The organism is Lactobacillus sp. (assembly GCF_051893255.1).
Taxonomy (GTDB): domain Bacteria; phylum Bacillota; class Bacilli; order Lactobacillales; family Lactobacillaceae; genus Lactobacillus.
Map to the genome: position 1 here is coordinate 31,650 of NZ_JBJFHB010000075.1, position 49,313 is coordinate 80,962.

Genomic DNA, 49,313 nt, shown 5'->3' on the forward strand with positions numbered 1-49,313 from the left:
CAACTGGTACTTGAACTGCAGTGAAGCTTTGGCTATCAACGTTGTCCCAAACGATGTTCCCAGTTACGAGGTCCTTAGTACCAGTTTGAGTAAAGCTCAGAGTTTGAGTTGAATCGGCTGGCTTGTCGAAACCGTCAGGAACCACGTAGGTTACAGTTTGAGTTACGTTTTGCGTTCTAGTAGTAGCCTCTTGACCATGCTTGAGAACAACTGTGAAGACCTGATCAACAGTTGAGTCAGTGTCGAAGACTGCGTCGGTTGGGAAACCGTCGGTTACGAGAACGTAGCCTTTTTCTTCTAGAGCCTTGATCGTATTAGCAGTGCTGTAGTTGATCGTTGACTTGGAAGTGCCAGTCAGGTCGCCGGAGTTGGCAACTTCTGCATTGTTGTTGTCTTGGTCAATGAAGACAACCTTAGCCTTTTGGGCATCAGCCGTGTAGGTTACAGTTACGATGCTGGTCTTGTCACCCATGAAGTCTGGAGTGACGTCGCTAGCTGCAACTTCAGTCGTATCTGGAGTTAAGCCAGCGATCGTTGGTAAAACAACTTCAGCAAATGATTGATCATCAACTGCATTCCAAGTAACCGTGCCAGTCACCAGATCCTTTTTACCAGTTTGAGTGAAGCTCAAAGTTTGGGTCGAGTCAGTTGGTTGGTCAAAGCCATCTGGAACAACGTAAGTTACGGTTTGAGTTACGTTTTGCGTTCTAGTAGAAGCCTCTTGACCATGCTTGAGAACAACCATGAATACTTGGTCAATATTCTTATCAGTGTCAAAAGTAGCGTCAGTTGGGAAGCCATCGGTTACGAGTACGTAGCCTTTTTCTTCAAGAGCCTTGATCGTGTCAACGGTGCTGTAATTGATTGTGGACTTAGAAGTACCAGTCAAGTCACCGGAGTTAGCGACTTCCGCGTTGTTGTTATCTTGGTCAACGTAAACCACAGTAGCCTTTTGTGCATCTGCCGTGTAAGCTACAGTTACCGTGCTAGTCTTATCACCAGTGAAGTCTGGAGTGACATCGCTAGCGTCAACCACAGTCTTATCTGGAGTCAGACCAGCAATAGTTGGTGAAGTAACTGCGTTGAAGCTTTGATTATCAACGTTGTCCCATACAATATTGCCAGTTACGAGGTCCTTAGTACCAGTTTGAGTGAAGCTCAAAGTTTGAGTTGAGTCAGCTGGTTGGTCGAAGCCGTCAGGAACCACGTAAGTTACGTTTTGGGTAACGTTTTGCGTTCTAGTCGTAGCCTCATGCCCGTGCTTGAGAACAACCGTGAAGACTTGGTCAAGAGCTGAGTCCGTATCGAAAGTTGAGTCAGTTGGGAATCCGTCAGTTACGAGTACGTAGCCTTTTTCTTCCAGAGCCTTGATCGTGTCAGCAGTGCTGTAAACGATTGTACCCTTAGATACACCAGTAAGTTCACCGGAATTTGCAACTTCTACATTGTTGTTGTCTTGGTCAACATAAACAACTGTAGCCTTTTGGGCATCTGCCGTGTAGGTAACAGTTACGGTGCTAGTCTTATCACCGGTAAAATCAGGAGTGACGTCGCTAGCGTCAACCACAGTTTTATCTGGAGTCAAGCCAGCGATCGTTGGTGAAACGACTTCAACAAATGATTGATCATCAACCGCATCCCAAGTAACTGTGCCATTTACCAGATCCTTTTTACCAGTTTGGGTGAAAGTCAACGTCTGAGCTGAGTCAGCAGGCTTGTCAAAACCATCTGGCACCACGTAAGTTACGTTTTGGGTAACGTTTTGCGTTCTAGTCGTATCTTCTTGACCATGCTTGAAGATGACCGTGAAGATTTGGTCCACTGCGACATCATCGTCAAAAGTAGCACCGCTTGGGAAGTTGTCAGTTACCAGTACGTAGCCTTTTTCCTGCAGGGCCTTGATTACATCAGCCGTGGAGTAAGGGATCGCCTCGTTGGTCAACCCAGTCAGCTCGTCTGAACTTTGAATTACCGCATTGCTGTTGTCTTCGTCAAGGTAGTCAACGCGAGCCTTTTGTGCATCCCCGGTGTAGGTGATGTCCACCGTCACGTCGCTCATGGTAGAGTCAACGGTAGCCGCCTCAACGCTGCTTTGACTTGGCGTGTAGCCCTTCACAGTCGGCGCCGTAAATTCGTCCCAGCTGCCCGTGGTCCAGTCGCCGTAAGTTACCGCGCCGGTTTCATCCATCTGGCCAGTCCGAGTGACCGTTACTACTTGCGTAGTCGTTTGCGTTTCCCCGCTTGGCAGGTGAACGTTGATGGTTCTCTTAATCTCCTTAGATTCGCTCACCGGACCAGTGATCACGATGCTGGTTGCGACCGCCTTTTTAATCGGAGTGACAAAATCGTCTGAGTAGGTCTTGTAGCCCAAAGTCAAAGTCTTGCCAACGTCGCCTTGCAAGCTCAGGTCCTTAACTGGAATTTCAAAAGAAGTCTTGTTGGCTTGGGTGGTCTTGTCAAAAGTATCCATGCCAAACTTGATGCTCTTGATCGTGGACCAGTCAGTAACCTGGTCAGCGGTCAGCCAGGTCAGGCCGGTTTCTTCAGTGTTGCTAGTGAGGTCAACAGCACTAGTTGCGTACCACACGTTGGCCTTGTCAGTTGAAACCGGACCGGTCAAGACAACATTAGCTTCGCTTGGGATGTTGGTGTAGATCCGCACGTTGGTCAGACTGTGGTTAGTCGTGTTCTTTGGCGTCAGCTTGAAGGTCATGTCGTCTGTGCCAGTAGTGTCAGACACGCCCTTGTTCTTGAAGATTCCGTCTTGGTTACCCTTACTTGTAGCGCCAATCGTGAATTCTTCGCTGGATTGCATTACGCGCAAAGACGTTGTATTAGAGATATAGGTTTTGTCGCTGACAATTCCTTCGGTATATTCTGCCTTGTATAGCTTGTCATCCTTAGCTAATTTTATAAGAGTCATCTGAGAATCAGTGGTGATGAAAGACAAACCTTGGTATAAGCCAGGAATAGCATCGTCACTGATATCTACTGATATTCTAAAAATTTGCTTACTAGTGTCAAAGACATAGTCAGTCTTTGAATAGTCTAGCTTAATAACTTGTGCATCTCCATTATCAACAGCAAAAACGGTAATCTCAGGATCTCCATCAATAGTGGAAGCAGCTCTGTTAAAAATTGCATATTGCGGCAACTTCAAATAGATAACTGGCTTCTTAATAATGTAAGTGCCCCATTCTGCGTTACTGCCGTTTACAATCTCATATTTATTGGTTTCTCCTGCACGACCAATATAAGAGCCAGAGGCTATGAAACCAGTTGGTTGATCAGGAACAATCGTCTGTGGATATGCAATTGTGGCAGTTTTCAGCATACTCGAAGTTACTGTCATGCTATTAGTGAGCTTATCTCCAACCTTTACGGCAGTTCCGTTGTCATATTTTTCTGCCAAAGTACCCAAGATATAGAAGAGATCATCTGGGTTGCTTCTCATCGCGTAGGTCATATAATATTGATTTCCCGTTCTTGCCTTAGCAGCAAAGACATCTGGCCGAAGTACAGCTTTTCTAATTGGACTAGAACCATTAGCATTAATCGTGTCGCCAGCAGCGACTGTACCTGTACTTGTTGTCCCATCAGCATATGTCAGTTCATAGTTGTAACTTGTAGTTCCTTTAATTGCAGAGGTTTTAATTCCGGTAGCGTTAAAGCCATCAGCCATATCGAAAGTGAAAGCTGCATCTGTTATGTCATAAGTAGATGCATTCTCAACATAAAAATTTGAAAGTCTATTTGCTACATCGTGAAGACCTAGTGTAAATCCTTCCCATGCTCCACGTATACTCAACTTGGCAGTACCTAATTGAGCTTCTGAGTTAATCTTATCGACCCAAGTGATCTGTGCATTTCCGATTAGCTTTTTGCTTTGCTCATCGTTCAAATTTTGGTCGATAGTGATTGGACTATCAGCCGAAACAGTCTCTTTAACTGTTCCGTCGACCACATATTGACCGATCAAGTAGTACGGGGCATTTCCATTACTCTGACTTTCACCAGATCCCTTTGGTACTGAAATAACAATATTTTTGCCAATTCCAGCTTGAGTGATGGTTGTTTGGTCTGTAAAGGCATTTTTAGCCATCGTAGCATCAACATTTAATTTAAAGCTGGATGGTACTGGGATAGTAATGGTTGTACCGTAATTAATAGATTTTATTACTCGTTGGATTGGCCATTGCGCATCCGAAATTATTCCTGTAGTTTCTTTCAGAGATAACTGATACGTATAATCTGTATTAGGCAGAATTTCGGACATATCCTCAGTAGCTGGATAACGGTTCAGACTTGGCGTCATTTGTGGGTTCATCACCTGCGTAAAGGTAGCTGTTGCAGTGCCCAGATCGTTTCCAGATTCATCCTGGCCGGTTAAAGTCATTGTAAACTCTCTGTTGCCAATACTCTCTGATTCAATGATGTAATCGGTGGTTGTGCCATCAAAGCCGTCGTTACGATATGGAGTTAGAGTGATTTTTTGGTTGATACTGCTGCTTGAGGTAAGAGTATCTGTAATAATGTAGTAGCCATTTTCACTATCCAAGGTTGTGGTAGTGTCAGCATTTGGTAAAGGAGTTACATCGTTCACGCCGTAAAGTACGCTCTTAGTTTTGCTCGTAGTGTTAGTCGGAATTTTGAGTGTGAATACATCACCGGCATTACCAGTAACTGCAACAGTTACGACAATTTGATTATCTTCGTTACCCAGGTTCCCAATCTTATCAGTAGACATTACCAAAGATTCACCTTGAATGACAGTTTGATCAACTTTTGTATTGTTGTCCGTTGCACTAGTGTTGGCTACAGCCAAGGCTGGAGTTGCCTTTACTTCAGTAGTTGCTTCCGTATTCACAGATGAGTCAGCAGTAGAAGCATCAGAAGTCTGCTTTGCTTCACAGCTTGCAGTGGAGTCCGCCGTGCTTGCACCATCACTAGTGTTGTCAGATGCAGCTGCTGAAGCATTGCTTTCAGTGTTAGTTGCAGGAGCACTAGCTACTGCCGCAGCGCTGACAATCGCATTTGAGTTAACGTTATTAGTGTCCTCACTAGTTTCGCTGCTTGCCGTGCTAGCAGTTGATTCAGTAGTTTTCTTTTCCTCACTGGTGTCAGTGGTTTTGCTTGCTTCACTAGCCGCGGTGCTGTCGGTACTAGTTTTTTCCGTTGAAGCCTGGGAACTTGCTTCAGAAGAAGCTGCTGAAGTTTCTGCACTAGCAGTACTAGTAGTGCTGCTAGTCGCTTCTGAAGTCGCAGTGCTTGCGGCCGCACTCGTGGCTGTCTCTGCAGTCGTCGCCTCGCTTTGTCCTGTATCTTTATTCGCTTTGGCAGTAACCGCAGCCGTCTGGGTATCGGTCGTTGTGTCGGCCTTGACCGGACTGGCTGGTCCAAAGATAAAAGATAAACCTAATAACACCGATGTTACCCCGAAGCTATACTTCCGGATACTGAAGCGTTGCTTGACCCGCTCTATTTCATTTAGGTTAAGCTTCTTTTCCTTTTTTCCTAACATCTTAGTCTCCCATATTATATAAATGTAATAGCTACATTCTTCTTTTGCTTATATGGCTAGTGTATTATCTTACTCCCCAGTTGTCAATAATATAATCATTAGAATATAACTATACTTCTGCTTGTAATTCCAAGAGGCTAATAGGAATATTGGCGTCTAATTTATTTTTTGCGTATAAAAAAGCATCCCCAGAGGGATGCTTTTAAGCTGGTATTTACGTTTAAATTTGCTAAAAGCCCGGAATGAAGGCAAAAGCAACGGCGAAGACCAAGGCAGGCAGAAAATTGGCCACCCGTACCTTTTGTCCAAAAACCAGGTTTAAGCCCACGCAGAAGATCAGGATCGACCCAACCAAAGATAGGTTGCTCAAGGCCTGAGTGGTCATGACCGGTTTGATCAGAGTTGCCAAAAGCGTAATTGTTCCTTGCAAGAGGCCGACTGAGACAAAGGAGAAGATACTCCCCTTTCCTTCCGCGCTGGCCATGACCATGACAATCACGAAGTCGAGGACCGACTTGGCGATCAAGGTGTCTGGTCGATGGTAGATCCCGTCGTTAATCGCCCCCACTACGGCCATGGCGCCGATGCAGACGACCAAGGAGGTGTCGACGAAGGCTTGGGTAAAGGCTGGATCGCTAGAATTGCCCGTTTTTTCCTTTAAAAAATGTCCCAGCGACTCAAAGTAGCCTTCGATGTTCAAGAGCTCGCCGACTAACACGCCCAAGACCAGCGACAGGATCATCATCATGTTAGACACAGAGGTCAGCTCGCCTGACTTGATGGCCAGCAGCTTCTCGGTTGCCCCTGAGATTCCCAAAAAAATGGTGCCCAGGCCGCTGGCCATGATCAAGCCCTCTTGCACTCGATCTTTTAAAAAGCCGCCAAAAAAGTAGCCGATGGTGCCGCCCGCAATAATGGCAGCGATGTTGATTAACGTTCCTAGTCCTGGCATCTTGTCACCTCATAAACTCAATGCTTTAAGTATAGCAGACTAGGAAACTTTTTAAGCAAAAACTCAGCCTTTTCTTAAATTTCTTCGCCTAAGTAGGCTGCAACCTGGTTTACGTCCTTGTCGCCTCGGCCAGACAGGTTGACCATCACGATTTGGTCAGGTGACATCTCAGGCACCATCTTAATGGCTTGGGCCAAGGCGTGGGAACTTTCTAGAGCAGGGATAATCCCTTCCGTTTCTGACAGGAGCTTAAATGCGTTAACGGCTTCGTCATCGGTAATTGGGTAGTATTCAGCTCGTCCTGAGTCTTTCAAAAAGGAGTGGACTGGTCCGATGCCGGGGTAGTCTAGACCAGCCGAAATAGAGTAAGCCGGCAAAACCATGCCCTCATCGTCTTGCAAGACGTAGCTCTTCATCCCGTCGTTAATCCCCACTTTGCCGTTAGTCAAGGTTGCCGCATTGTCCGGGGTGTCAGCCCCCTTCCCGGCTCCTTCAGCACCAATCAGTCGGACTTCCTTGTCCGGGATGAATTCACTAAAAGCCCCAATAGCGTTAGACCCTCCGCCGACGCAAGCAATGACGGCATCCGGCAAGCGGCCGACCTGGGTCAAAAACTGCTGCCGTGCCTCCCGGCTGATGACGCTTTGGAAGTAGGCCACCATTTGCGGGTATGGGTAAGGCCCTACCGCTGAACCCACCAAGTAGTAAGTCGTATCCAGGTTTTGGGCTAAATCAGCAAAGGCTGCCCCAACTGCATCTTCTAGCACCTGGGTGCCAGTCGTGACTGGGACCACGTCAGCGCCCATCATCCGCATGCGAAAGACGTTGAGCTTTTGCCGGGCGCAGTCTTTAGCCCCCATGTAGATGGTGCACTCCATGCCAAAGCGGGCTGCTGCGGCGGCAGTGGCTACGCCGTGTTGACCAGCCCCGGTTTCGGCGATGATCCGCTTTTTGCCCATCCGCTTGGCCAGTAGAATCTGCCCTAAGGCATTATTGATCTTGTGTGCCCCCAGGTGGTTTAAGTCCTCTCGCTTCAGGTAAAGCTTGGCTCCGCCTAGACGCTTAGTCAGAGATTCTGCAAAGTACAAAGGAGTTGCCCTGCCAGAGTAGTCCCTTAAGAGCATGTCAAGTTCGGCTTGGAAATCTGGATCATCCTTGTCTTTTTCGAATTCAGCTGCGATTTCATTTAGAGCCTGTTGAACTGCTTCTGGCACATATTGACCGCCAAATTCGCCGTAGTACATCTTGTCGTTTTCAGTTGCTTGCATAGTCATGATTAGTCTCCTTGATTTATGTATGTATTTATTTTGTATAGAATTAAAAAGTATACGGAGTCTAACCTGAATAGCCTAATTGAGAGTAAAAAAGACTGAGCTGCCTATTCAAGCTCAGTCGATAGTCAATAGAAACGATTGCTGGCATAGACTCCTTGATCATCAAAATCAGTGAGCCTACACCAAAATGATTGTAGCCTCACTTGTCTTGCCAGTCTTGCCAAAGCTTCAATGCAGTCATTTTCAATCGTTCCTTTCTTGTAAAATTTGTCCTTCTTTGAACTTGCTATTATCTTAATCTCTTTCTCAGGATTTTGCAAGCTTTTCGGTGAAAAAAGTTACCGATTTTTTCGCCGGTCATGGCGAGGATCCATGTAGTACTTGCGCTTTTCCTGGTACATTCGCTGGTCGGCCAGGGCCATTAATTCGCGCAGACCGCCGCTTTTGAGCTCACTGGAATGCGCCATGCCAACGGAAAAGCTGACTTGCAGGCTGCTCTTGGCATTAAAAGCCTCAAGGTTCTTGTTTAAAACAGCCAGCCGCTTTTGTCCATGTTCCTTTGTACCATAAACGACAATTGCGTATTCGTCCCCGCCGGTCCGGTAGCACTTGCTAGTCGGAAAAGATTGTTGAATGATCTTGGCAGCATCTTGGATCAGCAAATCACCTTCTTGGTGCCCTTCCGTGTCATTTGCCTTTTTCAAGCCGTTCAAATCAAGCGAGTAAGCGACGATTTGCTTGTCAACGATCGAATCTGAAAAAAGCTTCAGCTCTTCCTCGTAAGCATAGCGGCTCAGCAGGCCCGTTAAGGCATCGGTCGTGATCATGTGCTCTTGCTTGGTAATGGTGATATCGCTGTTAGTCAAGCTGTTGTTTTGGAAGAGCAACAAAATGATGATGTAGCCAATGGTGATCGAGATGCAGGAGGTATGGATGATGCCATTTGACAAGTCCTGCAAGATAACGCCTAGGTAGACAACGCAGCCGATATAGTAGGTAAAGTACTTTTGCTTCTTACTGATGCCCTTGCTGAACTTATTAAAAGAATCTGCGATCACGATCAGAATAATCACCCAGATCAGCGTAATCACGAAGTGGTATGGGCCGTGCTTGATTGCCTTATTAGGGCCAATTGAAAGGTTCCATCCGGTATAAACCGAAGCTAGCTCATAAATAATATTCAGTCCGAACAAACCGTGCAGCAGCCAATTCTTTTTGCCGGGGCGGAGATAAAGAGCGATGAAATAGCCGATCCCGACTCCGCAGATATATTCAAAAGCTTTGATGAAGTGAAAAAGTCGATCGGTGTTGGTCGGAGAATCAATCAGGTAGACCGAAAGCCAGTCGAATAGGTTATATAAAAACAGACTTACCAGAACGTGGTAGCTATAAATCTTAAAGCGCCTGGGATGGTGCTGGTCGATTAGGACCAGGATAAAAATCGCAATTAAAAATAAGGTTAGTATTATATCTAATGAAGTATAGTAGTCTAAAAAGCTATTAGAAATTCGTGTCATCGTGGCAGTTGCATACATCTTTGCGACCTCCCTCGCTGACTATTTTACCATAGTGAATCGGCAAATCTTTTTGCAAATGCATAACTAAAAACTTATTTAAGAAAAGAAAAAACGGAGATTTCTCTCCGTTTAATTTCTTCTCCGGTCATGGCGCGGATCTTGATAGTAGCGTGCCTTGTCCTCGTACATTCTTTGGTCGGCCATGATCATCAGCTCTTTCAGGTTGCCCTCTGCATGTTCTCTGGAAAAAGCCATTCCAGCAGCTAGGCTAACCTTTAGCTGCAGCTGTCGGTTCATGCTCTCCTCTGTCTTTTTCAACTCGCGCAAAAGCTCTTGTCCGCGATCTTTATTACCGTAAACTACGACTGCAAATTCATCCCCACCTGTCCGGTAGCAGGAGCTGCTGGTAAAAGTCTTTTGAATGATCTTGGCAGCTGATTTGATTAAGATGTCGCCCGCCGCATGGCCGTAAGTATCGTTGATGTGCTTTAAGCCGTTGATGTCGATGGAAAAAGCAATGAGTTGGCGATCCCTTAATGGGGATGCATCATTTTTGAGCAGTGTTTCATAGGCATAGCGGCTTTTCAGACCAGTCAAGGGGTCAGTTAGAATGATCTTTTCCTTCTTGTTTATCGTCTGATCACTGGCTTCAAGGTCAATGATCTGGCAGCGCTGGATCATGATGATAAAGGCAATGGTGACCGTGAGACTAGCGGTGCGGATATAGCCACCGGTGAGGTCCTGGACTAAGACTCCAGCAGCAACAAAGAAGAAAAAGTAGCCAATGAATAACTGGTTGCTAAGAGATGCTTTTTTACCATATAAGGTCAAGGCTTTTGCGACATAAATCAAGCTCACAATCCAGAAAAGTGTATAGAAATAATGATATGGACCATGCTTTAGGATGTTGTGACTGTCTAGACGAAAACACCAGCCGGTAAATATTGAGGCAATTTGGAAAACAGTATTAGCAAAGACCACTGCAATCAGGCTCTTTGGACACTGATACTGCTCTAAAAGCTGGATGACAAAGCAACAAAAGATAGGCGGCAAGATATAAGCTACCGCTTTAGCCGTTAAGTGCAGATAATCACTGTCGTCAACAAAACTTAGGACAACTGAAAGCCAGTCGGCAATATTATACATTATTAGCAAAGCAATATTAACTTCGCCATATACTTTTCTTTTTCGACTATAGTGGTGATTATTTGCGATTAGAATAATCATGCCAAATAAGCAAAGAATCAGCACGGCTACTATCGCCGAATAATGAGTTAGGTAAAGTTGCGACAAAGGACGCATTCCAATCTTGTTGATCATGGCCACCAACCTCCTCTAAGCCTATTATAGCGCAAGATTTGACATATTAGACAAGGGATTGTGAAGTTTACTGAAGGTTAGCTGCATGCTTGAAAAAAGAGTGAATTCAAGATTTGAACTCTAAATCATGATATGCGATTCCATAGCCTTAGGATAAGCAATTCCATAGCCTTATTATATTGACAGATTGTTATTAAAGGCACATACTAAAACTGATGACGATCTAATAAAGGCGTAAAAAACTGAGAAAAAATGAGGTAAGTTAGTATGGAATATTTAGAGTTTTATAACGGCACCCAGGTGCCAGTTCTGGGATTTGGGACCTACAAGATTGATCCGGCTGACACCAAAGAAGCTGTCTTAAACGCCTTAAATTGTGGATATCGCTTGGTTGACACAGCACAAGATTATGAAAATGAGGCAGAAGTTGGTCAAGCCGTTCGCGAAAGCGGCATCCCCCGTGAGGAGATTTTTGTCACCACCAAACAAGATGCCGGCGGGTATGAACGAGCCAAGAAAGACATCGACGGTTCTCTTATCAAGGCTGGACTTGATTACTTTGACCTGATGATCCTCCACTGGCCAACTGGTGAAGACGTGGGGACTTATCAAGCTCTGGAAGAAGCAGTAAAAGCTGGGAAACTCCGCAACATCGGCGTTTCTAACTTTAACATCCGGCAGCTGGAAGACTTGATGAAGCAGACTTCCATCAAGCCAGTGGTCAACCAGATTGAAACCAGCATCTACAACCAGCAGGTTAAGCAGCATGACTGGCTAGCCAAGCAAGGAATCATCCATGAAGCATGGAGTCCCCTGGCTAGTGGTCCAAAGGAAATGATTAGCGATCCCGTTTTACAAGAAATTGGTCAAGAGCATGGAAAGACTGCGGTCCAAATTGCTCTGAAATTCTTGGTGCAAAAAAAGGTTTGGACCATTCCACGGTCAATTAACCCAGAGCATATTAAGGCCAATATTGACCTGTTTGACTTTGAGCTGAGCGATGAAGAGCTGGCGCCCCTACGCTCACTTGACAAGAAGCAATGGTGCGGCTGGCCAAAGGAAATGAGCGAGGATTTGGATTATTAGATACTAAAAGAGGAAGCATGAATTTGTTTCCTCTTTTCTTTTGATCATAATTTGCTAAACATTAACAGAAATATGTTAAGTATGTTTATTTGCATGAAATGGGCAAGTATCTACCAAGAAACTTTTTAAGCGCAAGAGAATCGTTCTCTCAGCGCATGTCTATCCAAGCCGGAAGCCCTTCAAGTCATCTTCGATCGAGTCGTCCTCCAGTCCAATATACCTCATGGTGATCGAAGGACTAGAGTGATTGAGCATCTTTTGCAGCTTATATAGGGCCCGCGGGTCGGGATCACCATTCGGCGTTGTCGCATTTTTGATGTAGTGGTAGCCAAAAGTTTTTCTCAAGGTGTGGGTACCAACGGTGTCAGGATCAATCTCGCACTGGCGGGCTGCCCGCTTTAAGTCTTTATAAAATGACTTACCCTGGATCGGTCCGTCCCCTTTTCTGGAGGGAAAGAGCCAGTCATCTTCCGAGAGGCCCATAGCATCAATGTAGTCAAAGAGATCCTTCTTGATATTCCCGATGTAGACGTGGCGGTTCTTGTGGGTCTTGGTTTCTACCAGGTTGTACCAGGTGCCGTCCTCCACATCCTTGACCTTGACCTTGATGATGTCAGATATCCGGAGACCAGTGTTGATGCCGAAAATGAAGATCATGGAATTGCGCAAGCCGTTTGGGTTCTTCCCCATGACGCTCCCGGTGCCAAAACGCAAGGCAAGCTTCATGTCTCTGATGTCCTTTGGATTCCGCAGTGGCTGTATGTTATGACTGCTCTCTGTCTTCTTGTATTTCTTGCCCATTTTAGCCCCCAAAATTCCGCAATTTGAATGCACTGATATGATTAATATTAACATAAAGGTGCATTCAATTCAAAAAAGTGGCCAAGATTACTCAACGGCTTATTAACATTTGAATGCGTAAAAATACCTATTTTTACGCATTCGATAGAAATGGGAGAATTTTGGAGGAAGGATGCTGAGAGGACCATTCTAGTGCTTGCAAAATATTTGCTGTCGCTACTTATCCATCTATTACAACACAATCTTGTAGATTGATTGGAGTCCTTTATTTGAACCGTTAAAAGCGATGGCAATATTTCAAGCGTGATATTCTGCCTGTCCAGCTGTATCTCTTTCGTTCAGTTTGATCGGCTTATTGTGTGAACAAGCATCATTACCTTACGTGGGAATGTACCACTGCTTCTTAACTTTTCTGCAACTCAAATTACAACGTGTGTTCGTATCCATGCACAAAAGAAAAAGCATCCCTGCTTGGGAAAAATCCCATTAGGATGCTTACATCATGATTTTCGTTTATTTTGGATCCTCTCTAGCGCAACTTGATAGACACGACTTTTTTCACGCTTGCCGATGGCGATTACGTCAACAACATCAATTCGCCCAGTTTTTGGATCTTGGCCAAATACTATGCGAAGACCCATTTTCCGATTTTTTAACTTTCGCCAGCCTTCTAAGGAGCCATGGAGAGCCTGACCGCAGGATAAGCCTTGCACGGCAATCCTTTCAAGCCCTTTCTTGACAAATACGAGCTGGGAGCCGTCTAATGCACGGAGATCTTTTTTGGCGCTTGACCAAATGTTAAGTTCATATTTCTTATTCCCATCCGTCATTTTCATCTACCTTTGCATCGGATAACTTTTCGCCAAAAATATCTTCGAATGAGTAAGATTTAGGATTTTTTTCTTCTTTACGTCTGTTGATGCGGTCAAGCGCAATGGCTTCAACTTGGGCATCTAACAACTTGTCCTCTAGTACGTTAATTTTATTAACCAAAGTTTCATAGTCTTTAACGTCAAGGACAACAGCTTCGGGCTCATTTCGATTAAAGATATAAACGCCATTTTTAGTGCTTTTTGCGATTTCAATAACCTTCTTAGGGGATTTCTTCAGCGCACTAATATTAGTTGTTGGTACATTTAGTACTTGCATGTTTATCACCTCATGCTAAGTATACCACAAGAGGGCTTTTTATGATACTCAAAAGAGTACCTTTTGAAGTGCTTGAGTCTTTTTTTGTGCCAGTAGCATTTAGCCACTAGCACATTATCACCAAAGATCTGGTTATACCGGGCTTTTGTTACGGGATCTGGGCGATCATATGACTCACTTAGATATATAATATCATCTCTAGCTGGATGCCATCCTTCAAGGTAATTATTAACAACAGATTCTCGAATGATCAAAAACTTTTCTAGATCTTCAAAATATGCTCCTTAAATCGTTTGAGTATCATATCAACATCAATTTCAAGTTGGTAATCATCATCTTGTAACTGCTTCAATACATCTGATGGCTTGGCATGAGAGGCTTGAGCAACAGCATTGACAGTTTTCACTGGCTAGTTCTCAACCGGCTCCTTAAATGCAGTGGCCAGAGTTGAACAACTAATTTTTGACTGGCGTGATACCTTATCAAAACTACTTCTCTACTTCCCCATGCTTAATCATCCCTTGCTTAATCCCAGTTTGAACCACCTTGTATTTATCATTCTTCAAGGCTTCACGGTCTTGTTTTCTCCCATAAGTAGCAACAGTGGCGCGAACCAGACAGTTTGAATCGTTAACCAATTTGTCCAAATCTTGCGGGCGGGCTTTCCTTGCAACGGCAGCTCGAACCTTCGGCTCTTTATCGCCAACCAAGATATCCAAATCCTTATCTCTTCCGACTTCGGCTACTTTCTTGCGGACATTGGCGGATGGATCATGAACCAGAATGTCTAAATCCTTGTCGCGCTTACGCAATGCGACCTTTACCCTTACCTGGTAAATCTGATCGCTTACAAGCAAATCAAGATCCTGATCGTTGCCATGTTCTGCACGGTTGCAGTTTTGCTCAGCCTTGATCATTTCATTGCCATGTGAGTCAAAAATCTTGTCCTTCGGCCATTTCTGTGCGATTTGAATGAAGCGGACATATGCGTCCACAATCTGATTTAACTTTTCATCTGTCGGCTTCTCAGAGCCATTCCAGGAATCGAAGAAAATTTCCTTTAATTCATCTTTTTCCATAACTGTTTTCTCCATGCTTTAACATCACTGTGCTTGGGTAACTTTGGGTGTTTCCCATTCCCGTTTGTATTTGCGGATTGTTGAGACTGTTAATCCCATTTCTTCAGCAACCTCGACTAGGCTTCTTCCAGATAGATAACTATCTTTTGCTCGATTTACGCGGTCCATGTAAGCATCGTGCTGCTTGGCCCGGTCAAAGAGCCGGATGTGGCGATCAATCCAGCTAGATGCCTCTTCCCTAGTTTCAATCTCTGGTGGTTCTTCTTCCAATTCTTCAGCAATTGTCTTAATGAAGTCGAGTTGTTTCTCTGTTGGAGTTGTGTCTTTCTCCTCTTTGCTTCGGGACTTCTCAAGAGGTGGCAGATCTAGCATCCGATCTGGATGAGTGAGGCTGACCACCTTAGTTGGTCTAGAAAGTTGGTAGTCTTCTTCAATTGGGTGATCATAAACATCATCTCGGTAGCCCATGTAGCCCTTGATGTACTTGCTGACGCGGGCATCAAACTGCAGGACATCCCCCTCCATCGGGTTTGCAGCTTCAAAGCCGCGCGTAAAGTTAAACCACAAATGGTCAGTCACGACTTGCCCATGTTCATCTTTGATATCTAGTAGCAGGACGGTTAAGACGCTCCCCCGGTACCCGTCTTTCCATCCTGTTTTTTCAAAAGTACCTGTAAAAGTGTGTCTAGCGTTCGAGCCGATTTTTCTAAGTTTAGTACGCAATAATTTCACCTTGCTTTCCTTTGCTACTTGTTTCATGTTGAGTGTACACTAGAAAAATCTATTTGAAAAATTGCAAGTAAATAAGTATGGACTTAGTCATACCAAGGCTTTTACAGGTTAATGAAAGCGTAAGAGTGTTGTCGTTTCTAGGTGCAAATGACTTGTTTTCCGGGAAAAACTTTTTTGATAAATTTTGGCCTTTCGCAAGGTATGAAAACATATTAATCTCGAATCAGGACATAACAAAAGAGCCTTTTTACGCCGTGCTCAGGGCAAATAAAAAAGCGGTTAGCTAGGCTAATCGCTTATTTTGGCCAAAGTTCCAAGATCAGGCTTGCCCAACCCGGAGCATTGGCTAACAAATCTTTTACTTTCTGCATACTAGAATTATCGTTCAGGTATGCAATTCCTTTTGGTGTGATTTTAGCTTCAGCAACTTTATAACTATCCAAATTTAGGGTTTTTACCGGAATAATTCCGGTGATGTAGCCTTCTTTTGCAGCATTTAACAAAATATATTTCCAATATTCTTTATTAAAATTACTACCAAGCTCGTCTAGGCCAGCTTGGGTCATTACTTTGCCTTGCTTAAGCAAACTATAGAGCTTAGTGAGCAACTTGAACAAAATTACAAAATAGTCATCATTTGCCATGGCTGCCTCCATTACGGTCCAACGCTTACTGGCCATTCTTTCATTTTCCGAGTTTCTTCGACTAGTCTTTTAAAAAAGTATTCATCCTCTTCTGGCGTCAACGGCTCTACACCTGGAGGCAGCATTTCGGAGGCGGTATGAGCGCAATCGGTGATAGGTTCTTCAGACCCCTTTAGAGCCTTTTGAACTAATTCCTCTACTAAAGCTTTTCGCATGTTGCACCCAGCTTTCTAAGATAATCTGTAGCTTTTTGATACGATTTTAATACACCTAAATTATAATATTTCTTCACTGTGTAATCAAATAAATTGCGTGAAACCGGACTATTTGGGGGAGTATATTTGTAAACTTCTCCACTGTGTGTAACAACGATACCAAACTTGTAGCCCCTATAACCAGCAGCACTGTAATCTGAGCCGGTTGGCATAACATTTGTGGGGTGATTGTGTATTCCTATTATTGTGCCTCGGCTATATTCCGTGATTATTTCTTTCGTAATTTCCGCAGGTACCCTATCGCCTTTACTATAAGCCACGTTTAGGGTGTTCCCCTTTTCATCTAGAATATAGCTATTTTCACCATCAGTTCCTTGTCTGTGGGTTAACATAGCAACGGCTTTCCTATATAAAATATCGTTCAACTTTCTGTCATTGCTTATCTTTTGGAACTTATCTTTAAAGGGCTTTGAACGAATATATCTCATATTAACCCTATTTGTTCCGATCCTTTCGCCGTTTACCGTGCTAGACTCTTTTATTACTGCATTAGTCCGCTTAGCCCAGTCAGAATAAGACATATTCCCGATAATTTTTCCCTTGCCCGTAATCGGGTCTCTAGACCAGCGGGAATCAATCTCGGGAAGATCTTCACGGTATGGAATAGTAGTACAACGGCAGTAAGGGTGAATCAGCGGAAAGACTTAGACTGATGATGAATTACATAATTTGGTCCATGTTAAGTAAATACAGAAAATAAAAGAGGTAGCGATGCTACCTCATAAAATTATTCGTATCTAATCTTTGGATGATCTAACAGCTCATCCAATTCCTCCAGAATCTCTTTCCGTAAATCTTCAATTTTCCACTTCAACTTTTGCCAGCCAGGCTTATGACAGGCCTGGTCAAAGTAAACTTCTGCCTCGGCATCATTAATGAAATGCAAAGCTGACATCAAGTCCTTTTTAGCCCCAATTCCATAGGTACAGCACTTAGCAAGCCGATAGTCGATATCCGACCGGATGTCGTCATCTTTGTCCTCTTCTAGATTCTGTCCGGCCATCATGTAGTACTTGAAGGCGATCCGCGGATTCTTTTTGACAAAATCGCCGTAGTAGTAAGCATCCCCGACCTTATATAAGGCGTTAGCATTCCCGCCAAGTGCCGCTTCAGAGTAGCAGTAAAATGCCTGCTCGGGATCCTTCTCACCGGTTCTGCCGTACTCATAGATGTAACCCAAATTGCACAAGGCTTGGTCGTTGCCTAATTCAGCTGCTTGCTCATAATAGCGCTTCGCCTTTTCAAAGTCGCCATTTCCGTATGCCTCTGCCCCTTTATCTAGCAAGGCATCGCTCTCTGAGTAGTCGCTACGCTCATCCATTTCCTTCACCTTTCTCTCTTAAAAATCTACTGCATCCCAGCATACAAGACTCTCGCCAAATTTTCACTGGTCCGCTCCACATTTTCCCGGCCGTGGGCCAGGACTTCTTTGATATCGACCGCTTGGCTAATCGTGCCAAAAATTGCGGTGAACCCAGCATCATACAGGCTGTCAATCCCGTCACCCAGACTGCCGCCAATCGCGAAAACGGGCTTGCCAGCAGCTTTAGCAACCTGGGCCACAGCAAATGGCGTCTTGCCAAACTTGGTCTGGAAGTCGATTTTACCTTCACCGGTAATGACGTAGTCGGCGGCAGCGATCTTGTCCTTCAAGCCGTTTTCTTCAATAACCAGCTCAGCACCTTTTCTAAACTGACAGTTGGTAAAGGCTAAAAGCCCAGCGCCAATCCCGCCAGCGGCTCCCGCACCTGGCTCCTCTTCAACCTCTTTATCCAAGTCCTTTTTGATTACATAAGCATAATTATGTAAAGCCTTATCCAATACTTTTACATCTGCCTGACTTCCCCCTTTTTGTGGCCCAAAGACAGCTGAGGCGCCATTTTTACCGGTTAATGGGTTAGTCACGTCGCTAGCAACAACAAACTTAACCTCTTTTAGCCGGGGATCTAGGTACGTCACATCAATTTTGGCTAGCTTCGCTAAAGCTGCCCCTCCTAAAGGCAATTCTTGACCTTCTTGGTCTAAAAATCTAGCCCCCAGCGCTTGGAAGATCCCAGCCCCGCCATCGTTGGTGCCGGAGCCGCCCAAACCAATGATAATCCGCTTGGCGCCTAGGTCCATGGCTTCTTTGATTTGCTCTCCGGTCCCATAACTGGAAGTAATTAGTGGATCTCTTTCTTCTTCACTCAGGATAGCGAGGCCACTGGCTTCCGCCGTTTCGATCACCGCGGTATTTCCATCATCGACCAAGCCAAAGTGGGCCTCAATCTTCTTCTTACCAGTTGGCCCCATAACGGTACCCTTAACCAGTCTGCCGCCTTTGGCCGCAACCAGAGCAACCACCGTGCCTTCGCCGCCGTCAGCCATGGGTGCAGGGACCGTTTCTGCACCAGGGAAGCCTTTTTTAATGCCAGCGGCAATCGCTTGGCAGGCTTCACTTGCCGTCATGCATTCCTTAAACGAATCCGCCGCAATCACAAATTTCTTTTTCAAACTATTCCATCTTCTATCTGTTTATTGGATATCATCCAAAACCGTTATTAATTACCAACTCTATTTTACCAAATGTAGCTGAAATCGAATTCAAAAATTCTGAATTTCGAACTTGCATTCGTTTGTTTTTTTCGTTATTCTTGACTTAGCAACTGACGTTCGTTAAGGAGGCCTCCATGGACAATAACCACTACCTCAAGCTGATCCAGCAAGAACTGGACGGCATGCCCGACTTTGTCAAAGAATACCACTTATACACCCGCCACTCCCTGGCGACCAGCTACCAGTATCTGACGGAGATCCGCCGCTTTTTTACCTGGCTGATCGCTGAAGGCTTAACTACAGCGAAAAGTAATGCTGACCTTCAACCAGCTGACCTAGAAAAACTAAACCGCGGCGAAATTATGCTCTATATCGACTACCTGGAGCATACCAAAAACGCGCAAGGCCGCCTAAACTCCCCGACCACCGTCAACCGGTCGATCAATGCCCTGCGTTCTCTTTACAAATTCCTAACCATCACCTCAGAAGACAAGAATGGCCAGCCATATTTTGAGCGCAACGTCATGCTTAAGATCTCCTCTCTCCCCTACGCCCAAACCCTCAACTACCGGGCTAATTCTCTTCGGGCTCACATGTATACTGGCGACCTAAAGTACCAATTCCTCGACTTTTTGGACCATGAATATTCTAAAAAGATCCCCGGCAGGGCTCTGGCTTCTTTCCGGCAAAACAAGGAGCGTGATATGGCCATCATTACCCTGATCCTGGGTACCGGGGTCCGGGTGTCTGAATGTGCCAGCGTTGACCTGAAGAATCTCAACTTAAAAGATGCTACGCTCGACGTGATCCGCAAGGGCGGGCAGAGGGATTCGGTACCGATCGCGGACTGGACGCTGCCCTATCTCAAAAGCTACCTGGATGTCCGCCAAGATCGCTATCATGCATCTGAAAATGACAAAGCCCTTTTTCTCACCAACTACCACCACCAGGTCAAACGGATGACCAGCAACGCTATCGAGAAGATGGTGCTGAAATATTCCACCGCCTTTGGCCATCCGCTAACCCCGCACAAGCTTCGCCACACTGTAGCGTCTGAGCTCTACCAGGCAACTAAGGACCAGGTCATGGTGGCTCAGCAACTGGGGCAAAAAGGTACCACTGCCACTGACCTCTACACCCACGTGGACCAGGCTGTCCAAAGAGAAGCCCTCAATGCCAGTGCCAAGAGGCAAAAAGACGCATCCCCTGATGAATAGGGATGCGTCTTTTTCAGTATCTGAGTTAATTGTTATGTTGTTAGGATAATTACCGTAATTACCGTAAATATTACTTGTGCCGGTAAACCAGCTTGCCGCTGACAAAAGTCATGGCCGTCATGCCGTAAACTTCGTTGCCGGTAAATGGCGTATTAACGGCCTTTGACAGGTAATCAGCTTCTTCGATCACTTCTGGGTGGTCTAGGTCCAGAACTGCCAGGTCAGCCTGCTTGCCCGGTGCAATTACGCCGGCGTCCAAGCCAAAGAGCTGAGCAGGGTTGTAGCTCATCAAGTCTAAAAGCTGAGCCAATTCCATTTCCCCGTTCTTAACCAGAGCCGTGTACATGCAGGCAAAGGCAGTTTCGTTGCCGATGATGCCAAAGGCGGCCTTTCTCATGTCGCCAGCCTTTTCTTCCCGGCTGTGCGGAGCGTGGTCAGTAGCAACTAAGTCAATGGTTCCGTCCAGCAGACCTTCGATCACTGCGTATTGGTCTTCCTTTGACCGCAAAGGTGGGTTCATCTTGTAGTAGCCATCATTGCCGTCAATGTCCTCTTCGCTGAGCAGAACATGGTGCGGAGCTGCTTCGGCAGTCACGTTGATCCCGTATTCCTTGGCCAGGCGCACCAGTTCGACGCTTTCCTTCGTGGACACGTGGCAAACGTGGTAGTGCACGCCAGTGGCCTTAGCTAGCATGATGTCCCGGGCTAACTGCGCTGATTCACTGACGCCTAAGATGCCAGGCAGGCCAAGCTCGTCAGCCTTTTTGCCCGCATTCATCACGCCGTGGTGGTAGAGTGAATCGTCTTGGACGTGTTCGCAGATGGCTAAGCCTGCCTTAGCAGCCTTAGCCATGGCTTCGTACATGACGCCTGCACTTTGGACGCCGTGACCGTCGTTGCTGAAGGCAAAGGCGCCAGCGTCTTTCAAGGCATCCATGTCGACCACTTCATCGCTGGTTTCATCCTTGGTAATAGCTGCGTATTGGTAAAGATGGACGCAAGAGTTAGCTTCGTTTAATTCAACTTGCTTCTTAAAAGTCTCGACGTCATCTGGCACTGGGTTCAGGTTAGGCATGGTGCAGACCGTGGTAAAACCGCCGCGTGCAGCTGCCTTTGACCCAGTTTCGATGGTTTCCTTGTAGGTAAAGCCAGGTTCTCTGTAGTGTTCGTGAATGTCCACTAAGCCAGGAGCGACAAGCTTGCCTTCCAGGTCAAAAATTTCGGCGTCAGGGGCGATTTTTTCCAAATCAGTCCCCAGTGCTTGAATCTTGTCACCGTTAATCAGGACGTCTTCTTTGACCAGTTCACCATCTTGGTAAACCAGTCCGTTCTTTAAAATCGTTGCCATTATTCAAGACCTGCCAGTTTCCGGCCGCGCAAAACAGCTTCGATCATGGCCATTCTGACGAAGACGCCGTTTTCCATTTGCACTGCGTAGCGTGACTTAGGTGCTTCGACCAGTTCGCCGTCCCATTCAACGCCGCGGTTGATTGGGCCTGGGTGCATGATGATGGCATCGTCTTTGAGCATGTCGTATCTGCGTTGGTTCAAGCCGTAAGCTTCGTTGTAGGTATGTGCGTCAAAAAGTTCTTCAGTCTTAGCTTCAGCGCCGTTGTGGCGTTCGTGTTGCACCCGGAGCAACATCAAGACGTCGAGTTCTGGAATCATGTCGTCGATGTTCTTCACGTAAGTGCCGTACTTGCTGAATTCAGCTTCGTCGTACCAGTATTCTGGGCCTGAGAAGTAAACTTCCGCGCCCAAGGTGTTCAAGATTTCCATGTTGGAGCGGGCAACCCGGGAGTTGGTCAAGTCACCAACGATCATGATCTTGAGGCCGTCAAAGTGACCAAATTCGTTGTAGATGGTCATCATGTCCAGCATAGATTGAGATGGGTGTTGACCAGAACCGTCACCGGCGTTAACCAGACCCATCTTAAGGTGTTGACCTTCTTGTGGGTGGATGATTTCGTTGTAGTAGCCGTCTTGTGGGTGGCGGATCACGCTCAGTTCGATGCCCAGGCTGGCCATGGTCAATTCAGTGTCGTAGAGGTTTTCACCCTTGTTGACAGAAGAGTGGGATGGGTCAAAAGGAATTACCGTCAAGCCCAAGCGCCTTTCAGCAACTTCAAAACTAGTGTGAGTTCTAGTTGAGTTTTCAAAGAACATATTGGTGCAAAACAGTGGCCGGCTCAAGGTTGGCACTTGACCGCCATTTTTGAAGTATTGAGCTCTTTGGAGTAAGTGCAATACGTCGTCAGCTGACAATTGTTCAACGCTGACAAAGTAAGGAAGGCGAAGCAAGTTGTCTTGCTTTTCAGTATTTACGGTAACTTGATTTTGAGTAACGGTGTTCATTATTTGGATATTCCTTTCAAAATTAACTCAAACAAAAAGACCACTTAAACACTTAGCCTCCCGTGTCTAAAATGGTCTCTCAAAAGCAGTAATTTTGAACTTGGCTTATCCCAAAAGTATCCGGACTATTGCTAGCAAGTTCTAATTTATGTCTGTAATTTGAGTCGCCTTTTCAGCCTCACGGGACTAAATTTAAAGGTTCTTCAGATGTTTCCTTAACTATAAAGGCTTTTTGCTCTTAAGTCAAGAGCTTTTAAAATTTTCTTTTACTTTTGGCAAATTCGGGTAAATTCGAAATCACTTTCAGGATTTTGCGTTATAATTAGCACAAAGGAAAGTAAGGAATAAATTATCAAAAGAATAGGAATGTGCTTTTTCAGAAAAATAGGAGGTTAAACATGAAGTTTACCAAATTATTGAAGTCCCGCAAGTCAGTCCGCACCTACACCGGTGAAAAGGCTACTGAAAAACAAATGAAGAAGATCATCAAGGCGGCAGAGCTCTCCCCAATCGCCATGGGCGAATATGAAAACTACCACTTGACGATTGTTAACGATCCTAAAGTCTTAAAGGAGATCGATCAAGAAGCCGCTATGATGTTCGGTGACCTCAACTCTCACCCACTCTACGGCGTGCCAACCTTTATCCTGGTCTCAGGCAAGAAGGATGGCAAGATGGCTTATGCCAGTGCCGGCGTGATCACCCACAACATGGTCTTAGCTGCTGAAAACCAAGACTTGGGTGCTTGCTACCTGTACGGGGCAACGGCGGCTTTGGCTAGTCACCCAGAAACGGTGGAAAAGTTGGACCTGCCAGAAGGTTTCATCCCAATCGCGGGCGTGGGCGTTGGCCAAACTGAAGAAGAAATTGAAAAGCGCGATGTTGACACCGACCGTATCGGAGTTAACGAAATCTAGTTTAAAAAAGCTGACCACTTGGTCAGCTTTTTCTTTCTCTATTTATTTGTTTCTCTATTTCTTTTATTACATCTTTGCTGCCCGGTTGTAGTAAACCAGGTGCTGCATCTGAGTCAGCGGATCAACGATAATCTTGCTGACAGAGCAGTTGTCTGGCTCCAGGATCTCTTGCCCCTGCCCTTTGACGGCATTAATGGCAAAAGACCGCACTGTAAAGCCGTGGGTTACAACGCCAATCTTTCCTTCTGGGTACTTTTTAGAAATTTCTGCCACAAAGTCGCGGCAGCGGGCTTCTACATGGGCAAAGCTTTCGGCATTGGGCGCAGCTTGTACATAATCCTCAGTCACGTCATTGACTAAATCAGAAAAGTATTGCGGATATTCAGCCATTAATTTGGCATTTTCCTGCCCGTCCCAATCCCCGTAAGAGATTTCAAGCAGCCGGTCATCAATTTCTACCGGCAGCTGGCTTTTTTCATTTAAGATTTCAGCCGTTTGCTTGGTTCTGACCAGTGGCGACACAAAAAGGCGGTCCAGCTGGCTGAAGTCAAAGTGGTCGGCTAGTTCTCTAGCTTGCTCCTTGCCAAGGTCAGTTAGATAGGTGTTGGGCGTGTTAATGGTGCCCTGCTTGAGGCCAGCTTTGTTGGCGGCGGTTTGCCCGTGGCGGACGAAGAAGAATGTAGTCATTTTGATCTTTCCTTTTTACATTAAAATCTTTTGATAAGAAATATTATACCAAAATTAAATTGGGGTTGACATTTCTAATGTGCGCTTTATAATAAAATTAATCACACGAAAGGAGCGAAAGAACATGTTGAATATTAGTTTACAGTTGAATCATGCATTTGTTCTCTCCTCCTCCCAGTCTTCATCTTAAGAAGGCTGCATTTTGTGACGGCCTTACATTTAACAGCAGCAGTGAGGCCAACAGCAACTCCAACATAACATTTGTATGGCAACAGGCACTCACGACTCTTGAGTGCCTGTTGTTTTTTTCAGAAAGGATTTAACCCCAATGACATATTATAACTTTGCGGCGGGTCCAGCCATGTTGCCCGTAGAAGTAATTGCTCAGATTAAAGAAGACTTGCCTGTTTACAAGAACAGCGGCATGAGCGTGATGGAAATTTCTCACCGCTCCAAGCTCTACCAAGACCTCTACGAAGAAACCAAGGCTGACATGCTGGAGCTCATGAACCTTGACCCTGCAAAGTATGACGTCCTCTTCTTAACTGGCGGGGCAACCCAGCAGTTCACCACGATTCCTTTGAACATCGCCAGAAAGTACCGCCGCATCGCCCTGGTCGACAGTGGTCACTGGGCTCAGCGTGCTGGCGAAGACGCACAAAAGCTGCCGAACATGGAAGTTGACACCGTGGCAACCGCCAAGGACAACAACTACACGGCGGTGCCAGAGATTCCAACTGTATACGACAAGGATTACGACTACGTCCATATTACGACCAACAACACCATCATGGGGACGGCTTATAGAGACGACCAGGTGCCAGACCTAGACCTGCCCCTGGTCGCCGACATGAGCTCAAACTTCCTGGGACAGGTCTACGACTTTAACAAGTTTGACCTGATCTACGCCGGTGCCCAGAAGAACCTGGCCCCTGCCGGCTTGACCGTCTTGATTATTAAAAAGGACCTCCTAGTCAAGCACGACGATCTGCCTGGCTACTTCGACTTTGCGACCGAAGCGGCTAAAAAGTCTGCCTTGAACACCCCACCTGTTTTCCAAGTTTACGTAGCAGGTCTGGCCCTCAAGTGGCTGAAAAAGCAAGGCGGCGTTGCCGGGATCGCCAAGGTCAACCAGGAAAAGGCGGACTTGCTCTATCACACCTTAGCCGAAACCAAGCTTTTTGAAAGCAAGGTGGATCCAGACAGCCGGTCAATCATGAACGTGCCATTTGTGACCGGCAATCCAGACCTTGATGCAGAGTTTGTCAAGGAAGCTGAAGCTCATCACCTTTTGAATCTCAAGGGCCACCGCCTGGTTGGCGGGATGCGGGCAAGTATCTACAACGCCATGCCGCTTGAAGGCGTTCAGGCCTTGTGCGACTTCATCAAGGATTTTGATGCCAAGCATTAATTGATCATTTACCAATAAGACTTAGATAGATTTTTTACTAAAAATAATATACAAAAAACAAACAGAAAACGAGGATTAGAACATGTACCAAATTAAGACTTACAACGCCATTGCCAAGCAAGGTTTAGCCGAATTCGGCGACAATTACCGCATCAACCAAACTGACGAAGCTGACGCCTACCTGATTAGATCAGTCGACCTCCACGACCATGAATTTCCAAAGGCCCTGAAGGCCATCGCTCGCTGCGGCGCCGGCTTTAACAACATCCCCTTGGACAAGGCCCTAGAAAACGGGACCGTTGTCTTCAATACTCCCGGCGGCAACGCCAATGCCGTTAAGGAACTGGTTATTGCGACCATGATCATTGCCAGCCGGAACATTATTGCTGCGGCTAACTGGTCAGCCCAAGCCGCTCCAGGCGCCGACATTACCTTGAGAACAGAAAAGGAAAAGACCAGCTTCAACGGGACGGAACTCTTGGGCAAGACGGTTGCGGTTATCGGCTTAGGTCACGTTGGCTCCCTCGTTGCCAACGCCTGCCTGGATCTGGGGATGAAAGTTGTGGGCTATGACCCATACCTCACCGTTGACGCTGCCTGGAGACTGTCAGACAAGATCAAGCGGGCTGATAGCATCGCTGACGCGGTAAAGGACGCTGACTTTGTGACCGTCCACGTGCCAAAGAACGAAGAAACCACTGGCTTGATTGCTGACGCTAAGATCGCTCAAATGAAGCCAAGCACGATTTTGCTGAACTACTCACGCTTGGGCATCGTCGACAACAAGGCGGTTGTGGAAGCCTTGGATGAAGGACGCCTGGGCAAGTATTACACCGACTTCAGCGATGCCGTGATCTTGAACCGCGACGACGTGGTCATCATGCCCCACATCGGCGGGTCAACCATTGAAGCGGAAATCAACTGTGCCCGGATGGCCGCTAGAGAAACGATCGAATTTTTGGAAACGGGGAACATCAAGAACTCAGTCAACCTGCCTGACGTTCAAGCTCCCTTTGACAGCGACCATCGCATTACCCTGATCCACCAAAACATTCCAAACATGATCGGGCAGATCTCAACCTACTTGGCCGGCCAAGACATCAACATCGAAAACCTGGTCAACAAGGCTAAGGGCAAGTACGCCTACACCATGATCGACATCGATGAGATTGACCATGACAAGCAAAAAGAAGTAGTCGAGAACCTGGAAAAGATTCCAGCCGTGACCCGGGTCCGCTTTTTGAACCACAAGTAAATTTGGATTCTAAGAAAAAATCGCAAAGAAAAAGAAGCTCATTAGAGCTTCTTTTTTATTAGAATTCCAGCTGCTCTGAGTCGATCATCCAGGTAATCCCCAGAGATTTTTCGCCAAGATATGCGGCAACCACTGGGTCAAATTCATCCATTTCGTAAACTGCGTTTGGCAATTCCGCTTTGATGTCATTTAAAACGTCCTCGGCTTGCTTGGCGTCATTTGATTGGATGATCAAGATCCGCATCTTTTCTTCAGGGATGCCGCAGGTCTTCATCTTGTCGATGGATTCGCCTTCAATCTTCTTGACTGCCCGCTTCATGGACCGCACCTTGTCATAAGCCACGATGTCTGGCCCATCAAAGGTCAAAAGTGGCTTGATGTTCAAGATGGAGCCAATAAAGGCAGCAGCATTAGATAGACGACCGCCACGGCTCAAGTTATTTAAGTCGTCAACGACAAAGAGTTCATCGATCGTGTCTCGCACTTCTTCGACCTTGGCTACGATCTCTTCTGGGGTGTAAGTGCCTTTTTCAATCATTCTTGCCGCCGTCAAAACCTGGTAGCCCATCAGACGAATGGTGATCTTGGAGTCAATTGGGTACAGGTGGTAGTCAGGATTGCTTTGAGCGATGCCCATCAAGGTATTGTAGGAGCCAGAAATCCCGCTAGACAGGCAGATGTAGATGATGGCTTCGTAGCCTTCACCCTTTAAGCGGTCAAAAGTTGTGATCAAGTCGCCCATCTTTGGCTGAGAAGTGGATGGGAAGCCGGCCCCGTTACGCTGGGTTTCAAACAGCTTCTCGGAATCGATGTCGATCCCTTCTAAGTATTCCTTCCCGTCGATGTAGATGGGAATTGGTAAAACGTTAATGTTATATTTTTCAGTTTCTTCTTTAGACAGGTTAGCTGTACTATCAGTAACTAAAGCGATTTTCATTGCTAGTCCTTCCGTCTTTTATTGTCAATAAGAAAATTATAACATATGAGGCAAGAAGAAACTAATCAAAACTAAGGTTCTCTATACACGTATAGGAATGAGTGTGCGAAGGCAGTGGATTTCTAGACGCTTTCAGTAATTTTTGTTAAAATTATTCTTTAGACAATTATGCAAGTGAGGTGCTGCAAATGGCCTTTGACGGCTTATTTATTCATAGCTTATTAACAGATTTATCAGACCAGCTCATTGAGGGACGACTTTCCAAGATTTACCAGCCTTTTAATAGCGACCTGGTCTTAGTTTTTAGAAAAAAACGCAAGAACCAGCAACTTCTGATTTCGGCAAATCCGGAATATCCCCGCCTCTACCTCACCAAAGAATCCTTTTCAAACCCAGACGTGGCGCCTTTGTTTGTGATGGTGCTGAGAAAATACTTGGAAGGATCTGTCTTAAAAGGGATCAGCCAAGTTGGCCTCTCCCGGATCGTCAACTTTTCTTTTTCTAACCGAAATGAACTGGGGGATGAAATGGACCTGGTTTTGTCGGTTGAACTGATGGGGCGGCACTCCAACGTCATCCTCTATGACGCCGGCAGCGGCAAGATCATTGACCTCTTAAAGCGGATCAACCCCGACGAAAACCGGGCAAGATTGCTTTTGCCTAAGGCCAAGTATGAACTGCCGCCGCTGACGCCGGGCATCAATGGTTTTACCTTGACGGAAAAGGAATTTGACCAGCTCAAGGAAAAGTATCCAGAACCAGCTGCTTTTGCCAAGGAAATGGATGGTTTGGACGGGGATGACCGGAAGGAACTGACTGGCTACCTGGAGGACGACTATTCTTATGAGTCTTTCAAGACTTTTTACAGCCATTTTGACCGGCCTAAGGCTTACGTGCTGCTCACGCCCAAGCACAAGCGGCGGATCTATACCTACCTCCCCTACCACCTGGACATGACCCTGGAGAGCTCTGACAGCGACTTAAACAAGGCTCTAGATGACTTTTATTCCTACCAGGCTAACCGAGACTGGGTCAAGCAGCGGTCCCAGCAGGTTGAGCGCGTGGTTAAAAATGAGACCAAAAAGCTGTCGAAAAAGCTGAAGAAGCTGGAAAAACAGTTAGACAGCGCCGAAAATTCGGAAGACCTCAGAATCAGCGGTGAACTCCTGACAGCCTACCTCAACCAAGTTAAGCCAGGGATGGAAAAGATCGACCTGCCTAACTACTATGAAGAAAACAAGCCGATGACCATCAAACTGGATCCTGCGCTTTCGCCTCAAAGAAACGCTCAAAAGTACTTCAAGCGCTACAAGAAGATGCGGGATTCAATCAAGCACGTCAACGAGCAGATCGAGATTACGGAAGCAACCTTGCACTACCTGGATTCGGTGCAAACCGAAATTGACAATGCCGAGCCAGAAGACGTTGAAGCTATCAAGGAAGAATTGATCGCCCAAGGTTACCTGAAGCCAGAGCAAAAGCGGCGCAGACGTCCGAAATTGACCGAAAAGAGTCTGCACAAGTTCAAGCTGACCTCCGGCAAGACGGTTTTGGTTGGGAAAAACAACCTGCAAAACGACTGGCTGACCTTGAAGAAGGCGGACAAGAACTACTACTGGTTCCATGTTAAAAATATTCCAGGTTCTCACTGCATTTTGGAAGATCCTAATCCAACAGAGAGTGACATCCAAGAAGCAGCTGAGATCGCAGCCTACTTCTCTAAAGCCAAGAACTCAGCCCATGTGCCAGTTGACTACATTCAAGTCAAGCGGATCAAAAAGCCTAACGGCGCCAAGCCTGGCTTTGTCATCTACACTGGCCAAAAGTCGATTGAGGTGACGCCAGAAGCCGAGGAGATTATGGCGAAAAAGGCTAAGTAGGCTGTTAGCGGATTTCCGCGTACTTTTACAATCAGAGATATGTATGCAAAAAAGAGTAAGCAACTCATTTGAGTGCTTACCCTTTTTGCTTGGTTACTTCACTTTAACTGACTTGATCTTTGACCAGGCAGCGTAGTATGTCTTGTTTGAAACTTTCTTAAAAGTCCGAACTTGAACATAGTACTTCTTCTTAGACTTCAACTTCTTAGCTGAGTACTTAAGAGACTTAACGTTGTGGGCTTTCGCGGTGTTGAGGTTCTTCTTGTAAGTGTAACGAACTTGATAACCACTTGCCCCCTTTGCCTTCTTCCAAGTTACGACAAAGGACTTTTTGCCGGACTTTAGCTTAAGAATAAAAGTTGGTGCTACAGAAATCTTTTTAGACTTCTTAGTCTTTACTTTCTTAGATTTTGGTTTGGTTGCCTTAGGCTTCTTACCTGGCTTAGTACTCTTGGAACTCGACTTTGTTACCTTGACAGCTAAGTTGATAGTAATTGATTCATACTTAGAACTATCGGGGTTGTAGATTGCCTTATAAGCTTGTGTACCGATGGTCTTAAGAACTGTATTCCCGTTCACCCACTTGTATCCTGCTGGAAGTTTAAGACTGGATAATTTAGCCCCTGACTTAGCATTCAAAGTCTTCACTGTAGGAGGAACTGGCTTAGCCTTTGCAACAGTAACAGTAATCTTGATATTCTTTACCGCATTGTACTTAGAAGAATCTGGATCATACGTTGCAATGTAGGTAGCCTGACCGACCTTGTCCAAGGTAGCATTAGGATTGTCCCACTTGAAACCAGATGGCAATGACACGCTAGAAAGTCTAGTGCCGTATGTACCTTTCAACCCAGTTGGAGTGGTGTAACTTGTGTTGGCTTTAGCTACGTCAACAGTGATCTTGATATTCTTTACCGCATTGTACTTAGAAGAATCTGGATCATACGTTGCAGTGTAGGTAGCTTGACCAACCTTGTCCAAAGTTGTGTCAGGATTGTCCCACTTGAAACCAGATGGCAATGAGATGCTGGAAAGCTTAGATCCATAAGTACTTTTCAAACCGCTAGGAGTTTTATAGTTTGGTGTAGACTTTTCAACTACTACGGACACTTTCTTAGTAGTGGTTGCACCATCTTTGTCAGTTACCGAGAATACAACACTATAATTCCCTGGTTTTTCAGTATTAACGTCACTACTATCAATTTTAATTTTTGATGTTAAGTCGCCGTCTTCTTTATCTGTTGCTGAAGCGTAATCTTTAAAATTAATCTTATCACCAACATGCACCTTAATATCACTAGATTTGATAACTGGCTTTGCATCAGTTTTACCATCTTTTCCAGTAACATATTGTTCTGATGGAATATTATATTCAATAGTGTTCCCAAAGACAGTTACAAACTTCAAGGTTAATTTGTCAGCATCACCGACATCGAGGTCCTTAATGACAAACTTACCATTTTCTAGTGGTGTAATCTTATGATCGTTTAAATATGCATCTGCTATGTTTGCATATACGCCTTTTAGGTTAAGCTTCCCATCAATAATTTTTACAGGAGTACCATCAGTGATTTGGTAGGGAATATTCTCAACCGGGTAAGTTTGAGCGATAAAATTACTAATGCTAGTGTTTCCTGACAAAATAACCTGTCCGTTGGATAAGTTACTGAACCAATATCCACCAATTGTCATATTTAAGAAGTAAAGACTATCAGCAGAAACCGAATTAGCATACAACCCACCTAATACGTAGATTTTTCCAGATACTTTTACATTGTTAAAATGGACTATTGCATTTGGAGCAATGTAAACATCGCCATCAATGGAAGTATTAGAAACCGTCTCATTTTTTGTGTAGATTGTTACACCTTTAAGATCAGGAATATTGTCATATGATGGATCGGAGTAAACAAACAAGGAGCAGTCATTTGGAATTTCACCAAAGCCAATATTACCAAGATCATCAATAATATCAGATACCGATATGCTATATTTCCCGTTTGCAAAAGAATCATCTACCTTTAAGTCTCCCTCAAAGGTATTTGCGTCCTTTTTGGTCATATGGACATATTTGAAATTTGATCCATTTAGCAACTGAAGCGTTAGTTCTTTGGTACCAGTTTGATCACTTACTTTTGCTGCAAAATGAACCGTATCACCAGGTTTTGCTTCTTTTTTATTTATGGTTATTGACTCAACCTTTGGTCCCTCATGGTCATCTGTTCCACCAGTGATATTTAAATTTCCAAAATCTCCGACACCATAGCCAATATTACCAAGGTCATCAGTAACGTCAGATACCGATATGTTATATTCCCCGTTCGCGAAAGAATCGTCTACTTTTAAGTCTCCCTCAAAGGTATTTGCGTCCTTTTTGGTCATATGGACATATTTGAAATTTGATCCATTTAGCAACTGAAGCGTTAGTTCTTTGGTACCAGTTTGATCACTTACTTTTGCTGCAAAATGAACCGTATCACCAGGTTTTGCTTCTTTTTTATTTATGGTTATTGACTCAACCTTTGGTCCCTCATGGTCATCTGTTCCACCAGTGATATTTAAATTTCCAAAATCTCCAACACCAAAGCCAATATTACCAAGGTCATCAGTAACGTCAGATACCGATATATTATATTTCCCATTCGCGAAAGAATCGTCTACTTTTAGGTCTCCCTCAAAGGTATTTGCGTCCTTTTTGGTCATATGGATATATTTGAAATTTGATCCATTTAGCAACTGAAGCGTTAGTTCTTTGGTACCAGTTTGATCACTTACTTTTGCTACAAAATGAACCGTATCACCAGGTTTTGCTTCTTTTTTATCTGTGGTTATCGATTCAACCTTCGGCCCCTCATGATCATCCGTAGCTTGAACTTTATTTACTGAGACGCCAAATAATCCGGCGGACATCAAGGCAATTGATGCAAGCCGAATTACTCGCTTATTTTTTCTCTTCATCTTTCTATTTCCTTACTTTTACTCTTTTCTTCCTAACACATATTTATTACATCATCTACTAGTTCTTGAAGCTGTGAACTGGAGCAGGAATCCGGCCGCCGCGGTTAATCATAGCCGCACTTGATTCCTTGTGTACTGGCATGATTGGGGCGTAACCAAAGAGGCCACCGAATTCGATGGAGTCGCCCACGTCCTTGCCTGGCACTGGGATGACCCGGACGGCAGTCGTCTTGTTGTTGATCATCCCGATGGCTGCTTCGTCAGCAATCATACCACTGATGGTTTCAGCCGGCGTATCGCCAGGAACAGCGATCATGTCCAAACCGACTGAGCAAACAGCAGTCATGGCTTCCAGCTTGTCAACGGTCAAGATGCCCTTTTCTGCTGCGGCAATCATGCCGGCATCTTCTGATTCAGGGATAAAGGCACCTGACAAACCGCCAACATGGGAGCAAGCCATGATCCCGCCCTTTTTAACGGCGTCGTTGAGCATGGCTAAAGCTGCAGTCGTCCCGTGGGTCCCAACGCTTTCCAAGCCAATTTCTTCCAAGATGTTGGCCACAGAGTCGCCTTGAGCTGGGGTTGGGGCCAAGGACAAGTCGACAATCCCGAAGTCAACGCCAAGCCGCTTAGAAGCTTCTTGCCCAACCAGTTGCCCCATTCGGGTAACCTTAAAGGCGGTCTGCTTGATGGTTTCGGCGACCACGTCCATGGATTCGCCCTTCACCTTTTCCAGCGCCTTCTTAACGACGCCTGGGCCAGAAACGCCGACGTTTAAGGCAACGTCTGCTTCGCCAACGCCATGGAAACCGCCCGCCATAAATGGGTTGTCTTCCACCGCGTTGCAGAAGATCACCAGGTTGCCGTTGTTAAGTGGATCAATTTTTTCGTTTTCGATAACGATTTGACCCATTTCCTTGACAGCATCCATGTTGATCCCACTCCGAGTTGAACCAACGTTAACGCTGGAGCAAACCCGTTCCGTAGCCTTCAAGGCTTCTGGAATAGATTTGATCAGCACCCGGTCGCCATTTTGGTAGCCCTTGTGGACCAAGGCAGAGAAACCGCCGATTAAGTCGATGCCGACCGCCTTAGCCGCCTTGTCCAGGGTAACCGCGTACTTGACATAGTCGCTGTCGCCAGAAGCAGCCGCAATCAAGGAAATTGGCGTTACCGTAATCCGCTTGTTGGCAATCGGAATCCCGTACTCAGTTTCCAGGTCCTTGGCCACCTTAACCAGGTTTTCAGCCTTCGTCGTGATCTTGTCGTAAATCTTTTGGCAAGCCTTGTCGCTGTCTGAATCAATACAATCAAGCAAGGAAATCCCCATCGTGGTCGTCCGCAGGTCGAGGTTTTCGTTGTCGATCATATTGACCGTTTCCATAATTCGCCGTAAGTCCATTATTCCAGGCCTCCGCTCAGTTCGTGCATGGCTGCGTACATCTTTTCGTTCCGGATGTTGATTTCAACGCCTAACTTTTTGCCCAGGTCCGTAAGTTCGTTGCTTAAAGCCGTGAAGTCGGCGTCATCTGGCACGTCCACCACCATCATCATGGTGAAGTAGCCGTTCAAAATGGTTTGTGACAGGTCCAGGATGTTAATTTCCTTTTCTGCCAAAAAGCCGCTCACGCCAGCCACGATCCCAGTCTTGTCTTGGCCAACCGTTGTCAAAATCGCTCTCATTTGGAGCCCTCCTAGTAAAAAATCTCACTAATCAAAAACTAGTTTATTTAATTATCGGCACTTGATTAATCTTAAATAAGATAATCAGGCTTTTAATAATAAAAAGTTAATCTGACAAATTCAGTATACCATACTCTAAATTGGCTGAGTAGTCAGGGCCAAGGATTCTAAGACATCCAGGATCAATTGGACCGTTTCCAGACTAGAAAAGACTGGAATGTGAGTATTGAGCGCCTGGTCCTTGATCTTGATCGAGTCTTCTACCGCGGAATCTGACAGGTTGACCACATTGACCACCATCACGATCCGGTGGGATCTGATTCTTTCCAAAAGGTTTCTCGAACCTTCCTGGATCTTGGCGATGACGCCAGTGGTAATGCCGGCTTCGGCCAGAATATTGGCCGTCCCTTCCGTTGCCGTAATCTTGAAGCCTAAGCGAGCAAAGCGCTTGGCCAAATTAGCAACTTCATTCTTTTCCTCGTCAGAAACGGAGAAGAAGATGGTACCATAGCTTGGAATATGAAGGTCGCTGGCCTCATAGCCCTTGTAAAGAGCTTTAGCCAGCTGCTTGTCCCTGCCCATCACCGCGTCAAAGGACTTCATCTTGGAGTCGAAGGTGTTGTCAGAGCTGTAGTTAAGGTAAGAGAAAACCGGCATCTTGACATGGATCAGCTCATCAACTGGCCAAACCTCGTTTGGATAGCCTAAATCCTTGATCTGTTGCCCGGCCAATACCTTCACTGCATACTTGACCAGGTCCTTTTTCATCGACTTGGACAAGAAGGCCAGGTTGTGCCCAGCGTAGGTCTTAATCTGCAGGAGGTAGATCTCGTTATCTCTAATTAAGAAGTGCAGGTTAAAAATCCCCCGGATCTTGAAGGAGCGAATCAGCTTGATTGTTTCTTCTTTGAGCTTTTCACCCTGCTTTTTGGCCAGATATTGCGGGCCAAAAACAGCAATCGAGTCAGAAGCATGCGACCCCGATTGCTCCAGGTGCTCGACAATCCCCGGGATGGTCACGTCCGTGCCATCGGTGATGGCGGTGATTTCGTACTTGGTCCCCGTGATAAACTGCGAAATCGTGAAGTGGTCCACCTGGTTTTCCCGGTAGTACTTTTCTAAGGCTGGCAGGTCATAAACGACCGCGGCCTTTTGCTTGTTCTTTTGGTGGTAGCCCCCTACCAAAACGGGGTAGCCCACTTTTTCCGCAAAGCTTAAGACCGCCTGGTAGTCGCTGCTGGCCAGGTATGGCACCCTTTTAACATCAGAAACCTTGCTGGTATCCAGGTGACTGATTGGCAAAAGCTTGGAGATGTCATGCTGGCCAAAAATCTTCAGCCCGTGACTCATCAAAGGCACTCTTAAGGCCGAAACCTGTTTGCCTGAGAATTGGGTAACAACATCCGTAATCCTCTCTTCTTCGCAGATGGTGATGATGGAGTCCAGGTTGATCGGTTCAAAGTAGACCCGGTCGACTAAAGAATAGTCCATCGAGGCGGACTCGTCGTTGTTGGACAAAAGCACCGTCTCGTAGCCTTCTTCTTTTAAGGCTTCCAGGGCATGATAGAGCATGTAGTCAAATTCGCTGGTGACAGATACCTGAAAAGGCGGCATCCCCAAAACCAAAACTTTTTTCTTAGCCTGGTCCAGCTTGAGCTCGTTTTCCGTCCCGTAACCCTGGTAGTAGACCTTGACCTTGGGCTGGTAGACGCCAGCGCTGTTGTCAATGGCCAAAAAGCCTGGGTGAACCTGTTTCTCAGCTAAGAGCGGGAAGATGTCGTGAACGTCCATCTGGGTCAGTTTTGCCAGCAAGTCGCTGGAAAAGCCGCGGATCTTGGCCTTCATCAAGAGGTCATGGTCTAGCTCCTTGGCATGGGCAATATCATGAGCGATTTTTACCAGGTACTTCAGCTTTTGGAAGTAAACGGGGTGGATATTGAAGACGGCTGAAATTTTTTGATAGTCAATGTCTTCGCTTAATGCCGCCAGAAGCTGAATGAGGTGGAGCTCAGTTGGATGAGCCAAGTCATCCAGGATCTCCTCTTCGCTCTTGGATCGCTCTTTGATAAAAGCATTCCACATGACTTCCAGGTCGTTTGACGAAATCAGTGCCTTGAAAAAGGCACTCTCAAAGTTCCGCCCGATCCCGACGGCTTCCCCCGTGGACTGGGTTCTCTTGCCCAGTTGGTAGTGATTGTAGCCAGTTTTAGAGAAAGACCAGTAAGGAATCTTGATGCTGACGGCATCCCAAACTGGTTCAATCGCCGCACAGAGGTCAGTTGCTGGATCAGTGATCTCGTTTAAGTGGTAGCCAATCGCCACCTTGGCCAAGATGTAGCCGATTGAATACAGGCTGGTTTTTTGGTCAAAAATCGCCGTCTTGGTGATTCTCGCCTTAACCGCCAAGACCTTTCGGTGCATCTGCGCTTCGTGGTGGGAAATGGCAAAGTGCACGCTTAAAAAGCCGACCAGCTTGAGTGCTTCAGCAATCTGCCGGCAATCTTTGCGCAGGACCTGCATCTGGTCGTTGTTAACAGTTAACAGCGGCTTGATCAAAACCGAATCGCCGGAATCAATCCCGACTGGCTCTAAGGAGCCAGTGGCGCCGACAAAAGCGATGTTGCCCGCTTCGTCGCGAATCAAGTCAATGATGACTTCTTCGCAGCTCGACAAGTCTTCGCTCATCCGGTAGTCGCTTGAATGAAAGTCCTTGTCCTTAAATTCGCTGCGCAGGTACTTGGCCAGGTCAAAACTAGTCTTAAAGCTGATGTGCTGGTTGCGCTCAAAAAGGAATTTTTTAGTTAAGAGAATCGGGAAATCCAGCTTGTTATCCAGCTGCTCTTGCAGGTGCTCGTCATTTTTTAAGGCTAAGCCATCCAAGGTCCAGCTTTGACTGATTGGCAAGTGGTGGTTAGCCAAAAAATGGGCCCGCTTTTGCGGGTTGGCCATAGCGATGCCTAAGTCATTGGTCCCTAAAATCCGGATCCCCATCTGGTGCAAGATTCCGTCCGCTTGCAGTTTTTTCGTCACGTTTAAGGCAGTGAGTGACCCAAAGGCTGTCATGATGGCATCGGGCTCTTCCATCCGCAAGATCCGCTTCAAAAAGTCCAGGGTCATGGGCTCTAGGTAAACCGTTAAGCCTGGCACCGGATCGGTGGAAACGCTGGCCGGATTGGGGTTGACCAGGACCACTTGGATATTTTCCTCGATCAGTGCCTGGATGGCGCTCTTGGTCAAGAGGTCGGTATTGGCCACGTTGCCAGCAAGGGAAGAGCCTGATCCAATAATCAAAATTTTGTTTAATTCATTTTCGCGAGGCATTACTTCACCAGTTTCAGAAAATCATCAAAAATCAGTCGTCCATCTAAAGCGCCAGGTGCCCCTTCCGGGTTAAAGGCTACCGCCATCAGCTTCAGCTTTTCGTTGGTAAAGCCGGCTAAGAGCTCGGTATGGAGGTCAAAATATTCTTCGTTAAAAGTCAGCTGGGCATCATCAGGCAAGACCAGTTGGCCAATATTCATGGCCGTTTGCCAGATCTGCCCTTCTGTTTGACTGATCACCGGGAAGTTGGTCCCATTTTGGTATTGAGGCAAATCGACCAGGGTCATGTCCAGATAGTCCGCGATCGCCAAAAAGCCCAGGCCAATTCCCAAAATCGGCAATTTGCCCAAGTAGGCGTCCAGGATCTTGCGCAAATAGCGCATGACTTCTTGCGTTTGGCCAGGGCCGTTGGAGACGATGATCCCGTCTGGCCGCAGGCTCTTTAAGTCCCGGACTTCGGCGTTATAAGGCAAGACGTTTGCGTTAACCTGCCTTAAGGACAATTCTCTGAGCATGGTGTGCTTGAGGCCAAGGTCAATGACAGCGATCGTCTTGCCCACGTTTGGCGCCGCATAGGCGTTTTTGGTCGAGACCAGGGCACTCTTATTTTTGGGCAAAACCAAAGCCCGAATCTGGTCAAAAGCGTGAGCGTCATCGGTATCCATGATCGAGGCCTTGATGGACCCCTGCTTTTGCAGTTTCCGGACCAGGGCCCGGGTGTCCACGTTGAAAATCGCTGGTACGCCCTTTTCTTTTAAAAAGTCCGCCAAAGACTGGAAGTTGTCATTATCCGTGATGTTTAAGGCTACGTCATTAGCAATGACGCCCTTCACGCTGGGCTGCATGCTTTCGTAATCCACCGCGTTGATCCCGTTTGAGCCGATCATCGGTGTCGTAAAAACAATGATCTTGCCAGCGTTGGCGGGATCAGTCAGGACTTCCTGATAGCCGTAGTTGCTGGTTTGGACGGCTAATTCGCCGGTCGCCGTGATGGCGGCCCCGATGCCGTCGCCCTTATAAGAGGACCCGTCCTCCAAAATTAAGTAACGTTTCATTCTCTACTTCATCTTCTCCCGCAAGCTGGCCACCGTTTTTTGAAAAATTTCTGGCGGCTCAACTGAAAATTCCAGCCACTGACCAGTGGTCGGCTGCTCAAAGCCCAGGGTTTGGGCATGCAAAAATTGACCATGGCCTGGCAGGGTCTTTCTGGGCCCATATAAGGGATCGCCGGCTAAGGGATGGCCGATATAGGCCATGTGCACCCGGATTTGGTGGGTGCGGCCGGTTTCCAGCTGACACTCAATCAGGCTGTAGCCCGGATATTGCTCTAAAACCTTAAAGTGGGTTACGGCATTCTTACCATTTTCAACCACAGCCATTTGCTTGCGGTCACGGGGATTGCGGCCAATTGGGGCATCAATAGTCCCGCCTTTTTCGGCAAAATTGCCGTGGACAATAGCCAGGTAGATTCGCTTATTGGACTTTTGCGCTAGCTGGGCTTCTAGGGACTCTCTTGCCTTGGCATTTTTGGCCACCATCAGCAGGCCTGACGTATCCTTGTCAATCCGGTGGACGATGCCTGGCCGGAAACCTTCCGGACTATCCGCCAAATCCCGGGTATGGTAAAGCAGGGCATTCACCAGCGTGTGGTTAGGATGTCCTGCTGCGGGGTGGACGACCATGCCTTGGGGCTTGTTGACCACAATGACGTCGTCGTCCTCATATACGATATCTAAGGGAATATTTTCAGGTTCCAGGTCTAGGGGTTCTAGTGGCAAAATGTTGACTTCGATTTGGTCACCAGTTTCCACCTTGTAAGAGACCTTAGCTCTTTTGCCATTGACTAAGACTTGACCCTCTTGAGCCAGGTCCTTGATCCGGCTGCGAGATAAGTCAATCCGCTCTGCCAGGTACTTGTCTAGGCGCAAGCCAGCCTGGTCAACGGTCAGCTCAACTTTTTCTGCCATCCCTAATCCTCCCTTTCGATGAATAGCAAGTAACAAAAGATTAGCACAACGCCCACGGTAATGGCGGAGTCGGCCAAGTTGAAAATGTTAAACTGCACGAAGTCCAGCTGAATCATATCGATCACGTACTTCAGGTGCAGGCGGTCGATCAGGTTGCCGATGATCCCGCCCAAGGTAAAGATCAAGCCGGTCTTAAACATCCAGTGACTGTATTTCTTGTTAAAGTAAAAATACAAAACCACGGCAATGGCGATCAGGCTGATCACGTAAAAAAGCCACATTTGCCCAGACAAAACGTTCCAAGCGGCACCATTGTTCTTCACGTAAGTGAAAGAAAAAAGCCCCGGCATGACGTCATGCACTTCGCCAATCTGATAGTTGGTGGCGATATAATACTTTAACCCTTGGTCAGCAGCCGCAATTAAGGCCGCAATTACTAATCCAATTACTTGCATATTCCTCTTTTCTAGAACAAACCGCTGATCTTCCCGGTTTCGTCCACATCAATATCCAGGGCTGCTGGGTGTTTTGGCAAGCCTGGCATGTCTAAAATATGGCCGGTTGAAACGACGACGAAGCCCGCACCGTTACGCAGGCTGAGGCTCTTGACGTGCAAGGTGAAGTCAGTTGGTGCGCCAAGTTCCTTAGCGTTGTCGCTAAAGCTGTATTGAGTCTTGGCAATGATAACTGGCAAACGGTCCTTGCCCATCTTTTGCAGCTTGTCTAAGTCGCGCTTAGCCTTATCGCTGTATTCAACATCGGCAGCATGGTAAATCCGCTTAGCAACCTTTTCAATCTTGGTTACTAAGTCATCATCTTCATTATAGCTTGAAACGAGCTCGTAGTCGCTATTGTCAGCCAATTCGACGATTTTTTCTGCAGCAGCCTTGGCACCCTTTGAACCGTCGTCGTGGGCAGTGACGATTTCTACTGGGAAGCCTTGAGCTTCAATCATGGACTTGAGCAGGTCCAGTTCAGCTTCGGTGTCGGTTGGGAATTTGTTGATGACTACCAAAACTGGGATTTGGTATGAACGAACATTGTTCATGTGGCGGTCAAGGTTGGCAAAGCCTTCCTTGAGAGATTCTAAGTTTTCTTCCTTCAAGTGGTCGGTTGACTTTTCAGCTTGGTACTTGAGGGCCCGGACAGTAGCCACAACAACAGCAGCGTCTGGCTTCTTTTCTAGTTTAGTTGACACGAAGTCCAGGAACTTTTGCCCGCCAAGGTCTGAGCCAAAGCCGGCTTCACTCAATACGTAGTCGCTGAGGTGCAGGGCCAAGTTGGTTGAGATGATGGAGTTGTTGCCGTGGGCGATGTTGGCAAAAGGACCGCCGTGCACAAAGGCTGGGGTGTGTTCCAAAGTTTGCACCAGGTTTGGCTTCAAAGCCGTTGACAAAAGGGCGGCAATAGCGCCTTGGAAGCCCAAATCCTTAACGTAAACTGGTTCATCGTCGTAAGTGTAGCCTACCAAGATCTTGCTGATTCTTTCCTTGAGGTCCAGGATGTCCTTGGACAAGCAAAGGATAGCCATCAGTTCGTGGCCAACCGTCAATTGGAAGCTGGCTGGGCGTTCAACCCCGTTAAACTTGGAGCCTTGGCCAATGGTGATCTTGCGCAGGGTCCGGTCGTTAACGTCCAAGCCGCGCTTAATTACGATCTTTTCTGGATCCAGGCCAAGTTCGTTGCCTTGGTAGATGTAGTTGTCAACTAAGGCTGACAGGTTGTCGATGGCAGAAGTCAAGGCGTGCATGTCACCGGTAAAGTGGAGGTTGATGTCTTCCATTGGGATCACTTGAGCGTAGCCGCCGCCAGCAGCCCCGCCCTTCATGCCAAAGACCGGGCCCATGGATGGTTCTCTTAAGGCGATCACAGTCTTTTTGCCGAGCTGGTTGTTGATGGCATCCCCGATCCCGATGGTCATCGTGGACTTGCCTTCACCGGCTGGAGTTGGGGAAATAGAAGTTACCAAGATCAGCTTGCCCAAGTGGCCGTTTTCTTCGCTTCTCTTGATGGCCTGCCAATTGACTTTGGCCTTGTCCTTGCCATATGCTTCTAAATCGTCTGAATTAAGGTCAAGCTTTGCACCAATTTCGGTAATTGGCAATTCCTTAGCTTCTTGTGCAATTTCAATGTCAGTCTTAACCATTCTTGTCACGCTTTCTACTGATAACCAGATAATCTAAACTGTGATGCCGCGAAATCTTGGCCCGGTAAACGGCAAAGCATTTCCAGCTGCCGACCAGGCTAGGTTTCTTTTCTAGAACAATCGCCCTTCTAAATGGCAAGTGGAGCTCCATTTTCTCGCCCAAAGAGACATAAGAAGTCAGCCATGTATAAATCAGCAACATCCCAAAGAGAACGAAAGTAATGATCATCGGCAAGTTGACGTACTGGCTCCCTTCCAGGCAAAAAATGATTGCCAAGAACAAAAGGCAGAAGAACCAACTGTAGTAGATTACTCCCAAATTCCCCAAAAAGACTAAATGCTTCTTCATGAAAAACTCCTTGTACTAGATAAGACTGATTATAACAAATACCGAGACAAATTCCGACAATTACGAAAAATATTCTTTAATTATCTTGAAATCGTTCGGCTATTTTAACAGATTCTGATTTTTGTTAAAAAATCCAAAAAAATCGATCGGATTTTCACCAACTAAGTGTTAGCTCTTGACTGGATTCCTGACTTTCAGTCAAAGAATTTAAATACCAGCGCAGATTTGGCCCCATTTGGATCAATTTCTGATATGGGGCAGACTTTTTTAAAGCTGCCAACTCTGCTGGCGTCAGATTTCCCTGCCCAGTGAAAAAGTTCCAGTGGAGCTTTTTAAGCAGTGCAACCGCCTCTTGCCCTTCTTCAGTCCCATCAAAAGTCAAAAAGTGATCCATCAATTGGTCATTGGCTCCGTCAAAGACTTTTTCCAAATAGGAATGAAAATTATTAAAGGGATAAGCCTTCTTCTCTTGCTCAGTCAGATAATTGTCGATGTCAAAAGAATAGCGCTGATAGTCAAGCTGCTTATTGTCCAATTTAACTATGCCGTAGCCCTGGTCGGTTTCAGCAAAACAGGAGCTGACGATTTCTGGAATGGCAACCTGCTTGGCCATGATGTGCTGGGCATGGATGTGACCAGAAAATGCACAGCGAACGGGGTACTTTTTTAAAAGAGCCAACAGCTCAGCGGCATTGTTCAGTTTAAAGCCGTCATGGACCACCGAATTATGGTCATAGAGGTTGTGGTGCATGAAAAAGAGCATCTCTTGGCCCGCTTGTTGCCCAGTCTCTAGCTCTTGCGTCAGCCAGGCCCGCTCGCTATCGGTCATGTTTCCGCTAGTGATGGGGTGACCATAGGACTCCTGGTGGCCATAGATATTGGAATCAAGGCACAGTAGGCGCCAGTGCGGGTTTAAGTTGACTGCAAATGACAGCGAATTTGGATCGGTGCTAGCTGCCAGATCGTAAGTAGCAGAAAAAATCTCGCGCCAATCGCTAGGGCTAATTTGATCCACCCGGTATTCCTTATCAGCCTCAAACCGCCTAGCCCAGCCGTCAAAAATGTCGTGGTTGCCGGGGATGGCAATGAGAGCGACACCGGCATCCTTGAGCGGCGCCAAATGCTCCGCAAACTTTTTGGCAGATGCTTTGGCCCCGTTAAAGGTTAAATCGCCCGTGATCACGACGGCATCTGGCTTTTCCTTGACGACTTTTCTAACAAATGCCATCAGCGCCGTTTCTTGATAGGCAATGTCCTTCCCCGCACTCGTTGCCCGCATTTGCTCAAAGCGGGGGCCAAAGTCGTGCAGGCTGTCTGCGATTAAATGCGGATCTGACAAGAGCCAAAATTCAGGACTGACCTTATCTGTGATTACTTTCATCTTTATTTGTCGATCTTTTTGATTATTTTGTCTTTTAGTACTAGTTCCACTTAGCCCAGTATTGGTAGAAGATTACCGGCAAGTTACCGTTGAAGAACTTCCGCTTCTTGTTGGCCTTTTTTCCGTAAAAGTCTTCAAACTTTTGGTCCGCCGTCAGGTAGTACTGGCTAAAACTAGATAGCGGCTTCAAGACTTCGCCCATTTGTTCATAGAGGGCTTCTGCACCCTGCTGGTCCTTTAGCCGCTTACCGTATGGCGGGTTAGACACGATCACGCCATTAGTCAGGTCGGTCTTAAAGTCCTTGACGGCAACTTGCTTAAAGCGGATGTCTTGCAAAACGCCAGCGTTATGGGCGTTCAGCTTGGCCACTTCCAAGATGGACTGGTCGATGTCACTGGCCCAGATTGGGGCTTCCGCCGGTTTTTGCAAGGACTTGGCTTCTTCTACCAAGTTTTGGTGGATTTTTTGGTCAAACCAGTCAAACTTGTCAAAAGAAAAGTCGCGCTTAAGACCTGGCGCAATATTTTTGGCAATCATAGCCGCTTCAATTGGCAAGGTGCCGGACCCGCACATGGGATCAATGAAGGGGTGAGTGCCGTCATAGATGGTCAGCTTGATCAAGGATGCCGCAAAGTTTTCCTTCAAAGGCGCGCCCCCGTGCTCAATCCGGTAGCCGCGCTTAAACAAACTATCGCCGGTCGTGTCCAAAGACAATCTGGCCTTATCTTGGTAGATGTGGATGTCCAGCTGGTAGAGCGTCCCATTTTCTGGCAAGACGCCCCGTCTTCTGTACTGGTCAGACATCTTGTCGACGATCGCCTTCTTCACGATCCGCTGCACGTCAGGCTCAGAGTGCAATTTGCTGCGGACGCTGCGGCCCTTAACCGGGAAAGCAGCGTCGGGCGGCAAGAGCATGGCCCAGTCGTAGGCGTAAGTTTCATCGTAAAGGGTGGTGAAGTCGGTTGCCTTAAATTCCTTTAAGAGGATCTTGATCCGGTCGGCAGTTCTCAGCCATAAGTTGCAGCGAGCAATGTCTTCTTGCGTTCCTTCAAAAAAGACCCGCCCCTTCTCCGTTCTGGTTTCATAGCCCAAGGCGTGGAGTTCTTTGGCTACGACATCTTCAAAGCCTGACCCCATGGTTGCGTATAATTGGTATTTTTCCATGTTCTTTCGTCTTTCTTTTACTAGTAACTAAATTTTTTCTTGCTTTACAGAATGGCTCTTTTGTCAAATCAATAAAAAAAGTTGGGCTTCCAAAGAAGTCCAACTCTAGCCATGCAAATTTCTATAAGCCACGTTCTGTTCCGCTGGCGCTCGGCTAAGCGACAGCTTCAGCAGCCATCTATCTCTACAGATGTAGTCCAACTTTTAGTTCATTTACCTAAGTTGAGACGCCCCTACCAAATTTTTGGGTTGCACGCTCGCAGGGTTTACCTCGTTCCACCAGGTCGGTTTCCCGCCTGCTTCGTCACTGTGGCACTTCCAGGATATTCGCGCATGGCCAAAGGCTTTAGCGTTTTCTCCGCCGTGAAGCTAAGCTTCCTCCAGCTTATTGGGCTGAATACGATCACTACGGGCATCGCAGCCCGTGCGTGCGTGGACTTTCCTCAGCTAGCAAAAGCTAGCCGCGACTGCTCAAAATCTGCAACGTTATTTATTATAGCAAACTTTTCTACTTTTGTAAGTCCTGAATTCCATAAACTCTTTGTTCCAGGTTGTAGACTTTGCGTTCCAGAGTGGACAATCTTTGAATGATCGCCATGTTGGTGGAAATTTCACCGCTGCTAGTGCTGGAATCAAGTGAAAAGTCCGCTCTTTGCCTTTGTGAGCTTGGAACGTATGTCTTTACGTCTTCTTCTTTAGGCTCAGTCGTTGCAGAAGCCGGAACTGCGGGAGCGGCAGGTGCTGGAATTTCAACTGTCTTTTCAGCAGGCTGCTCCTTAGTTTCCTTCTTCGCTTGAATTACTTCGCCTTGCAATTCGCCAATTCTGCCGTAGAGATCTTCGATAATGTCTTGGAAGGTCTCATAGTCAGCAATGATTTGATCAAGATAAGAATCAACCTCATCTGGATCATAACCCTTGACCTTGCTTCTGAATTGCTTCTTTAAAATATCCTGTGCGGATAGCTTAATATCGTTTAAATCTGCCATTAACTTCTAGACTCCTTTGTACTACAGTAATTTTACCAAAAAGGGGACTACTAGAAAAGAAAGAATGTATAAAATTTACCACTCACGCAAGGATTCTTCATAATCCCGCCCGGCTTGCTCCAGGTCGTAGTAGTCAATTAAATCTAGTTGGTAGTCGCTTTTGCCCTGGTCTAGATAGTGCTGAACCATTTCATAATCGTATTTGGACTTGCCCGGGTATTCGGGATCATAGATCATCAGGGCCTGGTCAGTGTGGTTAAACATAAACTGCTGGTACTCCCTAAGCTGCCCAGCCCCGCTGTAGCCACCCATTGAAGTCGCTGAACAAAAGTCGGCATTGGCTTTCAAGTTGTTGAGCTTGGCTTGGTTGTTTTCGCTCCAGCGGGAGCCAAAATCCATATAAGGCAGCATGACGGCCACGCGCAGGTTGTATTTTTCCCGAAGCTCAATGGCCACTTCCGCGCTCCACTGCTCAACGCCGAGTTGCCCGCCCGTAATTACCCAGTCAAGCTGGTCTTCTTCTAGCATGGCGGTCAGCCGCTGCCTTAAAGCATACTTGATCACGGTGATTTTGGGGTCCTTGTCGCCAAAAGTCCCCAGTTCATAGCTCCGGTAACCGGTAATCCAAAGTCTTCTCATCTTTTCTTTTTCACCTCATCACTTGTAGTTTGCTCCACTTTTTTCTCTAACTAGATAATTGTAGCATGCTAAAAACAAAAGAATTAGTTTTATGCGCCCATTATTGTTATAATGACATTCAGGAGTGATCAATTATGATTAAATACCCAACTGGCTCCGGGGCGTCTTTAGCTGACTTTCAGAAAAAGCAGCCAGTTTCGCCCAAGGAGGTCAGTTTCTCTGACCGGGGGATGACTTTGGAGCAGCAGATCAACGAATCCAACCAGTTTTACCTGACCCAAAAGATGGCTGTTGTCCACAAAAAGCCAACCCCGATTCAAATCGTCAAAGTCGATTATCCCAAACGGTCACGCGCCGTCATCCGCGAAGCCTACTTCCGGCAGGCTTCAACGACTGACTACAATGGCGTTTACCGCGGCTACTACCTGGACTTTGAGGCCAAGGAAACGAAAAACAAGAAGTCTTTTCCTTTAAAGAACTTCCATGAGCACCAACTCGTTCACCTGGAGAATTGCCTCGACCAAGGCGGCATCTGCTTTGCCATTATTGGCTTTATGACCCTGGGACGCTACTTTGTTACCCCAGCCTCTTTTGTCATCGATGCTTGGCATGAATGGAAAAATGGCGCTAAGAGCTCCATGGCCTTAAGCGATATTGTCAAGAGCTCAATCGAAATCAAGAGTGGCTACCGGCCAACCCTGCCCTACCTTGAGGCGGTTGACCAACTAATTGCAGATAGGAAGTAACTATGGCAACAAACAATTCAAAGCAAAAGAACACCCGCATGTCGCGGCGCCGCGCTAGCGAAAAGCAGAGCAAGGCAAGACCTGTTATCAAGATCATTAAATGGTGCTTTTTGATCGTTTTCTTGCTGATCGTTACCGGCGTTGGCGTTTTTGCCTACTATGCTAAAGATGCGCCAAGCATCAGCACCTCCCAGCTGCAAAGCGGAGGTTCTTCCAGCTTTTACACCAGCGATGGCAAATTCCTCATGTCTTTGGGGACAGAAACCAGAGTTTATGTTAAAAGCAAGAACATACCGCAAGAGCTGAAAGATGCGGTTGTTTCCATCGAAGACAAGCGCTTTTACTCTGAAAGCCTGGGGGTTGACCCAGCCAGAATCTTGTCTTCATTCTTGACCAACGTGAAGAGTTCCAGTACCGTGGCCGGTGGTTCCACCATCACCCAGCAGCTGGTCAAATTGACCGTCTTTTCAACGGCGGCTTCTCAAAGAACCTTGTCCAGAAAGGCCCAAGAAGCTTGGCTGGCCATGAAGGTCGAAAGAGAATATTCTAAGGACCAAATCTTAGAGTTCTACATTAACAAGGTATACATGAACTATGGGACCTACGGGATGGGGACGGCAGCCAACTATTACTACGGCAAGTCTTTAAAGCAGCTGGACCTAGCCCAGCTGGCCTTATTGGCCGGGATGCCCAACGCACCAGTTGCTTATAACCCATACCTCTACCCAAAGAAGGCAACCTACCGGCGGAACCTGGTCTTAAAGGCGATGTACGACAACAAGAAGATTACCAAGGCTCAGTATCTCAAAGCTAAGGCGGAAAACGTGCAAAAAGGCCTGAAAACGCACAAGACTTCTACTGAATCTAAGCTCCGCAAGATTGACGACGCCTACATCAAGGAAGCCATCGCTGAAGTTCAGGCAAATGGCTACGATCCTTATAATGACAACTTAAAGATCACCTTGAACATCAACCAAAAGGCCCAAAACAAGCTTTACTCTTTGGCAAATTCTGGCTCTGTTGCCTTTTCAAGCAAAAAGATGCAGGTCGGGGCTACGGTCATTGAGCCAAGTACTGGTAAGGTGATCGCCATCTTAGGTGGCCGCCACCTGCCTTCGGTCCAGCTGGGGCTTGACCGGGCCGTCCAAACCGGCCGGTCAACAGGTTCGACGATCAAGCCAGTTTTAGACTACGCGCCAGCCATCGAATACCTTAACTGGGGGACTAGCCACATCGTCCAAGATACCAAGTACACCTACCCGGGGACCAATGTCCAGCTCTATGACTGGGACAACACCTACATGGGCTCGATGAGCATGCGCTACGCTCTGGTTCAATCTCGGAACGTTCCAGCGGTCCGTACCTTGAACGAAGTCGGAATTTCCCGCGCTTCCCTTTTTGCCAGAAAAATGGGCGTCAAGGTCAGCGCCAATGCTGGCTTGTCAACGGCGATCGGGGCTAACGCCTCTAGCCTGCAGATGGCTTCAGCCTACGGCACCTTTGCCACCATGGGGGTCTACCACAAGCCGCACTTTGTTTCAAAGCTCGTCACGGCAGACGGCCAAGTTCGCAAGTACGGCTCATCTGGTACCCGGGTGATGAAGAAGTCAACGGCCTACATGATCACCGACATGCTGAAAGGCGTTCTTTCTAGCGGTACCGGTACAGAAGCCAAGATCTCTGGCATCTATGCAGCCGGCAAGACTGGTACGGTTAAGTATTCAGACGATGAACTGGTTAAGTACCCAAGCTACAGCTCAACGCCAAAAGATTCCTGGTTCGTTGGCTACACCAAGCAGTACTCCATCGGGGTCTGGACCGGCTATGACAACCTAAAGGACGGGACAATCACCGGCGTTGGCCAATATTCGGCCCAGCTCCTTTACAAGTACATGATGCAGTACCTGATGCAGGATCAGACCAGCACCGACTGGACCAAGCCGTCAACCGTTGTTAAAAAGCGGATCGTGAAGAATACTGAAGATGAAGTGGCCTCACCTGGCCAATCCTACACTTGGGAGCTCTTTGTTAAGGGACATGCTCCAACTGATGCTGACTATGTTTCATCCAGCACGTCGACTTCAACGTCAACGAGCACGGTGACGACTAGCTCAAGTTCAAGCAAGGCCTCTAGCTCATCTAAGTCTTCATCCTCTTCTAAGAGCTCATCGGCCTCTAGTTCTAGTTCATCTAGCTCCAGCTCGCAATCTTCATCCAGTCAAGCTTCGAGCTCGTCAGCCGCTTCATCTTCTAGCGTCAGTCAAAAGACCAATGAGAATAACGGCAATAACGAGAACAACAATAACGATGAAAAGAAGACGCAATAGTCTTGATTCAAGAATTTAGGCAAAAAGAAAAGTCCGCGAAAGCGCAATGTCATTAAGTTAAGGCATTGATTTTGAGCGGGGAACCGCTTTGAGACACTC

40 protein-coding genes and 1 other RNA gene are annotated in these 49,313 nt (G+C 46.6%); 8 read left to right on the plus strand and 33 right to left on the minus strand.

The window, feature by feature from the left end; genetic code table 11:
- From ACI4WN_RS07120 to ACI4WN_RS07140, 5 genes are all read right to left on the minus strand, one after another.
- The coding region (locus ACI4WN_RS07120) for a mucin-binding protein (RefSeq protein WP_439777582.1) at positions 1–5,521 on the minus strand (5,521 nt) is incomplete at its 3' end.
- A 229-nt stretch (positions 5,522–5,750) separates the two neighbouring features.
- Positions 5,751–6,473 (minus strand): DUF554 domain-containing protein, encoded by a 723-nt coding sequence (locus ACI4WN_RS07125; protein WP_439777583.1) that lies wholly within the window; start codon positions 6,471–6,473, stop codon positions 5,751–5,753.
- A 74-nt stretch (positions 6,474–6,547) separates the two neighbouring features.
- Positions 6,548–7,747: a tryptophan synthase subunit beta gene (gene trpB / locus ACI4WN_RS07130; protein ID WP_439777584.1), complete on the minus strand. Its 1,200-nt coding sequence runs from the start codon at positions 7,745–7,747 to the stop codon at positions 6,548–6,550.
- A 338-nt stretch (positions 7,748–8,085) separates the two neighbouring features.
- Positions 8,086–9,282, minus strand: coding sequence for a GGDEF domain-containing protein (locus tag ACI4WN_RS07135; protein ID WP_439777585.1), 1,197 nt, complete (start codon positions 9,280–9,282; stop codon positions 8,086–8,088).
- Positions 9,283–9,393: 111 nt separating this feature from the next.
- On the minus strand, positions 9,394–10,584 hold the full coding sequence (locus tag ACI4WN_RS07140) for a GGDEF domain-containing protein (protein ID WP_439777586.1): 1,191 nt from the start codon (positions 10,582–10,584) through the stop codon (positions 9,394–9,396).
- 267 nt (positions 10,585–10,851) lie between these two features.
- Here ACI4WN_RS07140 and ACI4WN_RS07145 point away from each other — a divergent pair, with 267 nt between their 5' ends.
- Positions 10,852–11,670, plus strand: a complete 819-nt coding sequence (locus ACI4WN_RS07145) for an aldo/keto reductase (RefSeq protein WP_439777587.1) — start codon at positions 10,852–10,854, stop codon at positions 11,668–11,670.
- A 159-nt stretch (positions 11,671–11,829) separates the two neighbouring features.
- Here the strand turns inward: ACI4WN_RS07145 and ACI4WN_RS07150 are convergent, their stop codons facing one another.
- The 10 genes from ACI4WN_RS07150 to ACI4WN_RS07195 all read right to left on the minus strand — a co-directional run bounded on the left by ACI4WN_RS07150 (position 11,830) and on the right by ACI4WN_RS07195 (position 18,843).
- Positions 11,830–12,471 (minus strand): tyrosine-type recombinase/integrase, encoded by a 642-nt coding sequence (locus ACI4WN_RS07150; protein WP_439777588.1) that lies wholly within the window; start codon positions 12,469–12,471, stop codon positions 11,830–11,832.
- Positions 12,472–12,971: 500 nt separating this feature from the next.
- Complete coding sequence (locus tag ACI4WN_RS07155; RefSeq protein WP_439777589.1) at positions 12,972–13,301, minus strand: type II toxin-antitoxin system RelE family toxin; 330 nt, start codon at positions 13,299–13,301, stop codon at positions 12,972–12,974.
- Positions 13,285–13,620 carry a type II toxin-antitoxin system prevent-host-death family antitoxin gene (locus ACI4WN_RS07160; protein ID WP_439777590.1) on the minus strand — a complete coding sequence of 112 codons (336 nt, stop codon included), beginning with the start codon at positions 13,618–13,620 and terminating at the stop codon, positions 13,285–13,287. Before ACI4WN_RS07160 ends, ACI4WN_RS07155 begins: the two co-directional genes overlap by 17 nt.
- A 262-nt stretch (positions 13,621–13,882) precedes the next feature.
- On the minus strand, positions 13,883–14,026 hold the full coding sequence (locus tag ACI4WN_RS07165) for a hypothetical protein (protein ID WP_439777591.1): 144 nt from the start codon (positions 14,024–14,026) through the stop codon (positions 13,883–13,885).
- 82 nt (positions 14,027–14,108) lie between these two features.
- On the minus strand, positions 14,109–14,699 hold the full coding sequence (locus tag ACI4WN_RS07170) for a hypothetical protein (RefSeq protein WP_439777592.1): 591 nt from the start codon (positions 14,697–14,699) through the stop codon (positions 14,109–14,111).
- A 24-nt stretch (positions 14,700–14,723) separates the two neighbouring features.
- Positions 14,724–15,458, minus strand: coding sequence for a helix-turn-helix domain-containing protein (locus tag ACI4WN_RS07175; protein ID WP_439777593.1), 735 nt, complete (start codon positions 15,456–15,458; stop codon positions 14,724–14,726).
- 269 nt (positions 15,459–15,727) lie between these two features.
- A complete protein-coding gene (locus ACI4WN_RS07180; RefSeq protein WP_439777594.1) occupies positions 15,728–16,075 on the minus strand; it encodes a YjcQ family protein in 348 nt (115 codons plus the stop codon).
- Between the two features lie 199 nt (positions 16,076–16,274).
- A complete protein-coding gene (locus tag ACI4WN_RS07185; protein WP_439777595.1) occupies positions 16,275–16,871 on the minus strand; it encodes a hypothetical protein in 597 nt (198 codons plus the stop codon).
- A 206-nt stretch (positions 16,872–17,077) separates the two neighbouring features.
- Positions 17,078–17,671, minus strand: coding sequence for a tetratricopeptide repeat protein (locus ACI4WN_RS07190; protein WP_439777596.1), 594 nt, complete (start codon positions 17,669–17,671; stop codon positions 17,078–17,080).
- 26 nt (positions 17,672–17,697) lie between these two features.
- Positions 17,698–18,843 carry a glycerate kinase gene (locus ACI4WN_RS07195; protein ID WP_439777597.1) on the minus strand — a complete coding sequence of 382 codons (1,146 nt, stop codon included), beginning with the start codon at positions 18,841–18,843 and terminating at the stop codon, positions 17,698–17,700.
- Between the two features lie 176 nt (positions 18,844–19,019).
- Between ACI4WN_RS07195 and xerS the strand changes: the two genes are divergently transcribed.
- Positions 19,020–20,102, plus strand: coding sequence for a tyrosine recombinase XerS (xerS, locus tag ACI4WN_RS07200; RefSeq protein ID WP_439777598.1), 1,083 nt, complete (start codon positions 19,020–19,022; stop codon positions 20,100–20,102).
- A gap of 70 nt (positions 20,103–20,172) precedes the next feature.
- Here the strand turns inward: xerS and ACI4WN_RS07205 are convergent, their stop codons facing one another.
- Both ACI4WN_RS07205 and ACI4WN_RS07210 read right to left on the minus strand, forming a co-directional pair.
- Positions 20,173–21,450, minus strand: a complete 1,278-nt coding sequence (locus ACI4WN_RS07205) for a dihydroorotase (RefSeq protein ID WP_439777599.1) — start codon at positions 21,448–21,450, stop codon at positions 20,173–20,175.
- Positions 21,450–22,457 carry an aspartate carbamoyltransferase catalytic subunit gene (locus ACI4WN_RS07210; protein ID WP_439777600.1) on the minus strand — a complete coding sequence of 336 codons (1,008 nt, stop codon included), beginning with the start codon at positions 22,455–22,457 and terminating at the stop codon, positions 21,450–21,452. The genes ACI4WN_RS07205 and ACI4WN_RS07210 overlap by 1 nt, the downstream gene beginning before the upstream one ends.
- A 398-nt stretch (positions 22,458–22,855) precedes the next feature.
- Between ACI4WN_RS07210 and ACI4WN_RS07215 the strand changes: the two genes are divergently transcribed.
- Positions 22,856–23,374, plus strand: a complete 519-nt coding sequence (locus ACI4WN_RS07215) for a nitroreductase family protein (protein WP_439777601.1) — start codon at positions 22,856–22,858, stop codon at positions 23,372–23,374.
- A gap of 66 nt (positions 23,375–23,440) precedes the next feature.
- Here ACI4WN_RS07215 and ACI4WN_RS07220 read toward each other — a convergent pair whose 3' ends face one another.
- Positions 23,441–24,061, minus strand: a complete 621-nt coding sequence (locus ACI4WN_RS07220) for a histidine phosphatase family protein (RefSeq protein ID WP_439777602.1) — start codon at positions 24,059–24,061, stop codon at positions 23,441–23,443.
- A gap of 328 nt (positions 24,062–24,389) precedes the next feature.
- Between ACI4WN_RS07220 and serC the strand changes: the two genes are divergently transcribed.
- Positions 24,390–25,472, plus strand: coding sequence for a 3-phosphoserine/phosphohydroxythreonine transaminase (gene serC, locus ACI4WN_RS07225; RefSeq protein ID WP_439777603.1), 1,083 nt, complete (start codon positions 24,390–24,392; stop codon positions 25,470–25,472).
- An 82-nt stretch (positions 25,473–25,554) separates the two neighbouring features.
- On the plus strand, positions 25,555–26,727 hold the full coding sequence (locus tag ACI4WN_RS07230) for a phosphoglycerate dehydrogenase (RefSeq protein ID WP_439777604.1): 1,173 nt from the start codon (positions 25,555–25,557) through the stop codon (positions 26,725–26,727).
- Positions 26,728–26,785: 58 nt separating this feature from the next.
- Here the strand turns inward: ACI4WN_RS07230 and ACI4WN_RS07235 are convergent, their stop codons facing one another.
- Positions 26,786–27,664, minus strand: coding sequence for a DegV family protein (locus ACI4WN_RS07235; protein WP_439777605.1), 879 nt, complete (start codon positions 27,662–27,664; stop codon positions 26,786–26,788).
- Positions 27,665–27,852: 188 nt separating this feature from the next.
- On the opposite strand from ACI4WN_RS07235, the gene ACI4WN_RS07240 reads away from it, so the two are divergent.
- A complete protein-coding gene (locus tag ACI4WN_RS07240; protein WP_439777606.1) occupies positions 27,853–29,544 on the plus strand; it encodes an Rqc2 family fibronectin-binding protein in 1,692 nt (563 codons plus the stop codon).
- A gap of 93 nt (positions 29,545–29,637) precedes the next feature.
- On the opposite strand, the gene ACI4WN_RS07245 is transcribed toward ACI4WN_RS07240, so the two are convergent.
- From ACI4WN_RS07245 to ACI4WN_RS07310, 14 genes are all read right to left on the minus strand, one after another.
- Positions 29,638–32,502, minus strand: a complete 2,865-nt coding sequence (locus tag ACI4WN_RS07245; protein ID WP_439777607.1) for an immunoglobulin-like domain-containing protein — start codon at positions 32,500–32,502, stop codon at positions 29,638–29,640.
- Between the two features lie 58 nt (positions 32,503–32,560).
- Complete coding sequence (locus tag ACI4WN_RS07250) at positions 32,561–33,904, minus strand: PFL family protein (RefSeq protein ID WP_439777608.1); 1,344 nt, start codon at positions 33,902–33,904, stop codon at positions 32,561–32,563.
- Entirely contained in the window at positions 33,904–34,185 is a 282-nt protein-coding gene (locus tag ACI4WN_RS07255) for an ACT domain-containing protein (RefSeq protein WP_439777609.1), read from the minus strand. The genes ACI4WN_RS07250 and ACI4WN_RS07255 overlap by 1 nt, the downstream gene beginning before the upstream one ends.
- A 135-nt stretch (positions 34,186–34,320) precedes the next feature.
- Positions 34,321–37,506 carry a carbamoyl phosphate synthase large subunit gene (locus ACI4WN_RS07260; RefSeq protein ID WP_439777610.1) on the minus strand — a complete coding sequence of 1,062 codons (3,186 nt, stop codon included), beginning with the start codon at positions 37,504–37,506 and terminating at the stop codon, positions 34,321–34,323.
- Positions 37,506–38,561 carry a carbamoyl phosphate synthase small subunit gene (locus ACI4WN_RS07265; protein ID WP_439777611.1) on the minus strand — a complete coding sequence of 352 codons (1,056 nt, stop codon included), beginning with the start codon at positions 38,559–38,561 and terminating at the stop codon, positions 37,506–37,508. Before ACI4WN_RS07265 ends, ACI4WN_RS07260 begins: the two co-directional genes overlap by 1 nt.
- A 3-nt stretch (positions 38,562–38,564) precedes the next feature.
- A complete protein-coding gene (locus ACI4WN_RS07270) occupies positions 38,565–39,473 on the minus strand; it encodes an RluA family pseudouridine synthase (protein WP_439777612.1) in 909 nt (302 codons plus the stop codon).
- A gap of 2 nt (positions 39,474–39,475) precedes the next feature.
- Positions 39,476–39,928, minus strand: a complete 453-nt coding sequence (gene lspA, locus ACI4WN_RS07275; protein WP_439777613.1) for a signal peptidase II — start codon at positions 39,926–39,928, stop codon at positions 39,476–39,478.
- A gap of 11 nt (positions 39,929–39,939) precedes the next feature.
- Positions 39,940–41,619 carry a formate--tetrahydrofolate ligase gene (locus tag ACI4WN_RS07280; protein ID WP_439777614.1) on the minus strand — a complete coding sequence of 560 codons (1,680 nt, stop codon included), beginning with the start codon at positions 41,617–41,619 and terminating at the stop codon, positions 39,940–39,942.
- Complete coding sequence (locus ACI4WN_RS07285) at positions 41,612–41,968, minus strand: hypothetical protein (RefSeq protein WP_439777615.1); 357 nt, start codon at positions 41,966–41,968, stop codon at positions 41,612–41,614. Before ACI4WN_RS07285 ends, ACI4WN_RS07280 begins: the two co-directional genes overlap by 8 nt.
- A gap of 154 nt (positions 41,969–42,122) precedes the next feature.
- On the minus strand, positions 42,123–43,349 hold the full coding sequence (locus tag ACI4WN_RS07290) for a metallophosphoesterase family protein (protein ID WP_439777616.1): 1,227 nt from the start codon (positions 43,347–43,349) through the stop codon (positions 42,123–42,125).
- 40 nt (positions 43,350–43,389) lie between these two features.
- On the minus strand, positions 43,390–44,514 hold the full coding sequence (locus ACI4WN_RS07295) for a THUMP domain-containing class I SAM-dependent RNA methyltransferase (protein ID WP_439777617.1): 1,125 nt from the start codon (positions 44,512–44,514) through the stop codon (positions 43,390–43,392).
- Positions 44,515–44,633: 119 nt separating this feature from the next.
- Positions 44,634–44,993, minus strand: an RNA gene (gene rnpB, locus ACI4WN_RS07300) — RNase P RNA component class B.
- Between the two features lie 29 nt (positions 44,994–45,022).
- Positions 45,023–45,502, minus strand: coding sequence for a DivIVA domain-containing protein (locus ACI4WN_RS07305; RefSeq protein ID WP_439777618.1), 480 nt, complete (start codon positions 45,500–45,502; stop codon positions 45,023–45,025).
- A gap of 75 nt (positions 45,503–45,577) precedes the next feature.
- Positions 45,578–46,141: a DUF1273 domain-containing protein gene (locus ACI4WN_RS07310; protein WP_439777619.1), complete on the minus strand. Its 564-nt coding sequence runs from the start codon at positions 46,139–46,141 to the stop codon at positions 45,578–45,580.
- A gap of 134 nt (positions 46,142–46,275) precedes the next feature.
- Between ACI4WN_RS07310 and recU the strand changes: the two genes are divergently transcribed.
- Together recU and ACI4WN_RS07320 are read left to right on the plus strand one after the other, a co-directional pair.
- A complete protein-coding gene (recU, locus tag ACI4WN_RS07315; protein ID WP_439777620.1) occupies positions 46,276–46,887 on the plus strand; it encodes a Holliday junction resolvase RecU in 612 nt (203 codons plus the stop codon).
- 2 nt (positions 46,888–46,889) lie between these two features.
- The gene (locus tag ACI4WN_RS07320) at positions 46,890–49,214 is read left to right on the plus strand and encodes a PBP1A family penicillin-binding protein (protein ID WP_439777621.1); all 2,325 of its coding nucleotides are present in this window, start codon (positions 46,890–46,892) and stop codon (positions 49,212–49,214) included.
- Positions 49,215–49,313: the final 99 nt, after the last annotated feature.

What these genes read in the sequence shown, in the direction of transcription:
- ACI4WN_RS07205 (WP_439777599.1), bottom strand. Translation starts at nt 21,450, where the DNA reads ATGGCAACGATTTTAAAGAACGGACTGGTTTACCAAGATGGTGAACTG.
- ACI4WN_RS07160 (WP_439777590.1), bottom strand. Translation starts at nt 13,620, where the DNA reads ATGCAAGTACTAAATGTACCAACAACTAATATTAGTGCGCTGAAGAAA.
- ACI4WN_RS07140 (WP_439777586.1), bottom strand. Translation starts at nt 10,584, where the DNA reads ATGATCAACAAGATTGGAATGCGTCCTTTGTCGCAACTTTACCTAACT.
- recU (WP_439777620.1), top strand. Translation starts at nt 46,276, where the DNA reads ATGATTAAATACCCAACTGGCTCCGGGGCGTCTTTAGCTGACTTTCAG.
- ACI4WN_RS07265 (WP_439777611.1), bottom strand. Translation starts at nt 38,561, where the DNA reads ATGAAACGTTACTTAATTTTGGAGGACGGGTCCTCTTATAAGGGCGAC.
- serC (WP_439777603.1), top strand. Translation starts at nt 24,390, where the DNA reads ATGACATATTATAACTTTGCGGCGGGTCCAGCCATGTTGCCCGTAGAA.
- ACI4WN_RS07255 (WP_439777609.1), bottom strand. Translation starts at nt 34,185, where the DNA reads ATGAGAGCGATTTTGACAACGGTTGGCCAAGACAAGACTGGGATCGTG.
- ACI4WN_RS07290 (WP_439777616.1), bottom strand. Translation starts at nt 43,349, where the DNA reads ATGAAAGTAATCACAGATAAGGTCAGTCCTGAATTTTGGCTCTTGTCA.
- ACI4WN_RS07260 (WP_439777610.1), bottom strand. Translation starts at nt 37,506, where the DNA reads ATGCCTCGCGAAAATGAATTAAACAAAATTTTGATTATTGGATCAGGC.
- lspA (WP_439777613.1), bottom strand. Translation starts at nt 39,928, where the DNA reads ATGCAAGTAATTGGATTAGTAATTGCGGCCTTAATTGCGGCTGCTGAC.
- xerS (WP_439777598.1), top strand. Translation starts at nt 19,020, where the DNA reads ATGGACAATAACCACTACCTCAAGCTGATCCAGCAAGAACTGGACGGC.
- ACI4WN_RS07305 (WP_439777618.1), bottom strand. Translation starts at nt 45,502, where the DNA reads ATGGCAGATTTAAACGATATTAAGCTATCCGCACAGGATATTTTAAAG.
- ACI4WN_RS07245 (WP_439777607.1), bottom strand. Translation starts at nt 32,502, where the DNA reads ATGAAGAGAAAAAATAAGCGAGTAATTCGGCTTGCATCAATTGCCTTG.
- ACI4WN_RS07295 (WP_439777617.1), bottom strand. Translation starts at nt 44,514, where the DNA reads ATGGAAAAATACCAATTATACGCAACCATGGGGTCAGGCTTTGAAGAT.
- ACI4WN_RS07240 (WP_439777606.1), top strand. Translation starts at nt 27,853, where the DNA reads ATGGCCTTTGACGGCTTATTTATTCATAGCTTATTAACAGATTTATCA.
- ACI4WN_RS07185 (WP_439777595.1), bottom strand. Translation starts at nt 16,871, where the DNA reads ATGTCTTATTCTGACTGGGCTAAGCGGACTAATGCAGTAATAAAAGAG.
- ACI4WN_RS07230 (WP_439777604.1), top strand. Translation starts at nt 25,555, where the DNA reads ATGTACCAAATTAAGACTTACAACGCCATTGCCAAGCAAGGTTTAGCC.
- ACI4WN_RS07235 (WP_439777605.1), bottom strand. Translation starts at nt 27,664, where the DNA reads ATGAAAATCGCTTTAGTTACTGATAGTACAGCTAACCTGTCTAAAGAA.
- ACI4WN_RS07250 (WP_439777608.1), bottom strand. Translation starts at nt 33,904, where the DNA reads ATGGACTTACGGCGAATTATGGAAACGGTCAATATGATCGACAACGAA.
- ACI4WN_RS07320 (WP_439777621.1), top strand. Translation starts at nt 46,890, where the DNA reads ATGGCAACAAACAATTCAAAGCAAAAGAACACCCGCATGTCGCGGCGC.
- ACI4WN_RS07285 (WP_439777615.1), bottom strand. Translation starts at nt 41,968, where the DNA reads ATGAAGAAGCATTTAGTCTTTTTGGGGAATTTGGGAGTAATCTACTAC.
- ACI4WN_RS07135 (WP_439777585.1), bottom strand. Translation starts at nt 9,282, where the DNA reads ATGTATGCAACTGCCACGATGACACGAATTTCTAATAGCTTTTTAGAC.
- ACI4WN_RS07270 (WP_439777612.1), bottom strand. Translation starts at nt 39,473, where the DNA reads ATGGCAGAAAAAGTTGAGCTGACCGTTGACCAGGCTGGCTTGCGCCTA.
- ACI4WN_RS07210 (WP_439777600.1), bottom strand. Translation starts at nt 22,457, where the DNA reads ATGAACACCGTTACTCAAAATCAAGTTACCGTAAATACTGAAAAGCAA.
- ACI4WN_RS07310 (WP_439777619.1), bottom strand. Translation starts at nt 46,141, where the DNA reads ATGAGAAGACTTTGGATTACCGGTTACCGGAGCTATGAACTGGGGACT.
- ACI4WN_RS07280 (WP_439777614.1), bottom strand. Translation starts at nt 41,619, where the DNA reads ATGGTTAAGACTGACATTGAAATTGCACAAGAAGCTAAGGAATTGCCA.
- ACI4WN_RS07145 (WP_439777587.1), top strand. Translation starts at nt 10,852, where the DNA reads ATGGAATATTTAGAGTTTTATAACGGCACCCAGGTGCCAGTTCTGGGA.
- ACI4WN_RS07215 (WP_439777601.1), top strand. Translation starts at nt 22,856, where the DNA reads ATGAAGTTTACCAAATTATTGAAGTCCCGCAAGTCAGTCCGCACCTAC.
- ACI4WN_RS07175 (WP_439777593.1), bottom strand. Translation starts at nt 15,458, where the DNA reads ATGAAACAAGTAGCAAAGGAAAGCAAGGTGAAATTATTGCGTACTAAA.
- ACI4WN_RS07190 (WP_439777596.1), bottom strand. Translation starts at nt 17,671, where the DNA reads ATGGATGAGCGTAGCGACTACTCAGAGAGCGATGCCTTGCTAGATAAA.
- ACI4WN_RS07125 (WP_439777583.1), bottom strand. Translation starts at nt 6,473, where the DNA reads ATGCCAGGACTAGGAACGTTAATCAACATCGCTGCCATTATTGCGGGC.
- ACI4WN_RS07150 (WP_439777588.1), bottom strand. Translation starts at nt 12,471, where the DNA reads ATGGGCAAGAAATACAAGAAGACAGAGAGCAGTCATAACATACAGCCA.
- ACI4WN_RS07220 (WP_439777602.1), bottom strand. Translation starts at nt 24,061, where the DNA reads ATGACTACATTCTTCTTCGTCCGCCACGGGCAAACCGCCGCCAACAAA.
- trpB (WP_439777584.1), bottom strand. Translation starts at nt 7,747, where the DNA reads ATGACTATGCAAGCAACTGAAAACGACAAGATGTACTACGGCGAATTT.
- ACI4WN_RS07170 (WP_439777592.1), bottom strand. Translation starts at nt 14,699, where the DNA reads ATGGAAAAAGATGAATTAAAGGAAATTTTCTTCGATTCCTGGAATGGC.
- ACI4WN_RS07155 (WP_439777589.1), bottom strand. Translation starts at nt 13,301, where the DNA reads ATGACGGATGGGAATAAGAAATATGAACTTAACATTTGGTCAAGCGCC.
- ACI4WN_RS07180 (WP_439777594.1), bottom strand. Translation starts at nt 16,075, where the DNA reads ATGGCAAATGATGACTATTTTGTAATTTTGTTCAAGTTGCTCACTAAG.